Source organism: Dysgonomonas sp. 25, from assembly GCF_010501075.1.
Classification (GTDB): domain Bacteria; phylum Bacteroidota; class Bacteroidia; order Bacteroidales; family Dysgonomonadaceae; genus Dysgonomonas.
This window is the reverse complement of record NZ_QVMN01000001.1, coordinates 173014-230684: the sequence shown is the minus strand read 5'-3', so window position 1 is coordinate 230684 and position 57671 is coordinate 173014. Positions and strand designations below refer to the sequence as shown.

The window sequence follows — 57671 nt, the reverse complement described above, 5'->3', positions numbered from 1 at the left end:
CTCGACCAGCGCAAATACATGAACAAGTTCGATAGCATACAAGCGATGCTGGGTTTGACCGACAAAGAAAAGGCGCAAATACTTTCCATCAACATGGCGAACCATCCGGGACGGAAATACAAAGAAGTATGGATAGGACTGGGTGGCGTACAATCGGCTGTGTATGCCACAGAAGTAAGTTTAGAAGAATATTACGCATTTACAACGGAAGAAACCGAAAAACTCGAACTGTTCAAACTCGCCGAAAGACTGGATGGCGACCTTGAACTGGCTATTAAACAGCTTGCCGAAAGCAAGCGTAATCCTAATTAAAATCAAATCAATATGAAACAAATAAGATTCATCTTCCCGATGCTTCTGTGTGCTGTCCTGCTGGCTTTGTCTTCCTGTAAGGAAACCAACGCCGACCGACTGAAAGCCATGTGTGGACATTGGGAAAGCGTTACGAACCGACCATCGTTCACGGTCTTTGAAAGTGCGGATGGCTATAAAGTAACCATGCAACGAAGAACCCGCAGGGGCGAAACCCGTGCGGAAACCTACCAAATCATAGAAAAAGACGGATACCTGTTTATCGAAACGGGATTTTCGATATTGATAAGCTATGATAGCGAAACCGACAGGATACTGCTATCCTCCGGCGGTGAGTATGTAAGAAGTAAGAAACAATCAAAAAATTAAAGCAATGAAAACAAAAATAATGATGTTAGCTGTGGCACTCTGCCTGTTTGTAGGTAACGCCAGCGCACAATGGGCGGTAATCGACCCGACAAATTTGGCTCAAGGTATTGTCAATACCACCAAAGAAATTGCACAGACTTCAAAGACTGTCAGTAATACACTGGATACTTTCAAGGAAACTAAAAAATTGTACGACCAAGGCAAGCAATATTATGATGCCTTGAAATCGGTAAACAATTTGGTGAAAGATGCCCGGAAAGTACAAAAAACCGTGCTTCTACTCGGTGAGATTACGGATATATATGTTACCAACTTCCAGCTAATGTTATCGGATAAGAACTTCCGACCGGAAGAACTCAATGCCATTGCGTTCGGATATTCCAAACTGTTGGAAGAAAGTTCGGATGTACTTACGGAACTGAAAAATGTAGTGAATATCAACGGGCTGTCCATGACAGATGCCGAACGTATGGAACGGATAGACAAAGCATATAATTCCGTATTAAATTACCGGAACTTGGTTTCTTATTATACCCGTAAGAATATATCCGTGTCTTACCTGCGGGCAAAGAAAATCAGCGATACCGACCGTGTAATGGCTCTGTATGGAACTGCTAACGATAGATACTGGTAATTATGACATTGTTAGCCGTTGATTGGGGAAACCTGCATGAGATTCTGAAAAATCTTTATGTGGATATGATGCCCTTGTGCAGTAACATGACAGGGGTAGCCAAAGGTGTGGCGGGATTGGGTGCATTATTCTATGTGGCTGCAAAGGTATGGCAAGCCCTATCGAGAGCCGAACCGATAGATGTGTACCCGCTTTTGCGACCTTTCGCCATTGGTCTGTGCATTATGTTCTTTCCGACTATCGTTTTGGGAACGATAAACAGTGTACTATCCCCGGTAGTAAAAGGAACGAATCAAATTCTGGAAGGACAAACCTTCGATATGAATAAGTACCGGGAACTGAAAGATAAAAAGGAATATGAAGCTATGCTTCGGAATCCTGAAACCGCTTACCTCGTTTCCGATGAAGAGTTTGACAAGCAACTGGATGAACTGGGCTGGTCGCCTTCGGATTTGATTACAACGATGGGGATGTATATGGAACGGGCTTCTTACAATATAAAGAAAGCAGTCCGGGACTGGTTCAGGGAACTGCTGGAAATACTCTTTCAGGCTGCTGCCCTTGTCATTGACACGATACGGACGTTCTATTTGATTGTATTAGCCATACTTGGCCCGATTGCTTTTGCAATATCGGTCTATGATGGCTTCCAATCAACCTTAACGCAATGGATAACACGCTATGTAAGCGTGTACCTGTGGCTTCCCGTATCAGATTTATTCAGTTCCATCCTTGCCCGGATTCAGGTCTTAATGCTGGAACGTGATTTACAGTTATTGGACGACCCCAGTTTTATACCCGACAGTTCCAATACGGTTTACATCATTTTTATGATTATCGGAATTGTGGGATACTTCACCATCCCAACAGTATCCAACTGGATTATTCAGGCTGGCGGATTGGGTGGTATGAACCGAAATCTTTCTAAAACAGCAAGTGGTGGCGGAAACCTTGCGGGTGCAGCAGCCGGGGCAGTAGGTGGAAACATCGCCGGAAAATTAATTAAAAAATAAACAGTAAAAATATGGAGTTTAAAAGTTTAAAAAATATAGAAACCAGTTTCAAGCAAATACGCCTGTTCGGGATTGTATTTGTATGCCTGTGTGCCGGGATTGTAGGTTATGCCCTTTGGAACTCGTACAGTTTTGCAGAAAAACAGCGTGAAAAGATTTACGTTCTCGATGGGGGGAAATCCCTTATGCTGGCACTTTCGCAGGACTTATCACAGAACCGTCCCGTAGAAGCAAAGGAACACGTTCGGCGTTTCCACGAACTCTTTTTCACCCTTTCACCGGATAAGAACGCCATTGAATCAAACATACAGCGTTCATTGTACCTAACGGATAAAAGTGCTTTCAACTATTATAAGGACTTATCCGAAAAGGGGTATTATAACCGTATCATTTCCGGGAATATCAACCAGTCGGTACAGGTGGACAGTGTAATATGCAACTTCGACCACTATCCCTATCAAGTGGCGACCTATGCCCGGCAAATGATTATCAGGGAAAGTAGTGTTACCGAAAGAAGCCTTATCACCCGATGCCGGTTGCTGAACTCCGTAAGGAGTGATAACAACCCGCATGGCTTTACCATTGAAGCTTTTGAGATTACGGAAAATAAAGATTTACAGGTATTAAAACGGTAAGGCTATGGTAAAGAAATCATTAACAAACCTGCGGGACTGGGTAGATGATAAGCTGCGTTACGCTTGCGGAAGCCTGTCGAAAGATGCCCGGATAATCATTATCATAACCTTTATTCTCGGCGGTAGTATCCTATCTATTTACTGGACGGTTTCTTCCATATATAATATAGGAAAGAAAAGTGCGGAAAAAGAATTTTTGGAGATAAGGCATATTGAACGCTTGGAACTGGAACGGAAAGACAGTATAAACCATTATCAATTACAAAAATATGGAACAGAATCAGAATTTGAATCAGGAAACGAGTAACAACAAAGAAGGGAAAGAGAAAAAGCAACTTTCCCCGCAGGAATTACAGAAACGGAAGAAACTTATCATCTTCCCGTTGATGTTCCTTGCTTTTGCCGGATGTATGTGGCTGATATTTGCCCCGTCCTCAAAAGACGAAGTAAAGCCGGACGAAATCGGCGGTTTTAATGCCGATATACCCTTACCCAAAGAAGACGGGATATATGGCGATAAAAAGACGGCTTACGAACAGGAATCCATGAAGTCGAAACAGGAAGACCGGATGCGTTCTTTGCAGGACTTCGGCTTTACATTGGGTGAAGAAAATAAGGTTACGGATAACTTGAGCCTGACCGCCGACCTGCCGGAAGAACAACCATCAAGTAACAGCCGGAGTTATTACGGCGGTTCTTCCCGCAATGGTTCTTATGTCCAATCTTCGGCTTATGCCTATCAGGATATAAACCGACAGTTGGGAAGTTTTTACGAAACGCCCAAAGAAGACCCGGAAAAAGAAGAACTGGCACGGAAGATTGAAGAACTGGAATCCCGGCTGTATGAACGGGAAAATACCCAAAGTACGGCGGATGAACAACTGGCACTACTTGAAAAATCCTATGAACTGGCAGCCAAATACATGAACGGCGGGCAGGAACAGGCAGTAAAGCAGGTAACGCCAACTGCATCCATACAGGGAAAGGTTCAGGCGTTGCCTGTGCAAGCCGTAACAGAACAAACCGTTTCGGGACTTCAAGTACCTATGAGTGATGCGGAGTTTATTGCAGCATACAGCCAGCCCCGGAATTATGGATTTAATACGGCGGTCGGAACTGGGTCGTTAATGGGAAAGAATACGATTCTTGCCTGTATCCATGAAGACCAGTCGGTGATGGACGGGCAGAATGTCCGCCTTCGCCTGTTAGAGCCGTTACAGGCGGGTCATATCAGGATGCCGAAAAACAGCTTGTTATCAGGAACGGCACGGGTTCAGGGTGAGCGCATGGATATTAATATCTCTTCATTGGAATATGAAGGTAATATCATTCCGGTTGAATTGGTAGTCTATGATTCGGACGGGCAGAAAGGTTTATCCGTTCCGTCCTCGCTGGAAATGCAAGCCCTGAACGAAGGTATGGCAAATATCGGTGCTGGGCTTGGCTCAAGCTTTACCGTCAATCAAAATGCGGGGGCTGCCATCGTTTCGGATTTGACAAGGGGTGTTCTGCAAGGCGGGTCGCAATACCTGTCAAAGAAGTTCAGGACAGTAAAAGTGAACCTGAAAGCCGATTACAAAGTAATGCTATTCACAAAACAGTAATAACAACCACAAAAATTTCTCAATTATTAATCCGCCGGGAAGCGGGCTATCCACCCGCCAATGGCAACTAAAAATCAATTTGTAATGAAAAAGTTATTTATCATGTTCGCACTGGTTATCGGTGCAGTAACGGTCAAAGCGCAAAGCAACGATTTGTTTCAGGGTATTACCCAAAAATTTCCTTACGGGCAGATGGTTACGCCTTACGGTGTTCAGGTAACGTTTGCCAAAACGGTACACATTATTTTCCCTTCCACAGTCAAATACGTGGATTTGGGTTCAACCCATCTTATCGCAGGAAAAGCGGATGGGGCAGAAAATGTTATCCGTGTCAAAGCTTCTACCGAAGGATTTCCGGGAGAAACTAACTTTTCGGTTATCTGTGAGGACGGCAGTTTTTATTCCTTCAACGCCAAATACGCCAATGAACCGGAAATGCTGAACATCGAAATGAAAGATTTCCTTGAGAATGAAAGCATAACCGATTATTCCCATACCCGGATGAACATTTACTTCCGTGAACTGGGGAACGAATCGCCGTTGCTGGTGAAACTGATAATGCAGTCCATCTATAAAAACAATGACCGGGAGATACGCCACTTGGGATGCAAGCGTTTTGGAATACAGTTCTTAATCAAAGGTATTTATGTGCATAATGGGATGTTTTATTTCCATACACAGGCGAAGAACTCTTCCAATGTTCCGTTTGACACGGACTTTATCAAATTTAAGGTTGTTGATAAGAAGGTGGCAAAGCGTACCGCCATTCAGGAATCAGTTTTGTATCCTGTCCGCAGTTTTAACGAAGTGATTACCATAGGCGGGAAGTCCACAGTCCGCACAGTCTATACCTTACCGAAGTTCACGATTCCGGATGATAAAATACTGGTGGTAGAGCTGGTCGAAAAGAACGGTGGCCGTCACCAAAATATCCGTATCGAAAGTTCAGATATTGTGAACGCCAGAGTAATTAACGAACTTAAAATCAAGTAAAATGAAGAAGTTAATCTGTGTTATAGCAGTGTTGTGTTTGTGCCAGACTTTTAACCTGGCACACGCACAACGTTACCTGCCCGGACAAAAGGGAATCCAACTTACGGGCGGAATGGCGGACGGCTTTAAGAAGCCCGGTAAACCGGAATCGGCATATTATTTCGGTGCTGCGCTTGCCACTTATACCAAAAACGGAAACCGTTGGGTGGTCGGTGCGGAATACTTCAATAAGGAGTATGAATATAAGAATGTAACCGTGCCTGTAAGCCAGTTTACGGGCGAAGGCGGGTATTATATCAAAATCCTTTCCGACCGCCGGAAAACGTTCTTCCTGTCCTTCGGGTTGTCGGCTCTTGCCGGATACGAAACAAGTAACTGGGGAGATAAGGAACTATACGATGGCTCTACTCTTACCAATAAGGATGCCTTTATTTATGGCGGGGCTGCTACGCTTGAATTGGAAACTTACCTGACGGACAGGGTGGTTTTCCTTATCAATGCCCGTGAACGTGCGCTGTTCGGCTCTTCCATCGGAAAGTTTCACACACAGTTCGGAATAGGATTCAAGTTTATAATAAATTAATGCGATATGAAAAAGATAATCAGAAACATATTAATGGGGGTGTACTTGCTGGGAGCAATGCTGCTGGTGTTTTCTTGTGATGATAAGCTGGATGTCCAGCAGGTTTACCCGTTCACGGTAACAACGATGCCCGTACAAAAACGGATTAAGATGGGTGAAACGGCAGAAATCCGTTTTCAACTTCAAAGGGAAGGCTATTATGAAGAAACGAAGTATTTCATCAGGTATTTCCAGCCGGATGGTAAAGGTACGCTGCGGATGGCGGACGGAACATTATTTCTTCCGAATGATTTGTACCCGCTTCCGGGCGAAACGTTCCGGCTATACTATACTTCCGCTTCCACCGACCAGCAACAAATTGACGTATACATTGAAGACAGCTTCGGACAGGTGGTACAGCTAACGTTTGCTTTCAATAATGAGAATGAGAAAGAAGAGCAGAAGGAATGAATACAATATATGTATGTATAGCTGTCTATCAGTTCCTATCATGGTGCTGGATATCTATAAGTATTAAGAACGCACCCACAGATATAGAGTTGTGGGGTGAAGAAATAGATTGAATTTAAATATGTTGAAAAAGTCGAGTAAAATAATTACTCGACTTTTTATTATGAGTATTTTTGCAGAAATAAAAATATTTATGAGCCAAATAGTCTTTCAATTCATCGAATTAGTAAAAAGGAGAAGTGAAGAAAATAAGCTTTCTCTAAATAAGCTTTACGAAAATCGTCTATTCGGTAACTGCATATCAATACTAAGACAGGAAGTAGATACATTCATACGGATTATCTACTTAGGTCGTCTTAATTCTGTTCAGGAGAGAGAAAGGCTTATAAGTCTAACTTTTAATGATGAAAAATGGAACACTTTAACTGTAAATAGCAAAATGAAAATAATTACAGATAAAGACATGGTAGATATTGCTTCCGAAGTTAAAGGATATGTTCAATACCTTTATAAATTTGGATGTGGTTTTATTCATTTGTCCAACTTTCATAATTACCAAAACGAGAATCCATTTGGGAAATTAAAATTGAACGAACAAATTGATATTAAGTTTTATCTACATCAATATCATGGTTTCCCGATTGAAAATAATCTAACTATTGAATCAATAGAGAATCTTATACCCAAAATATTCGATAAGATTTCTCAAAATATGCTGTACTATAATGAACAATTATTGAACAACGAAAGTATTGATTTCTAACATAATTTCAGCTTATTTATATGAAAGGATCCACCGGGTTAGCGGTGGATCCTTTCATCAATAAAAATCAAAAGTTTGGAAAGCGGTTTCTTTGCTACTTTCTTTTTCAGAACACTTCACGAAAGAAAGTAGCGGGCGGAGTTTCCGCCCGTTGGTTTATAATTCTTCAAATTTATCTATATCACATTCGATGATTACAACTTCCGACTGACAACTGTATAAATCGTTTTCTTTTGCTGCTATGATGGCTTTTTCTTCCGTAGAAAAAACACCAAAGCAAACACGGCTCGACTTTGTTTTGTGTACGTCCGTTTGAAATAAAATATATGCCTTCATTATTTACTGTTTTTTGTTTAACCATTCATCCCGCCGTTTCCGGCACTCTTCCAACGTTTTGGCTACCGTAGAGAAAAGTTCCCCATCCGTATGGCGGTAATCATATTGGAAATATTCTGTCCCCCTGAACGCTCCTGCAATGAACGTTACATATTTTTCTTGTCCCGGCTCTTGGGTCGTGGACACTCCGTTTTTATTTAGTGATTCCATATATTTACATTAATAAAGTGAGTAATAAGGCGATGAAAACCACAGCTATCAAAAGGCTATACAATACAGATACAAATAACCGTAGGATAAAGCGGATAACGAAAAACGCTATTATCAATACCGCCCATATACCCGCCGAAGTGGACAGAAAATAAATTACTGAAGCCAGTAACCCCACCCGGAACAATAACCTGAATAAACCGCTTGCTTTCATTATAATTTGTTTTGTGGGCGGGTTTCCCCGCCCGGTAAATAATCAGGAAGCCCGAAAAACAAAACTATCTTCAAACCAATAATCACCCATAAATAGGTCGCGGGCAAACTTTTCGTAATCAAAGTATGTTTTTGCGAACTCCGGCAGTTCGTATAACTCTTCTACAATTTCATAGGCATAATCTTCTTCATCGTTATATTTGCCCTGAAAATTGTCCCTGAAAGAAGAAATAAGGTCGTTTGCATCTTCGGTCGATAGGTCGTGAGAACCGTGATTACACCATACTAAAAACGCTTCCTGCTCGTCTTCGCTTAAATCGTCCATCGCATCCCGGATGTCGAAAAAGTTATCAGACAACCAACTTTCACCGATTAAATTTTCCGGTATATTTTCCCAGTCCTGAAACATATATTCCGGGTCTTCTTCGTCTGCGTGTAACTCCTTACAAGCTTCGTAAAACTCGTCTTTGTCCGAAAAGTCGGAAAGGTCAAACCACTTGCCCTCGATTGAGCCATCGTTGTACTTTGCATATGTACCTACATAAATCCTTGCTTCGCTTAAACTTGTTGCTTCCATAACTTCTGATTTTTTAGATATATGCGGATTCTTGAGGTGAGGGAGTTGAGTTTCATAACCTTTTTTTCCTGCTTCTCGTAAATCCGACTTTTTTTATATGCGTCTTTCCGTCGGGTCGGTCGTTTTCGTTTCATATATGCCGGAAAGTGTAGGCTTTAGTCTTTGCAAGTTTTTGTGGAAAAATACTCTCAAGCAAAGCGCAGCAGGAAGATTTTTGCATCAAACCCTTTAGGGCTTGAACTTTCAAAGACGTTAAGAAGCCGTAAATACTTTTGCATATAGAAATGGAAATGATTAACCGCCCCGATGGAATGACTGCCTATGGGAGTGGTTTACATCAGAGAAGTAGGAAAAAAAGCATTAAAAGCATTACTTTTGTATCGTATAATAAAGGTTCTAATTATGTATAAATCAGTATTTCATATTCCAAAAATGGATTGCCCCTGTGAAGAAAGCCTTATTCGCATGAAATTACAGGATAATAAATTTATCAAGCATCTTGATTTTGACCTTGCAAAACGGATATTAGTTGTAACACATAGTGGCGACAGCAGTAATTTTATTACAGAACTTGAATCACTTAATCTTGGTGCAAAGCTTCAAGAAACAGTGGCAACAGATGGTAATGATTCTACCGATAATCCAGCCCGACAGCGAAGGGTTCTATGGATTGTACTCGCAATCAATTTCGCTTTCTTCTTGATTGAAATTACGACAGGGCTTATTTCAGGTTCAATGGGATTAGTAGCAGATAGCCTTGATATGCTGGCAGATGCTCTTGTTTATGGTATGAGCCTTATGGCTGTGGGGGCTGTTATTGCAAAGAAAAAGCGAGTGGCACTTATAAGTGGCTACCTGCAAATTTTACTTGCAGCATTAGGGCTGTCAGAGGTTATAAGGCGTTTCTTAGGATTTGAGGTTATGCCCGAATTTAAGACTATGATTGTCATTAGCTTACTTGCCTTACTTGCTAACTCCATCTGTCTATGGTTGCTCCAACGTACTAAAAGTAAGGATGCACACATTAGAGCAAGCGTAATATTTTCGGCAAACGATGTTATTATAAATATTGGAGTTATTATAGCAGCCTTATTTGTTTGGTGGCTTGAAAGCAATATTCCTGATTTGATAATAGGCATAGTAGTTTTTCTTGTTGTTATTCGTGGTGCAATCCGAATTTTGAAGCTGGCTAAATAAAAAATGGCGGGCTTTGTCGGCTCGCCATCATTAGGTTATCACAAATTGTGATAAGTTATTTTTCTTCATCAGGTATTCTGTATCCTATGGGTTTTCTTGGTTCGGGGTCAGGTTTACTTAATAACTGGGTTAAAGCTTGGTATATTTCACTGAATTGTGCATCTGTACTTTCTTCCAGTTCCTCGATACGTTTAAGAAGTTCATCATATCCGATAACCATTTGTCGCATCAGGACAAATGCCCGCATAATAGATATGTTTACATCTATTGCTGTTTGGCTTCTCAACACCGTAGAAAGCATTGCTACACCCTGTTCCGTGAAAACCATTGGGCTGACAGAACTATGTTTTAGGGTTTCGGGGAACTGGTCACAAATTGTGACCAGTTGGTGAAACTCCTCTTTATCCAGTTCAAACATAAAGTCAGAAGGAAATCGCTGAATATTACGTTTGACAGCCTGTTTGAGAACTTTTGTCTTTACATTATATAACTCTGCTAAATGGAAGTCCAGCATTACCCTGTATCCCCGGACTTCAAAAATTTTGTTTTGAATAACTTGTAATTCCATATCTATTTATACTTTAGTGTTTTACATTGAAAATCGTTACCTAATTCGTTACCCATTGGTTAACTACTGAAAATAGGTAACTATTGAGCCGCTTTTTTATAGATTTTCTCAATACCAGTAAACTGTTCGGAAAGTCCTTTCATATCGCTACTAATCTTGCTATTAGTAATGCGGGCGTAGATTTGGGTCGTTTCAATATTGGTATGCCCCAGCATTTTAGAAACGGTTTCAATGGGAACTCCTTTACCCAGTGTCGTTGTGGTAGCGAAGGTATGGCGGGCAAGATGAAACGTAAGGTTTTTATTGATTCCGGCAAGGTCGGCAATCTCCTTCAAATAGGAATTAAGTTTTTGATTGCTGATTACAGGAAGGATTTTTCCGTTAGGTAACTTATCCTTATACTTATCCAAAATCATTTTGGGGATGTCCAGTAACGGTACATTTACATCTATTCCGGTCTTTACACGCTTAGTCATAATCCAAAGGTTACCGTCAAACGATTTGCGGATATGTTCTTTTCTAAGCCCTGCTACATCTATGTAAGCCAAACCACAAAAACAGGAAAAGAGAAATAAATCCCGAACGTGTTCCAGCCTTTCGGAAACAAGGTTTAGTTCAAGGATTTTCTTTATTTCTTCTTCTGTAAGATAACCTCTATCAACCCTTTGTAGGCGTATTTTATAGTTAGCAAAAGGGTCGCCGACAATTAACCCATTATTACGGGCAATCAAAACAATGCGCTTGAAGAATTGCATAAACTTGGCAGTCGTGTTATGGTTACATCTGCCAACTGTCATAAGATATACTTCAAAGTCATTGATAAACATATTGTTAATAGACTTCAAAGCTATATCAGAAAGGTTGTACTTAGCTTGGATGAAATTCGCAAGATGCTTGCGGGTTACTTCATACTTTTGATAGGTAGATGCAGATTTAGATAGACCTATAAGCTGCTTTACATCATCATTATGCTTCTGAAATAAATTCAGTAACGTTTCGTGGTTCTCCGTATGCCCTAAAAATTCATTCTTGATTTGTTCGGCAGTAACGTAGTTTTCACGCCGTTGCTGTTCATGGTAGATTTGATGTAATGATGCTTTTATATCTTCAAGCAACTTATTAAGCTGTGCGCAAGATTTCCCGGTCGCTTTACCAGCTTTCACACTCCAATTATCGGGATGGATGCTTTGTTTTGTACTAAACTGGCAAATTTTTCCATCAACGGTAATTCTTGCCATAATTGTTACCTCTCCATTACGTTTTTCTGACCCTTTTTTAAGGTAGAAAAGGACTTTGAATGTACTCTTCATAATCTCACTTTTTAATGTTACAAAATTACTTTTAATGTATTAATTGTGAGATATATACAGGCTGTACAAATTTGGACAGCGAGAGGTCATTTTTGGACAAATCGTTACCGTTTTTGTCCGGTATGGAATCGGTAACGATTTAGGCACAGATTTGTGTCTTTTGAGGTCTTTTTGGTGTCTTTTATGCTGGACAAAATACAAACAAAAAAGCCTACAAATCATTGACTTGTAGGCTTTTGTCCAGTTACTGTCCGGCGTGGTCTGCCGGTTTCAGCGGAGAGAGAGGGATTCGAACCCCCGGAAGCTCTCACTTCAACGGTTTTCAAGACCGCCGCAATCGACCACTCTGCCATCTCTCCAGTGTTGTTCGAACACCGTACTTTTCTTCAAAAGCGATGCAAAGATATGTACTTTTTTTTAACTTCAAAATAAAATGATGACTTTTTATGCTGAAAAATATAAATTCTCTCTATATAATATATAAATGTAATATCTCCCCCCCCCTAAAAAACGAACAGCCTACTATATCACATAGTCAGCTGTCCTTTTTTTTCATTTACAAACACACAAAACTATTAAAACTATTATTTATTTTAGAATAAAATAACTATCTCAAAAGATAGGAATAATAGCTTAATAATCGTACATATTGATATGTACAATGCAAAGGTAAGGACTAAACTCATACAAAAAAATATTTATGGAATAAAAATACGCCCTAAAGTTAAAAAATCAAATAAATTTAACATTCTAAGCCGTTATTGATTCTATCTTTAGCTTTGAGTACATATAAAATGCTTCAATACATCTATTCTAATAAGAAGACGGCCTATTCTGTTTGCGCCTTTATATTTTTCGTATATTTGTCCTTACAATATCAATAAAGCCATGGCTAAACTTTATATAATACCTACTCCGATAGGGAATCTGGAAGACATTACATTCAGGGCAATACGCCTGCTGAATGAAGTAGATTTGATTTTGGCGGAAGATACCCGGACAAGCAGCGTGCTGCTGAAGCACTATCAGATCGAGAACCGATTACAATCCTACCATAAGTTTAACGAGCATAAGGTTGTCTCCTATATTATGGACAGGTTGCATGCCGGACAAGACATCGCATTGATTTCCGATGCCGGTACGCCCGGCATCTCCGACCCCGGCTTCCTGATTATTCGAGAATGCGTTCGGGAAGGAATAGAGGTCGAATGCTTACCGGGGGCGACGGCATTTGTGCCGGCGCTGGTTGTATCCGGCATCCCATCCGATCGATTTTGCTTCGAAGGCTTCCTCCCTCAGAAGAAAGGGCGTATGACCCGCCTAAAGGAACTGGCAGAAGAAGATCGTACAATGATCATATACGAATCTCCTTACAGGATAATCAAAACCCTTACCCAATTGGCCGAATATATGGGTGAATCGCGGAAAGCGGTGGTCTGCCGTGAGATATCGAAGAAGTTCGAGGAGATTCAGCGTGGAACGTTAAAAGAACTAATTTCCCATTTTGTCATAAACGAACCAAGAGGTGAGTTTGTTATAGTAGTTACAGGTAAAGACAAAGATTCAACAACAATACAAGAAGAAACAGAAACTAATTAGAACAGATATGAAAAAAGTACTTATCGGATGCATATGTATTGGGCTATTGGCCTCATGTAATGTAAAGAACTCGGAAGAGTATAAACGTTTAGAAGCTGAACGCGATTCCTTGGCTCAAATGAATGCCGAAGGAGCGACCGAACTGAAAGAGATGATGGCAATCATCAGCGATGTAGAAGAAGGATTTGACCAGATCAGGACTGCTGAAAACTACCTTGCTGTACAAAGTAAGGAAAGCGGAAAACTATCGCAGGACAAGCGGGCTGAGATAAATAGCAATATCACTATGATAAACGAAATCCTCAAGAAGAACAAGGAAGATATCGCAAAGCTCAATTCCCAGCTCAAAAACTCGAAAAACAATTCCAGCGGCCTACAGGCTACAATCAAAAGGCTGAATGAACAGCTCGCCGAAAGAGCCTTGGCTATTAACGAATTGCAGGAGGCTTTGCAGAAACGCGACGCCCAGATTCTCCAACTGCAAACAGATGTGCAGGACTTGTCCGACAATGTGCAAATATTGGCAGAGAAGAATGAATTGCAAGCAGATAAAATAAAAGAGCAGGAAGTCGAGCTCAATACAGCTTATTACATGTTCGGAACCAAGAACGAACTGAAAGAGGCTAAGGTGATAACAGGTGGATTCCTGGCTTCTACAAAGGTATTGAATGAAGGTATAGAAAAAGATAAGTTTATCACTATCGACATTCGCAATGTAGAAGAGATACCTGTATATGCCAAAAAGGCAAAGATACTATCGGATCACCCGAAAGGCTCGTATGGAATAGGCACAGATGCAACGGGAAATGCTGTTATTCGTATCTCCGACTATCAACGATTCTGGAGTATTAGCCGTTTCTTGATTGTTCAGGTTGATTAAAAACCGATCCTCAATTTTTATAATATCTAAGGAGTAGCCTTCGGGTTGCTCCTTTTGCTTTTGCCCCTGCGTCCAACCTCTTTCCCTTAAAAAAGTAACAAACCTATACTTATTTCGAGTATTTTTCTCATCATGTTACTTTTCTTTCCCTCTTGTAAACTCATAACTAATAAACCCGTTCACTCAATAATTACTAAACCACGAAGAACACAAAGGTTCTACACTAAGTTCACAAAGAGCAGACACGCTTGTCATGCCGACAATAGGAGGCATCTCTTTCGCGCTTTTGGATAGAGACTTCTCACATCCGTTCGAAGTGACAATAAAAAGTAACACAAGTGTACTTATTTTCGACGTTTTTTATCGAGTTACTTTTTCTTTTTAACCACAGAGTTTTTCACAGAGTAATACAGAGGAAAAAAGTAACATTTCTCTACTCATTTCGAGTATTTTTGACAGGTTACTTTTCTTTTTCGTTTTGTAAACTCATTGCTAATAAACCCGTCTACTTGTTTACTCGTATACCTGTCTACTTATAAATAAATATAGATAAACTTACAAGAAAATTATAATCAAGGATTACTTAAAATATACGCCCGAGCCCTTTCGATGATGGTGTCTTTTCCGTTTTGCTTGTCTGTGTCGTCCATATTGACCGGCACATCCGGGTCTATTCCGAATTCGAGATGTTCCATGTCGAGATTATACATAGGCGAGGCCGAGAAACGAATAGACCATCCATTCGGTATCTCCGACGAGAAAGGCAATCCGCTTCCGCCGCCCGAACGGTCGCCCATCGTGATTACATTGGGAGCATACGAAACCGTATTGATAAAATCGTTCGTTGCGCTGTAACTACGGCGGTTTGTGAGTACCACAACAGGTTTTAGCGTCCACATGATTCTGCCTTTAGGCGCTTCTACCTCGCGTTTATAAGGCTTAGAAAAGCTGTCGTGCCCTTTTCCTGTCTTGTGAGAAATATAGCCTACCTGCGTTTTTCCGTCAAAGAAACGGGCTGCCAGCCGCTCGCTCTGTGTCAGCATGCCACCGCCATTGTTGCGGACATCCACTATCAAGCCATGCGCCCCACGCAGGCGATACAAAATATAATCGAGATTCGTCTCGCTAAAACCGTCAGAGAAGCTTTCGCAATAGATATACCCTACACTATCGGGCAGCATTTTGTATTTCAACCCTCCGGCAATACTATATTCGTCACTTTTACCCAGATACTTCAATTCCAGCAGGTTTTTGTCAAAATTGTATGGATAATCCTCGAACCAAGCCCAATAGCGCGCATTGTCGAACCGGGAAACCAGATTGACGTGTCCATCCTTCAGTTCGGCAAGCATATCGCGCATCAGGTAGAAAAAATCATACTGATTCATATCGTCGGTCACTTGGGCAGCATAACGATCGTGTACTTCGTCCCAATCGACATTTTTATATTCGAAGAAGCAATAACGTTCGTCCAATACTTTCCATAGCATTTCGAAGTTTCCTTTATTCGTATTCGAATAATTGTCTTCGTGAAAGCACGATGTAAACAGACAAATTACGGACAAAAAGGCAAATGGTATATATCGGAATAGTCGTGACATAGTTCAATTTTATTTTTCAATATTCTGTATGACAAAGATAAACTTTTCAGGGCAATAACAATTCCCTGAACTCGCGGAAAGAATACCTGTAATAGTTTAAATCTATTTTTTCGCCCACTCCGGAGAGTTTTCCCGTATGCGAAAACTGCCAGATACGCCAGTTCTTAATATCATCGCCCGGTTCCCTGTGCAAATCACATATCCAGATATAATTATTGGGAAGCACATCTTTTACATACAACTTGTAGCATTCTTTATTGGTATAAATCATCGGCCGCACGCCATAATGTTCGTAGAGAGCCATTTCCAGATGCTTCAACTCATTCTTTACCGAAGCATTGAACGTGCTGTCTTTACTATGCGGATTCGATTTGGAATGCTCTACATCGATGACGGGGATCAAGTCGCCCGACCCGCTTTTGGCATGTTTGATGAAATGCTTTGCCTGTTCCTTACCCGATACGCCAAAGGTATAGAAATGATATGCGCCGATAAGAACACCCGCTTTTTGAGCACCAACATAATTCTCGGCATAATTCCGGTCGGTATGCGTCAACCCTTCGGTTGCTTTGATGTATGCGAAGGTTATATTATTCTTACCTGCAACGACAGACCAATCCAATACAGGCTGATGATGCGAGACATCGATACCCCGCACGACATATTTGTCCGAATCGAATTTGTTCGGTTCGGTTTTCCAGTATTTGAAATAGGCAAAAGTGAGTGCTGCTCCCAGAAAAGCAAGAATCAACAACCCGATAGCCAACCGCTTTATCCGTACACTTTCCTTATCGGTACGTTTCCGGCGGACACGCTTTTTCGGAGATGCTTTCCTGCGTTTCTTAGCCATGCTGTTTAGTCGAATAGAATTGCTTCGGCAAGTGTTTTAGCAGCTTTGTCTTTAGCGGAAAGGATTAGTTCCGATTCGTGTTTTCCCCAGTCTATATTCAATGTCTCGTCATTCCAGAAGATAGAAGCATCATGCTCCGGCGAATACAGATTATCCACTTTATAAGAAAATACAGCTGTATCGCTCAATACGAGGAACCCGTGCGCAAAACCGCGAGGCACAAAAAGCTGTTTTTTATTCTCGTCCGACAATTCCACCGCTACATGCTGCCCGAATGTCGGCGACGATTTGCGGATATCCACCACTACATCGAGCACAGTGCCTTGTAAAGCCCTTACCAGCTTTGCCTGCGAATGTTCGCCTCTCTGGTAATGCAATCCGCGCAATACTCCTTTGGTTGATTTGGATTCGTTATCCTGTAGAAATTCTACTTTTCCGACATGTTGTTCGAAAAGAGCCTTTTTGTACGACTCCATAAAATAGCCTCTGTCGTCAGCAAATACCTTGGGTTCGATAACCCAAACACCTTTTATCTTTTGTTCTGTAAACTTCATTGTTGTTTATTGGTCTAATAGACTGAGTATATATTTTCCGTATGCGGTTTTATCTAATCGTTGTCCTAACTGGCGTAGCTGTTCGTCACCAATCCATTTATTGCGCCATGCAATTTCTTCGATACAGGAAACATAAAAACCTTGTCGGTTCTGAATCGTTTCCACAAAGTTTCCGGCTTCAAGCAAGCTGTCGCAGTTGCCCGTATCGAGCCATGCAAAACCACGCCCGAAGAGTTTTACCTGAAGGCTTCCTTCTTCCAAATAACATTTATTCAGGTCGGTTATTTCATATTCCCCACGAACCGAAGGTTTTAGGGCTTTAGCCTTTTCCACCACCGTTTTGTCATAGAAATACAATCCCGGAACAGCATAATTCGATTTCGGTTTCTCGGGCTTCTCTTCCAATGAGATCACCCTACCCGACTCATCAAATTCCACCACACCATAAGCGCGCGGATCTTTGACGTAATAGCCGAATATACATGCACCGCCTTCAATCGAAGCCGCTTCGCGCAGCATCTTGGAGAATCCTTGCCCGTAAAACATATTGTCTCCCAGAATAAGGCATCCCGGCTCTCCGGCAAGGAAATCGGCACCCAACACGAATGCCTGTGCCAGCCCGTTGGGCGTCTCCTGAATAATATACTCGAATTTCATCCCCAAGCCTTCGCCTGTTCCGAGCAAGTCGCGGAACATAGGTAAATCACGGGGTGTGGAAATGACTAACACTTCGCGTATTCCCGCCAACATCAATGTGGATAAGGGATAATAAATCATTGGTTTGTCGTATACCGGCATAATCTGTTTCGATATAGCCTTCGACAAAGGGTAAAGTCGTGTTGCGCTTCCTCCTGCAAGAATAATTCCTTTCATGGACGATATTTTTATATTATATGGCAAAGATAGTATCTTTTTCGGGAAATGCTATAATGATTAATACACTAACGTCGCCCGTTCGAGTGTAGAAGATTCAAACCTTCCTTCTGTCGCCTTCTTATATTGGGCATAGTGAGCGGAAGCTCCATGATTATCCAAATCCTCCTGCGATGCCCATTCCTCTATCAGCACATACTCGTTTGACTCACCTTCTTTTTCCAGCAGATAATAGGCTATACAGCCTTTTTCTTTGCGGGTTTCGGCAACCATCGTTTTCAGTGCCGACATTAACTCGTCTTTACATTCGGGTTTTATCGTCAGCGACACCACTAAATGGATATGTCCTTGCTCTTTGGAATTGTCGGGCTTATTTGTTGTGCAACTCATCGTAAATAAAGCGATTAATAATACAAACAAAACTTTCTTCATGTGCTGTTATTTTTATAGTTGTTTCTGTAAAGGTAATAAAAAGGCCCATCTTAGCGATGAGCCTTTATCATATTTATAGAATAGGTGTTATACACCCAATTCTTTCATAATCTGTGCAATCTTCTGTTCTGTTCTTTCGTTCAGAGCATTATAATCGGCACGCGAATTCAATTTATCGTGTACCTCGATATAGAACTTGATTTTAGGCTCTGTACCCGACGGACGGATAGATATTTTAGTCTTGTCGGCAGCAAAGTATTGCAATACGTTCGATGTCGTCGGCATCTCTAACGTAAACGTCTCATTCAGATTCAAATCCTGTGCTTTGAGTGTAGAGAAGTCTTTCATCAATATGACCTTCGAACCGGCAATTTCTTTCATCGGGTTATCGCGGAAGTTCTTCATCATTGCTTCTATTTCTTCGGCGCCTTTCATACCTTCGCGCACAACGGAGATACCTTTCTCTTTCGAGAAGCCGTATTCCACATAGATATCCTGCAGCAATTCGTATAATGTTTTACCATTATCCTTCGCCCATGCAGCCATCTCGCCGAACAACATAGCAGCCGAAACAGAATCTTTATCGCGTACAAAATCTTCGGCAAGGAAACCGTAGCTTTCCTCTCCCCCTCCGATGTAGATACGTTTTCCTTCCAATTCGCGCATCACTTTGGCAATCCACTTGAAGCCGGTGTAACACTCGAACATCTCCACGCCATTCTTTTCCGAAATGGTTTGCGTCAACGTACTCGATACAATGGTACGGACGGTATATTCTTTTCCTGTGAGTTGTCCTAACTCTCTTTTTCGGGTAATAATATAATACACCAGCATCAGCATGGTCTGATTACCATTGAGCAGGATAAATTCGCCTTTATCGTTACGGATGCCCGCACCGAAGCGGTCGGCATCGGGGTCGGTCGCAAATACCAATTCGGCATTCGTCTCTATTGCCCGTTGAAGTCCCATTGCCATGGCAGCAGGCTCTTCGGGGTTTGGCGATTTTACCGTAGGGAAGTTACCGTCTACAACGTCCTGCTCCGGCACGTTGATGATATTGTTGAATCCGGCAGCCTTCAATGCCATCGGAACGATTTTCACCCCTGTACCGTGAATTGGCGTGTAAACAATCGGCAAATCGGCATATTTTTTAATGCAATCAGGCGAGAGCAGGATGGTTTTCAACTCCTCAATGAAGGCATTGTCTATCTTCTCTCCTATCACCTCGATAAGCTTCTCATTCTTCGCGAATTTGATTTCATCGACCTTCACGCGGCCAACTTCGGCAATAATGTTCCTGTCGTGCGGAGGAACAACCTGCGCCCCATCGTTGAAGTAAACCTTATAACCGTTATATTTCGGTGGGTTGTGGGATGCTGTAATCATCACCCCGCTCTGGCAACCCAATTTGCGGATAGCATAGGAGATTTCGGGTGTAGGCCTCAAATCTTCAAAGACATAAGCCTTGATACCGTTAGCCGAGAAAATTCCAGCAACCGTGTCGGCAAAAAACTTGCTATTGTGGCGGCAGTCGTAGCCAATAACCACTTTTATCTGGTCAAGTCCGGCAAATTCTTTCAACAGATAGTTAGCCAATCCTTGTGTTGCAGCACCTACAGTATATATATTCACGCGGTTACAACCGGCTCCCATCACTCCGCGAAGCCCACCCGTACCGAATTCGAGCTCTTTGTAGAAAGCATCGATAAGCGGGTTTTTATCAGGATTATCCAGCAGCGCCTGTACTTCTTTCCGTGTTTCGGCATCATATTTATCCGAAAGCCATGTCTTTGCTTTTGCTATAACCTGTTCCAGTAATTCGTTATTTTCCATTTCTCAGCAGTTATTATTTTTTAGATATTTATTTCTATAGTTTTATATCAAATTGTGATTCTCTCTTTTGGGGGAGAGGCAAATATAATGAAAGCCGGGCACAATCAAGCTTGCTTGTAATTGCCGGGGTGCATCTTATAGTCTGCAAATATAATAAAAACTTCATCGAGTCTTGTATAAAATCCGGGGCTCTTTGGGCATTAAATCGGCCAAAAAACATTACATATTGGTCAAATATTGTATTTGGTCGAGTAAATACGCGAATATTAGTTTATCTTGACCTAAAACTACTAAAATTTCTTTATCCGCCTCAAATAATTCGACAAAAGAATCATAATTTTCTGACATCTGCGCCGAACGTTTATAATACTCTATCGCTTTCGACAGGTTTCCCTGGCATAATTCTACATGCCCTGCATTGAGAAAATCATGCACAGTCGGGTTCTTTCCTGAAATCTGCGCATAGTATTTCTGCGCCAGTTCGAACTTTCCGGACAAGAATGCCGTCCATGCAATCGGACGCAAGGCTTTAGGGCTTTCTTTCGATTCCGAAAATTCTACTTTAAAATAGCTGTTCAGCGCTTTCTCGTAATCCTTCAGTTCCAGATAACAATGACCGATAGCCATTTCCAGGCTCATATTCTCCGGCGTGATAGCCAATGCCTTCAGATAATATTCTATGGCGCGGGTATATTCTTTCTTCGAACGGTAGATGTGCGCTATACGGCGGAGTATCCACGAATTGGACGGCGTAATCAAATCGGCCTGCAAATAAGCTTCCAGCGCCCCGTCGAGGTCGTCGAGCATCTGCTTGCAATAACCTATCTTTTGCCATACATCGCCGTTGTCTTCGCCTCGTTTTATCAGGATTTCGAATATATCGAGTGCTTCTTTGAAATTGTCCTTATCGAAGCAGTAAAGCGCTATCTGCCTGATGCTTTCGGCATCGGAAATAAGCGGAGCAATCGTTTTTTTATCATAGAAGTTCAGACGTAACTTAAATATATCGAAGAAATTGCCCCTGTACGGATTCAGCTTGAAGAAGCGATATAAATCCTGAATATACTGGTTCGAAACGGTTTCTTCCGTCGCTTTTTTGTTCATTTCCAAGGCTTCGCGTTGCATCTGCTTCATTTCTTCCGATTCGGCGCCCATCCGGTGCAACATGATTTCGCGCTGTGCCTGAGGAATTTGCAACAGGCTCAGGCAAAACGAATACTTATCCGAATTGCACATATGATTTGAATCGATAATAGCAGCCTTCAACAATAAGGAACTATCTCCTGTATTGAATATGTCGGATATTTCGGAATAAGATGTATCAAAAGGCATAAACCAATTGCCCATCTCCGAAAAGAAAGGAAAATTCTTCAGACTCGAGAAGGTGGAATGAAAGACATCCGCCCCCTCCATTTGCAGGTTCGAATATTCCTGCAATTTATCGGCCAAGCCCGATTCTTCGAGTTCCTTTTTCCATTCGGGATTTTTGCCCGAAAAATCCGAGTCGCTCAATAGTTCTTCCATATTGAGTTTACGCCCTGCCAAATTGTTGAAACGCATCATTTCAGGCAGTATTTCTTCGGTAATCTTCTTACTTATACGTTCCGTCTCGCGCGAACGTATCAATTGGATGATAACCGTTCGGACTGACTTTCGGAAATCGGGGTTTTCGCTCAATGTATCCAGCTGATTTTGCAGTTCGGGATAATATTGCCAGCGCACATCATACATTTGCATAATGATAATCAATGCTACTGTAGCGCGCGCGCGAACCTGCATTTCTTCCTCTGCTGCCGCATACATCAACAATTGGATTTTGCGAAAATCGAACCGATGCAGTAAATTGAGTGTGATTGCCGATACTAACAGGCATTTCTCGCGCGTATGGATGTCTATACTTTCCAAGAAAGCTTTGTAGCTTGCTAAATCTTCTTCTTTTGCGCGAGGTGAAACGAATATCGCATTGAACATCTCCGAACCGATACGTTCGCGGCGGATAGCGGTATCTTTTGCCTTCCGTTTCTTTTCCTCCTCGTTTTCTATCAGCTCCAACAATGACAAATTAGCAGTTATGTCTTTCAACTGTGCACGGCAATCATTGACGGATAGAGGTGCATTGACCTCATTTATCCGCAACCTTTCGAAGAAAATATTGGAGGATTCTATCTTCAGCAATTCGTCGGTAATATCGTCTGTCAATTCGTATAACGAGCGTAGTAAATTGTTATAAACCTTTTCGCGTTCAGCATCTTCCGTCTTTTCGAAGAAATAGTGAAGCATGAATTTATAATTGGTTTCGAGTTCGCTCAACGTCTCCAGAACCCGCCAATCCTGACTGTTGGCCGCCACCGTATTCAACGATTTGAATGCGTTGCGCAACTGCCTTTTTGACAGGTATTGCAATATATCTTTCTTTTTGCTTATAATGTCTTTTATATTCATTCGTTTTATTTAGCTATGTGTGTTATTTATTCAGAACAAGCGTCGAAGGGATATCTTTCAGCCATTTGGTATTTGTATCGTCCAGCCGCTTCCAGCTATCGAGGCTTATCATCATCAAATCCTGCTTTTTCAGGATAGAACCGTCGATAGGTATATGCTTGTTCCACAATTGGAACAGATAAGGATTTACAGCCTTTATAGCCCTGATGGACTGGATGAATTGGATAGAATTATCCGACAGCCCTATAGCGTCCCACAAAGTAATACGCACATAGGAGTTTTCGGCTAAACGTTCCATAAATTCACCCATAAAGATATCTTCTTCGTCGAGTATCGGCACAAATATGTTGCGGATACCTACCATACCCTTATCAATAAATATGCCAATCGGAATATGCGTCTTGGTGATGATGGTACGCGTAGCCATATCGATAGGTGCGCCTACTGCGTGCCGCCATCGCTTATATCCTTTCAGCCGCTTCAATACGAAACGGGGAATACGGATAATACGATTGGTATGATGCAATGCCCGGCTGAAAAGGTTAGACCCGAATAACGAACCGCGTGCAGCAACCAACAGGAGGTTATATTCGCCTTTGTTCGCTATTTTTGCCACACTCGAAGGGATATCGTTCACCACCTCGAAGGACGGCACAATATTCTGGTTCAGTATAGAAGCTTCGTCCAGTACCGGTTTGAATATACTTTCTTCCTCTTCGTCCATTCCATATTGATACAAAGCATGCCCCTCTGTCAGGTGAATCATTGTCAGCTCCGACTGCGACTGTCGCTTACGGATAAAACTATTGGCAAGGAAAAGGAGTTTTCGTCCCATTTCGGTATTGTCGAACGATACCACGATGCGATATTTCTTCTCTTTGGCTGTTTTCTGCGATTTCTTTTTGCTGTATATCTTTTCTATCAAGTCGAGCAGCGGCGAGGTGAGGAAGGTTGTTGCCAATGCCACTACCACCATCATGGCAAACACTTCGGGCGTAAGGAAGCCCAAATCGAAGCCGATAGTCAGCACGACCAACTGCATCAATCCGCGTGTATTCATCAGCGAACCGATAATCAGGCTGTCTTTCCAGCTCTTCCCCAGAAAACGGGCAGCCAATGCACTACTGAAAAGCTTACCCACAATCGCCAGTAAAACAATCGCTCCGCAGATTGCCCATAGACGCGGCTCATTCAGCAATCCTATCTGCGTGCGCAAGCCGGTATATACAAAGAACAAAGGGAGAAGCAATACAAGTGTTACATCTTCTATTTTTTCGGTTATCAGGTTGCGGAAGTTAACGCTCGACGGCATAATAACACCCGCTATAAACGCCCCGAACAGCGCATGGATGCCAATTACTTCGGTAGCATAAGAGGAGAAAAACAATACCACGAAAAAGAGAGCGATAACGGCTTTGCTCAATATCCTTTTCGACGATTGTTGGCTCGCAACCCGCTTGAGAAAAGGACGTACGACCTTAAACATGAAAAGAATATAAACCACCGACAACAATATGACATACAGAGCACTAAGAAACGAACCCGCTTTGCTGATAGCAATAACCACTGCCAGCAGACACCAGGCGGTAATATCATCGATAGCTGCGGTAGTTATGATGGTCGAACCCAGAGGTGTCTTATTTATCCCCCGCTCGTGGATTATACGCGCCATTACAGGGAATGCGGCGATACTCAACGCAATACCCATAAACAGGGCAAAAGGCAGGAAGGGTGTATTCTCATACGTAAAACCGTCATACAGCAAGTAAGCTAAAAGCACCCCGAACGTAAACGTAACGGCAATACTGCTATGGCTGATGATGATGGCATCGTTTGCCTTGCTTTTGATGGTACGTATATCCAATTCGAGCCCCACGATAAACATGAACAGGATAAGGCCTATCTGGCTCAGAAAATTAATATTCCCCAACGAAGAGGCAGGGAAAACATAATCATATATTTCGGGGAAGTAATGACCTAACAAAGAAGGGCCTAACAACACTCCGGCCAGAATCTCCCCGACGACTGTAGGCTGTCCTATTTTCTGGCAAATCCAACCGAAAAGCCTGACAGCAATAAGAATGACAATAATTTGCAGGAGGAGGATGGAAACAGGATCAAATAGGTTGTCGAGCATATTGGAAATAAAGCTTACCCACGAAGATTGCCCGTCTACCCCTAACGAATCCACCTGTACAGGCTCGAGGTTGATTTGTCCGAAGCGCACCAGCAGATAAATCAGGATAAAAGACACCCCTACTAAAACAGAGTAGAAAATCAGATTTTTATGCTTTCTCATATACTCGTGTATTTTACCCGAAAACTATTTGAACAGCTACTTTTCCAATACAAATATACGACTTTCTAAAATATAGAGGTATTATAAAACAAACATCTCTATCGGGATTTTTCAGTTAAAACAAAAATAAAAGAATTAAGAGATAATTATCTCTGTTTATCAAACATTTACTATCTTTGAATTATAAGAAACAAACACACTAAGGGTATATAGCTATATCATGCACAAAAGTAAATTTTTGAAAATAATCCTAATTACCGCTATTGCCATTTGTGCAGTATGCCTGTTTGCAAAGTCTTTTTTGGCGATTCATACTTATCCGGAATATAAAGGGGATGGGGTAACTCTCTTGTTTAAACTCAATCCACTCGGAGAAAATTTTGTTCAAGAAGACAGCTATACTGATGATATGAAAAGCCCTCTACGAATCTGTAAAGACGAAATGATGTTTATAGGACAGGATACTATAGAACATATTTTCAAAATCTCATTACCTATCTACCTTTTCACCTTACTATTATTGGTTTCCATATTCTTGAAAATAAAAAATCCGGCATGGAAAAAGCGGTGATTGATTATCCCGATTATATTGTACTCCCTCGTCCGATAACAGCATCTTCCCAATGTGCAAATAAAAGCCCCTGAGAAAAATCTCAAGAGCCTTCATCATCATACACATACTAACTATTTCTTCAAAAATTCATCTATATGTTTAGCCGTCTCACGCCCCGAGGCTATACACCTCACAACCAAGGACTGACCGCTGACACAGTCGCCCGCAGCAAAAACCTTGCTGACATTTGTCCGGCGTTTGTCGTCGGTCTGCACATTATGACGGATGTCGTCGACTTTCAAGCCCATCTCGGCTAATAAACCATCCTGCGTCGGATGTAGGAAACCTAAGGCAAGAAAAACTAAATCGACTTTGAATATTTCTGGTTTCCCAACCTCTTTCAGTGTCATTTTACCCGAATCATCCTTTACCCATTCGATTTCAACCAGTTCGACGCCCGTCAATATCCCATTTTCGCCGATAAAGCGTTTGGTATTTACCGACCAACGGCGTCCGCAACCTTCGAGGTGCGAAGAAGATGTTTTCAACACCACAGGAAAAGGCACAGGCCAAGGATTCTCTATATCTTCCAGTTTAGGCGGCTTCGGCATAATCTCTATTTGCAGAATATTGGCAGCCCCCTGACGGTTGGCCGTTCCGATACAGTCCGAACCCGTATCGCCACCACCGATAACCAGTACATTTTTTCCTTTGGCATCTATTAATTCTTTTGCCGGAACTGTCTCTTTCGCTACTAACTTATTTTGCATCGAAAGGTATTCCATGGCAAAATAGACGCCTTTCAGGTCACGTCCTTCGACAGGCAAATCGCGCGGAATCTGCGAACCGATAGCCACGCAAACGGCATCGTATTGTTGAAGCAGGTCTTTACCTTTAATGTCTTTACCCACTTCTACACTGGTAACAAATTTCACTCCTTCGGCTTCCATCAGTTTCACGCGGCGCTCTACGACGCTCTTATTCAGTTTGAAATCGGGGATACCATAGCGAAGCAGCCCGCCGATACTGTTACTCTTTTCATAGACGGTAACTTCATGCCCTTTTCGGTTCAATTGGTTGGCTACGGCTAATCCCGAAGGCCCAGAACCGATAACGGCAACTGTTTTCCCCGTCCTTACTTCGGGTATTTGCGGAACGATATAGCCTAATTCATAAGCCTGCTCCAAGGTAGCAGCCTCATTCTCCCTGATTGTAACAGGAGAGCGGTGCAACGAAAGCACACACGAGCGTTCGCAAGGTGCAGGACAGACACGTCCCGTAAATTCCGGAAAATCATTTGTTTGCTGCAACACTTCGGCAGCTAAACGCCAATCACCTTTGTAGATATATTCCTGCCATTCGGGCATCTTATTCCCCAACGGACAAGCCCAATGACAAAACGGCACGCCGCAATCCATACAGCGCGAAGCCTGTTCGCGACGGTCGTCCGTATTCAGCGTTTGTTCTACTTCGCCAAAGTCGGCCACTCTATCTTGTACCGGACGATAGCCGGCTTCTTTTCTCTTTACGGTTAAAAATGCTTTTGGGTTACCCATAATGTCAATATGAAAATTCGGATATTAGCAAATTAGCAAATACAGTACATTTTCTAATTTACGAATCTGCTAATTGTCAAATTAGTAATCAAATTCTACTTCTGCTATTTTTTTATCGATAGCATCCAGCTTCTCTTGCTGCAATACTTTCTTATACTCAATCGGTGTGACTTTGATGAACTTGTCGACTTCCACATCCCAATTGTCCAGAATACGCTTAGCCAACGGACTATTCGTCTGGTTATAGTGGTTAGTAATCAGGCCTTTCAATTCGCGGTTGTCGTACATATCCTCTATGAGTGTCAGTTCGACCATCTGCATATTGCAGAAATAATCGAAATCCCCATCCGGATTATACACATAAGCTACACCGCCACTCATCCCCGCAGCAAAGTTCCGTCCTGTTGTTCCTAACACAACTGTCCGTCCTCCTGTCATATATTCGCAGCAATGGTCGCCTGCGCCTTCCACCACGGCAATAGCACCACTATTACGCACACAGAAACGCTCTCCTACCCGCCCGTTGATATATACTTCTCCTCCTGTAGCGCCATATAGCAAGGTATTTCCTGCAATAATATTCGCTTCCGGCTTGAAGTTGGATATAATAGGCGGAACGATAATTATCTTACCTCCCGACAAGCCTTTTCCTACATAGTCATTAGCATCCCCTTCGAGACGGAAAGTCACCCCATGCGCCAGAAATCCGCCAAAGCTCTGCCCTGCCGAACCTTGGAATGTACATTGTATCGTATCGGTCGGTAACCCTTTTTCTCCGTATAGTTTGGCTATCTCGCCCGAAAGCATCGCACCCACGGTACGGTCCGTGTTTTTTATGAGGCGTGTCAACTCCACCGGCATAGCCTTTTCTATTGCCATCTTAGAGGTTTTGATTAACTCTTTATCCAAGATACCATCCAATTTGTGCTCTTGGTCTTTTACATGATGAATAGCATTTTCTTTAGCTTCTTTCGGGAAGTAAATCAAACGGGATAGATCCATCTTCTTCAACTTCTCATTGGCATCGCTCTTCATATATTTCAGCATATCGGCACGTCCAACGATGTCGTCCAACGACTTAACACCTAAAGCTGCCAGATATTCCCGAACTTCTTCTGCTAAGAAATGGAAATAGTTGACCAGATACTCACTGCGCCCGATAAACTTCTTCCGCAATTCTTCATTTTGCGTGGCAACTCCTACGGGACAGGTATTCAGATGGCATTTACGCATCATAATACAGCCCAATACAATCAGCGCACTCGTCGCAAAACCGTATTCTTCTGCACCAAGCATAGCGGCTACAATAATATCGTGTCCTGTTTTCAGCTGTCCGTCCGTTTGAAGGTAAACTTGTCCGCGAAGGTTATTCAGGACAAGGGTTTGTTGCACTTCCGCCAAACCGATTTCCAACGGAAGACCTGCATGCTTGATTGAGCTTGCCGGACTTGCACCCGTACCTCCTTCGCAACCACTGATGATAATACGGTCGGCTTTCGCTTTGGCCACTCCCGCCGCAACAGTCCCTACCCCGCTTTCGGAAACAAGTTTCACGCTTATTTCGGCAGCAGGATTTACGTTTTTAAGGTCGAATATCAACTGTGCCAAATCTTCGATAGAATAAATATCGTGATGTGGCGGCGGCGAAATCAACGAGATACCCGGTATGGAATGACGCGTTTGTGCGATAATCTTATCCACTTTGAAGCCCGGAAGCTGTCCGCCTTCGCCCGGTTTAGCCCCTTGCGCTATTTTTATTTGTATCTCATCTGCATTGACGAGATATTCAGTCGTTACCCCGAAACGCCCCGAAGCCACCTGTTTGATTTTGGAACGGGCATCCGTAGAGAATCGTTCTGCCAATTCGCCACCCTCACCGGTATTGCTTTTACCACCAATGGCATTCATGGCAATAGCCATTGCTTCGTGTGCTTCGCGACTAATCGAACCGAACGACATAGCCCCTGTCACAAAGCGTTTGGTAATGCTTTCGACAGATTCTACTTCGGATATATCAATCGGATTTTTCGACAAATCGAAATCCAGAAAATCGCGTAGGAATATCTTTTCCGGCTTTTTGTCTATGCTTTCGGTATATTCTTTAAACTTCTTGTAGCTTCCTAAACGGGTAGCCATCTGCAATTTGGTAATCGTATCAGGATTCCATGCATGCTTTTCGCCATTGCGGCGCCAGGCATATACCCCCTGACTAACCAGCCGGGGATCGTCGAAATCTTCTTCAAAGGCGTCATAATATGCCTCGATAGTATCGCTGGCAATATCGCCCAAGTCAATACCTTCGATTTTAGAAGTAGTACCCTTGAAATATTTATCTATCACGTTGGTGCTGATTCCGATAGCCTCGAATTGTTGCGCGCCTATATAGCTTTTCAGTGTTGAGATACCCATCTTCGAGAAGGTCTTCAACAAACCTTTATTGATAGACTTTACATAATTCTTCATCGCTGTATGGAAGTCGAGCTGAATATATCCTTCTTTCACCAAATCTTCGATTACAGCCAGTGCCAGATATGGATTGACAGCATTCGCACCATAACCGAACAACAATGCAAAATGCATCACTTCGCGTGGTTCGGCAGATTCTACAATGATGTCGATTTGCATACGTTTGCGGCGGTCGACCAGATAGTGATGTACAGCCGAAACAGCCAATAAAGAAGGGATAGCAACATGCTCTTTATCCACTCCCCTGTCTGATATGACGATGTAGTTACTGCCGTTGTCGACGGCTTCTTCTGCTTTTTTGCATAGTTCGTCAATTGCTTGCTCCAAGCCTTCGGCTCCTTTCTTCGGGTCGAAAAGCATGGATATTACTTCGGCCTTAAATCCTTTATAACCCAAATGTACCAATAAATCCAGCTCCCTGTTGGACAGGAAAGGATTGGATAAACCGACCATCTTACAATGTTCGGGCATCGGTTCGAGGATATTTTTGTGCAACGAACCGATATATCCCGCCAAAGACATCACCAACTCCTCGCGAATCGGGTCTATAGGCGGATTGGTCACCTGCGCAAACAACTGACGGAAATAGTTGAATAAGCGTTGTGGTTTTTCCGACAAGATGGCCACAGGCGTATCGTTCCCCATCGAAGCTGTCGGTTCTTTACCTTCGGCAGCCATCGGCAGGATAATACGTTCTATATCTTCTTTGTAGTAGCCGAATGTTTTCAGCAACTTGGTATAATTCCCTACATTGTATTTGGTTGTACGACCCGAAGAAACATCATCTAACGAAATACGGTTTTTAGCCAGCCATTCGCGGTATGGAAACGCTTTTGCCAGATTCTCTTTCAATTCGGCATCGTATTGTATTGTCCCCTCCTCGGTATCCACCATCAGCATCTTGCCCGGTCTCAAACGACCTTTCTCTTTGATTTCGGACGGTTCGAAAGGCAATACACCGATTTCGGAAGCAACTACCATAACGTCGTTATTTGTCATCAGATAACGTGCCGGACGCAAACCATTCCTATCCAGCAAACCGCCTGCATAACGTCCGTCGGTAAAGAGAATAGTTGCAGGGCCATCCCAAGGCTCCATCAATATGCTATGGTATTCGTAAAATGCCTTCAAATCGGTCGATATCGGGTTTTTATCGTTCCACGATTCCGGCACCATCATAGCTAAAGCATGCGGCAGTGATTTGCCTGACATCACCAGAAATTCCAATACATTATCGAACGAAGCACTGTCGCTCATCGATGGCTGGATTATCGGCCATATATTGTCAATTTTACCCAATTGGTCAGACTTCAAAACACTTTCGCGGGCTTCCATCCAGAGGCGGTTTCCCTTGATGGTATTGATTTCACCATTATGAGCCACCATGCGGAACGGATGCGCCAAATCCCATGTGGGGAATGTATTGGTACTGAAACGTGAGTGAACCAATGCAATGGCACTCGTCAGATTGGGATGCAGTAAATCGGGAAAGTAGTGGCGAAGCTGTTCGGACGACAACATTCCTTTGTACACAATGCGTTTGGTGGACAAGCTGACAATATAGAATGCTTTCTTTGTGTCCGAAGAGAAAACTTTGGATTGCACGATTTCGCGTTCTATCTTCTTGCGGAGAATGTATAATCTATGCTCCAGTTCGTCCTGAGACATCCCTTCTTCACCTACCACGAATAGTTGCTTGATATCCGGCTCTTTCGCCAACGCCATTTCGCCCAAGATATCACTATTGACAGGCACATCGCGGACTGCCAGCAATTTCAGGCTCTCCTTATCGATATATTCTGAAAGCACTTTCATGCACGACTCCGCTTCTTTTTCCCCTTTCGGAAGAAAGACAAGCCCTGTTCCATAATAACCTTTTTCGGGTACGGCAATCCCTTGCAACAATATGAATTCATGCGGAATCTGAATCATGATTCCTGCACCGTCTCCGGTTTTGTTATCGGCATTTTCCGCCCCGCGATGCATCATATTTTCCAGTACGCGAAGCCCGTTTTCGACAATTGCATGCGATTTGGCTCCTTTCATGTGCAAGACCATACCCACCCCACAAGCATCGTGCTCGTAAGCGGGGTCGTATAATCCATATTGTGCTGCTGATTTTAAATCTTGCATATTCTTCAGTTGATAAGTTGTATGATATCTTTATTTACTACCTTTAGCTTTTATAGATTACAAAGATAAAGTTTTTTGTTTTAAAAAATTTCTTTTTGTCATAAAAATCAACTAATATTTGATTAAAAAATATTTTATAAATGAAAAATAATCAAAAAGTCAGTTTTGATTCATTCTATATAATTATACAAAAAGCTTCAAAATCAAACAAAAAGACGTATTTTTACGTTTCATTACTAATAAGACCAATATATAACCATTAAAAAAAGATATCAGAAAATGCAAAGTATCAACGCGCTGAATAAGAATCTACGGTTAGGCGCCGATCCCGACAACTTCGATTTTTAACGAATAGCCTACCAAATAAAGAACCCTGCCTGATCACTGGAATCAAGGCAGGGTTTACTTTTATATCAACGGATTTTACTTTTTCTTCTTCTGGTTTTTCATTTGCTGTTGCTGCATGCGCTGTGCTTCTTCCAAGCGAGCCATAAAACCTGATTTCTTTTTAGGTTTAGCTTTGTTCGCCTCCAATTTGGCTAATAGCTTCTTCTCGTCTACAAAGTAGCGGAAACTGATAGTCAGCAAGATGGTGATAAGCAACGACAAGAAATAATAGTATGTCAATCCTGATGGATAATCATTCAGCACAAAGAGGAAGATAACCGGCATCAGATACATCATCCATTTCATACCCGGCATTTGCGAACCGGTATCGGTCATCTGCATATTAAATTTCGTGTAAATAACATTCGTCACGGTCATCAGTATACAGAACAAACTAATGTGTGTGCCTATCAGCGGAATACTTGTCCCCCACTCTATGATAGCATCATAGGTAGACAAATCTGTCGCCCACAGGAAGCTTTGCTGACGTAGTTCTATCGCCGACGGGAAAAACTGGAACAAGGCAATAAGCAACGGCATCTGTGCCAGCATCGGAATACATCCGCTCATCGGATTAACTCCCGCCTTTCGATACAGTGCCATAGTAGCCTGTTGTTTCTCCATCGCCTGCTCCTGCTTAGGATATTTAGCAGCCAATTCTTCTACCTGCGGTCGAAGGACACGCATTTTGGCAGACGACATAAAAGATTTATAAGTCAATGGCGAAACCAGCAGTTTAACTATAATCGTCAACAAGAGAATTACAAGCCCCATAGACAAGCCCGTAGAGCCTAATAAGTTGAAGATAGGAATTACAAAGTATTTGTTTACAATACGGAATAGCGACCAACCCAAATACACCAGTTTGTCCAAATCTAATTGCTGGCTGGCATCTTTTATGCCATCGTCATAGCTTTGAAGATTCGAGAACTGCAATGGTCCTAAATAATAACGGAATCCGGCTTTCAATGTATTGCTGTTAGCATTATAAACCACAGGAGCATACATTTTGGCGGCATATGTTTTCAGATATTTATCGCTATTAAGCAATATTTTAGATTCTACATCTATTTCTTTGAATTGGTTGTCGGCAATCAACACCGTTGCGAAAAACTGGTCTTTGAAAGCAACCCATTTCGTTGGTGCTTCTGTAACTGTTTTTCGTTCATTTTTATCTGCTTCCAGTTCGGCAACATCGTCCCCTTGGAATTTATATATCAACTTAGAATGACGCTGTTCGTTCTCGCGGCTCTTTTCCTGACGGCGTTGGTCTTGTGCCCAATACATTTCGAGGTAATCTACCGTTTCGCGGTAAAGCATTTCTTCCATGCCGACTAAGGCTACATCGAATTTCATCATATAATCGTCAGCAGACAAAGTATATACGAAATCGACATATTGATCGGCAGAGTGAGCATAGCGCATGGTAATGGATTGCTTGTCACCATCTTGCAGATAGATAGGTGTAAACAACAAGGCATCAGTCGTTATGGCTCTGCCACTACGATTGCGGAGTAGCAAAGCAAACTTCGCATCCTTCTCGAACAAGGTAAGCGGAAGTGAATCGTTATCGAAACGGTGATAATCTTTCAGCTTCGCCGATAGCATCTGACCTCCCAAAGTGGTGAAGTCTATCTTTATTTTCTCGTTTTCGAGGGTTATTATTTGAGGAGCAGCCTCTTCGTGGAGTGATTCTCCGGCATTCACGGCTGTCCTTGGAGTTCCGAAAAATTGCTCGGCAAGAGTCAATTGTTTAGGTTCGGTAGTGGGGGCATCAGCATCGGCTGTAGTAGGAGCCGGAGTATTAGCCTTTTCGGGTTCTGTTGGTGCCGGTTGCTCTGTTGTATTATCCTGAATCCTTACATCTTCGATAGTCGACGATATAGGCGGCTGTTGTTCTTTATCTTCCTTTTTACTACTGAAATAGGTGAATCCGATAACCACAGCTGCTATCAAGACAAACATTAAAATGTTATTCTTATTCATTCTTTACGTATTGAATTATCTGTTGTTCTTTATTCTGGTTGTTTATTATCTACTACAGCTTTTACAAAACTCAGGAATAAAGGGTTCGGCGAAACGACCGTACTGTTATACTCAGGATGGAACTGCACTCCCAGATACCATTTCTTGTCCGGAACTTCAACCACTTCAACCAATCCTGTATCGGGATTGATTCCGGTCGATTTCATGCCATGCTTTTCGAAATCCTGCTTATAATCGTTATTGAATTCGAAACGATGACGGTGGCGTTCTTCTATCTGGTCTTGCTTGTATGCTTTATATACCAGCGAATCTTTTGCCAGATCGCACTTATATGCACCCAAACGCATTGTTCCGCCCATATTGGTAATATTTTTCTGCTCTTCCATCAAATCTATTACCTTGAATGGTGTATGCGGATTCATTTCGGTAGAATTGGCATCTTCCAATCCCAATACGTTACGGGCATATTCAATGACCATGCATTGCATTCCAAGACAAATACCGAGTGTAGGTATATCCTTTTCGCGGGCGAATTTCAACGCTTTGAACTTCCCTTCGATTCCTCGTTGTCCAAATCCCGGAGCAATAACTATGCCATCCATCGAAGAAAGGAAAGATTCGACATTCTCATCTGTCAATTTTTCCGATTGGATAAATTGCAAATCGAGTTTACGGTTGTTATAAGTAGCTGCCTGAAGCAGTGATTCGTTAATTGATTTATAGGCATCCGGCAACTCTACATACTTGCCAACCAAGCCGATACGCACTGTTCCGGTCGCATTCTTCTTCATATCCAAGAAATCGCGCCAGTTTTGCATGACAGGCTTATCTTCGATTGGCATATTCAGTTTGCGCAATACGATTTCGTCCATATTTTGCGCTTGCATCATCAACGGCACCTCGTATATGGTAGAAACATCGACAGACTGAACAACGGCATCCGGCTCGACATTACAGAACAAGGCCACCTTGCGGAGTATATCCTTATTCAACGGATGTTCAGTGCGGAGTACCAATATATCTGGTTGAATACCTTCGGATTGCAATTCTTTCACCGAGTGCTGTGTCGGTTTGGTTTTCACCTCTTGAGCTGCTGCAATATACGGCACATAAGTCAAATGCACACAGAGACAGTTCTTTCCGAGCTCCCAGCGCAATTGGCGTACACTCTCGATATAAGGCAGCGATTCGATGTCGCCGACTGTCCCGCCGATTTCGGTAATCACAAAGTCGTAATCGTATTTGGTGCCGAGTTGCTTGATATTGCATTTTATTTCGTCCGTAATATGTGGCACAATTTGTACGGTCTTGCCCAGATAATCGCCGCGACGCTCTTTGTTTATCACATTCTGATAGATACGCCCGGTCGTTATATTATTATCTTTATGGGTAGGTGCATTCAGAAAACGCTCGTAGTGCCCCAAATCGAGGTCAGCCTCGTGCCCGTCGACCGTCACATAGCATTCGCCATGTTCGTAGGGGTTGAGTGTTCCCGGATCGACATTGATATACGGGTCGAGCTTCTGAATGGTAACTTTATATCCGCGGGCTTGTAGTAATTTACCCAGCGATGCAGCGATGATTCCCTTTCCTAATGAAGAAATCACACCACCTGTAACAAAAATGTACTTTGTATTAGCCACTTTATTCCGATTTATAATAGTCATAAATATTGAAAGCACAAAAGTATAAAAAAATATCCATACTTTGGGCAGCCAAAAGAGGTATATCACTTCTAAATTAGAATTTATTACCAATCACCCTTTAGCTACAAAAAAGAGATGGACAAAAAGCCCATCTCTATATTATAAAACATATAAAATCCAATTTGTTATTTCGCTTTAAAGAGCCATCTTGTTCCCACAAGCAGCATATGCATATCTTTGTTATGCAAATCGTTGAACTCCCCTTGATAGTTCATATTTTGATAAGCATAAGCCGCATGGAAACGTAAGTCTTTCACATACTTATTGGTGAAAGGATAGTATTCTACCACCGCCTGAACGCCTAATGATTCGTAGGCATTGCTGCCGAAATCCTTGTCGTGGCGTTGATTCCATGTCCCTTTGATAAATGGCCGCCACTTGCCGAAATTGTATTTAAAATTCAATGCCAGCGATTGGTCGCGCACATATCTCGCTCCCAGATTTTCGTCATCTACGTCAGCCCCATAATCCATATCCCTGTTGCCGAGATAGTAGTCTAACTCTGTCGTAAACTTACTGATATTAAGCTGCGTACCAAGTGTAAACCAGTGATAGAATTTCCCTTTGTTATGCTGGAACGCTCCATATCCCCAACGGGTTTTAAGCACATTGTTAAACAAAGCGCCTTCCCACAAAGCATTAATGGCCAAAGCTTTATTCTTATATTTTTCGCTTGCAAATTGTGGAGCATCCGAATTAACCACCTGCAGGTTCATTGTCTGCCCTTTGAAACGGTATGCCACATTGACACCCGTTTTATAGGCATCCAAATCGTTGAAAGCCATCGTCGGCAAATAAATATCGGCGGGATTATAATCATACTCGAATGTACCGAATTGCACCGATTGTTTACCGGCGGTGATTGTCCAGTCCTTACCCAAGTCAAATGCCAGCCATGCCTGGTCGGTTGCACCCGAATAACCTTCGCGCAGAGGCGTTTGAGGTTTATTCAGCCGATGCCTCACCCGATAGCGAATGCCCGGAATAATCTCCCCTACCAACCATATCTTGAAGGTTTGCCCTTCGAAACTAAGTTCGTCCAGATCGCTGTTATTCATCGTTCCCTGCATATCGACACGGGTGTCGATCATAATATTCAGCATTTCATCATCCCATATCAGTTTTTCCAAGATATTCTCGGAATCCTTATGTTGTGCAAAAGCGCCCAAAGAGAGGAATGATAAAGCCCCTATAATTAAAAATAACTTTTTCATAACTCATGTTTTTTTAGATGAAAAGGCGAACAATTAATATTCCGAGAACATACGTTGTATTTCCTTGTAATCGGTTGTCTTTGTCAAAGCAAGCATCAACAAGACGCGCGATCTGTACGGATTATTGAACCACGATGCCGAGAAGTTCAGCTTGTCGTCGTCTACTTCATCCCATTGAGCCGTAGGGCCTGTCATGATGCGTGACGAACGCACAACAGCTATTTTGTGATGCTTCACAGCCTTTTCCAATGCATTCTGCATGTCGGTTGTGATATTACCATTCCCTACACCGGCCGTAACAATGCCCTTCACATGCGCTTTGACGGCAGCATCGACAAATAGGGATGTAGCATTGGAATAGCTAAGGATAATTTCTACCCTTGGCAATTTATCTAATTTTGTAACATCAAACTCCGAATTAACCGTATGCCGTTTCATCGGTTGGCGCGAATAGATAGGTTTACCATTATAAACGATACCCAGTTCGCCATAATTAGGATTCTGGAATGTCCCTACACTCAACGTATTTGTTTTTGCCAAATCGTCAGCTCCGAGGATTTTGTCATCCATCACTACCATAACGCCTTTTCCTACCGATTCGGGAGCTACTGCCGTAGCCACTGCATTATAAATATTACGAGGCCCGTCGGCACTGATAGCCGTAGATGGACGCATGGAACCTACCAAAATAACAGGCTTGTTATATTTCACTGTCAGGTTCAGAAAATAGGCTGTTTCTTCCTGTGTATCTGTCCCGTGTGTGATAACGATAGCATCGGCATTGTTGGCTGCAAACAATTCGTTGATACGTTTTGCCAGTTTCAGCCATACTTCATCATTCATATCCTGGCTACCGATATTGGCAACCTGTTCGGCCTGTATATTAGCTATATCCTTGATTTCGGGCACTGCACTCAATAATTGGTCGACAGTGATAGAACCGGCTTTGTAACCTGCTGCCACCTCTGTAGCTCCCTGTCCGGCAATGGTACCACCCGTTGCCAACACATACACAGTCGGCTTACGTTGTCCGCTTTGTGCGTTTACGGTAATGCTCATAGCGAGAGCCATTACGAATAAGCCGAATACTTTGAATAATCTCTTTGTTTCCATAATTCATGTATAATTATATTGTTTTTATTTCTTTTTTGTACTCTCCCATGCTTCCAGATATTCATTCATGGTTTCGTGCAGGGTTTTACCTATAGTCATATAATCTTCGTCTTCCAGATTGGCGAGCGAAACACGAACAGACCATTCCGGCGCTGCAAATCCGCTACCGTTCAACAACACAATCGAAGACTTTTCGGCCAGACGGAATACCATATCTACCGGTTCGAAGTTCTTCTTCAGGAAATCCATAAACTCCTCACCGTAGTTCTTGAGCGCCCATTCCTGTATATCGATAACACAATAATAGGCCGCGCGGTCTATGTCAGGGTATATAGGGAAATCCATTCCTTCCATCAATAGCTCGTATCGCTTCCTTATGAGGCGCATACAATCCTGTTTATACTTATTCTCTTTATCGAGGAGCGCAAATGAAGCAAACAGAAGCATTTGTATCTGTTGCGGAGTAGACAATCCCGCTGTATGGTTCAGAGCCACCTGACGGCTATCGGCTACCAGACGGTCGATAAATTTGAGCTTCTCGGGGTGAAGCGTCAGGCTTTCATACAACCTTGCAAGGCGTTCTTTCTCTTTCTCGGGGATAGCAGAAAGCATATCGTCGTAGATGTTATCTTCGTACAGCGCAATAACGCCCAAGCGCCAGCCTGTAGCACCGAAATATTTGGAGAATGAATACACACACAAGGTATTGCGCGGCAATTCGTTCATCAATGAATTGAAACCGTCGACGAAAGTGCCATACACATCGTCTGTCAGAATCATCAAGTTCGGATTCAGATTCTTCACCACCTTAATCAGGTATTTGCGGCTATGGTCGGACATTTCGACCGACGTAGGATTGCTCGGGTTGGTGATAAAGAATGCTTTGATAGACTTGTCGCCTAATTTATCCAATTCTTCATCGGGATACTGAAAGGTAGGATTACCTGCCGCATCCCTTTCGGAACCATGCACATATACTACTTTGAAATTGTATCGCTCCAAATGAGGAATCTCGAGATAAGGAGTAAATGCCGGAACTCCCAAAGCGATTTTATCTCCTTTCTTCAAGAGGCAGTTCTCCATCAGCGAGTCGAACATATAACACATCGCAGCAGTTCCTCCTTCAACAGCAAACAAATCGTATCTGCCGCTGCGTTGCGGCTTGTTTTGGCACATTTCCTGTATAAGATAGTCGTGTACAACCTTTTCAGTCTGCTTCAACATCCGGTCAGGGCTTGGATATTGGTCTCCGGCAATACCTTCGGCCAATTCGAATACCCAGCCATCCGGGTCGAAGCCATGTTTTTTAACACCATATTCGAAGACACCTTTCAGCAGATCTATTCCGCCAAGGTGTGTATTCTTCTTCAAGAACTCCTCGAAACGCTTGGCTATACCTGCTTTTTGCGGTATGCCACCGATACCCGTAGGCTTATCCATCGGGCGTTTACATTCGGCCACAGCAAATTGCCCTAACGTGAAAAAGGCTTCGCGGGGAACGGTTGCCGTCCAGTTGGGATTACCACGCCCGGCATTCAACATGGCACGTGTAGATCTTGTCTTCTGGTCAGAAGCCAATGCTATAAGATTATCTTTCAGTTCGAAAGGACTTAATTGCTCTAATTCTTGTTCGCGTTTGCGCGACGTTTTCAATTTATCAATATCCATGATTTCCTGTATTTATTATAATATTCTAATTAACTCATAAGTAACACAATCACTACCCCCCAGATAATAAGGAGTGTATTGCCTACCGCGTATGTTGTTGTATAGGAGAGAGCCGGAACTTTGCTCTGCAATGAATCTTCCAGTGCGCCCAAAGCAGCTGTTGTAGTACGTGATCCGGCACATGCCCCGAGTGTAATGGCGGGATGGAATTTAAAGACAAAGCGTCCGAGCAGGATACCTATCAGCATAGGTACTAAGCTGACGAAGATACCGGCAATAAAGAGGCTGACTCCTGCCGCTTTCAGTCCCGCAATAAAATCTGGCCCTGCGGAAATACCGACCACTGCAATAAAAACATTCAATCCCAGATTGTTCATCAGCCAGATAGCCGGTTCGGGAATAGCTCCGAAAGTCGGGCGACGCGAGCGGAACCATCCGAAGATGATACCCATAATCAGTACACCGCCACTGGCACTCAGGCTGAGCGGCACATTGCCTGTATGGAGAGTCAGAGAACCCAATATTCCTCCTAAGAAGATACCCGCACCTACATAAAGTAAATCTGTTATATTCGTAGGACGCTCGGCATAACCTAAGTAGACAGCAAAGCGGTCGACGTCTGTTTTGCGGCCTTCTACTTCAACAATATCACCCCGTTGAAGTGTAACTTCCTTTAACAATGGTAAAGTTGCTTTTCCCCGGTGTACTTTTCTGATAATTACGCCGTGACGTTCCTTTTTCAGCTTCAATTCACCCAAAGACATACCATCTACGGCTTTGTTGGCTACGATAACCCTCAAAGCTTCCGAACTGAAATCGAGCAGTTCCACGTCGGCAACTTCTTCTCCGATAAAATTTTCGTCTGCTATCAGCGTATCAATCGGGCCGTTGAGAACAATATTATCCCCTTTGTTGATTTTGGTATCCAACTGCGGATCGGAGACTATTTCGCCTGTGCTTTTGCATCTGATACGCTCCACATATACCGGCCAGCCTTTCACGACAAGCATCTCTTCCACTTCCTGAACGGTGCGTTCCTGATTGAAGAAGTCGCTGGTCGCTTTTATTACCCTGAAGGTAGTGCCGTCGTAGGCAGCTTCTTCGCTGGCATCGGCCTCATGTATAGAGCCTCCTAATGTGGCTTCATATTCTTTCGTTTGTTTTACGACATCTTTCCCCAATAGTTTAGGGCCGACCGAAGCCAAGAACCAGGCCGTTCCGGCAGTACCGAAAATATAGGTAACAGCATAAGCCACAGGAATCTGGTTGATCATCTGCGTCTTCGTTGCGGCATCCATATCCAGCTGATTGATGGTATCGGTAGCAACACCGATCACAGCCGAAATAGTGTTTCCTCCGGCTAATAAACCTGCTGCGTTACCTATATCGAATCCTGCTATCAGAGCAGCTACCCAAGCTACGAGCAGACAGGCAATACACACCAATGCGGCAAAAGCTATTTGCGGAAGGCCGTCTTTTTTCAATCCACGAACGAATTGAGGACCAACGCTATAGCCTACGGCAAACAGGAAGATGAGAAAAAATGTTGATTTTACTGTGGGTGAGATGACAATGTCTAATTGTCCGACAAGTACTCCTACGAGCAATACGCCTGTCACAGGCCCTAATCCAAAACCTTTGATTTTGATCTGGCCTATGGCAAATCCGACAGCTAACGTCAGAAATATAGCCAATTCGGGAGAAGCCTGTAACGTTTTTAATATCCAATCCATAAACTTGTTGTATTATTGTTATACACTTTGGTTACTTAATACAACAAGTCGAAATGTATTTTGTTTTTAAAAGGAATGGATATTATTCATCAGGAGAATCTATTACGTTATTCTCTAAAAACCAAATAAACGGAAATAATTAACAGGACAAAGGCTAAAAAATGATTCCATTTAAGTGCCTCGTTCTTAAAAAGTAGCGTACTAAACAAGACGAACACCACTAATGTGATAACTTCCTGAATCACTTTTAGTTGAATAAGCGAGAATGGGCCGCTGTTTCCTTGAAAGCCTATCCTATTCGCAGGGACTTGGAAGCAATATTCGAAAAAAGCAATCCCCCAGCTGATTGCAATGATACCAATCAGGGGCAAAGCGGAAAACCACGAGTATTCTTTGAATTTGAGATGCCCATACCAGGCAAATGTCATAAAGATGTTGGATGCTACTAACAGTAGAATCGTATATAAGCCCTTCATACCGATGATGCAATATTAACTTTCTAATATTTCCAACTGCGTCAGAATATCTTCGCGGGTGACAGGATAAGGCTTGTCATGTACAATGGAATCATACACGGCATCGAAAAGCGGCAGATAACTACCTCTTATCGAAGGCACAAGCGAATCCATACGCTTATCATCCTTATCCATTAAGGTCAAAACGCCCTCCTCCCCTGCCGGCTCGATCCCGAAAGCAGGATCGCCCAGTTTCATTCCGCTTTGGAGTTGTGCTTCCTGCGAATCTACCCTATCCTTTATGTAGCTTCCTTGCCTTGCGTGCAACACAAACGCTTTCTGCGGATTGGCAACAAGCAGACTGGAACAAACCGTAACATTCAGATCATCGGGATAGGATAATTGAATAAAGAAATAGTCGTCGACTTGGGTATTTTCGCGATTCTTCCCTAACACTTTGCGATAGGATAACGGCTTACCGAAAAGACTGATCACCTGATCGAGCATATGCGGAGCCAAATCATATATCAGCCCACTGGCAGGCATTGCCGTCTCTTTAAAGTCTTTGGCACCTATGGCACTGCGGTATCTGTCGTAGCGGATATGCAGTTCGTTCAGTTTGCCGAGTTGCCCGCTTTCGATTACTTTTTTGATGGAAAGGAAATCGCTGTCCCAACGGCGATTCTGATAAAAGAATATCTTTTTGCCTACCTTATCGGCTAAATCGAACAATTCCTGCGCCTGCTTTACGGTAGGCGTGAAAGGCTTTTCGACCAGAACATGCTTGCCCTTTTTCAAAGCCGCTTCTACATGCTCGTAATGAAGATAATTAGGCGTATTGACAACAACCAAGCCGATGGATTCGTCATTGAGCAGTTCGTCTATCGAATCGTAACTTATCAAAGAAGGATAGTCTTTTTGCGCCTTCTTGGTGGTACGTTCCGTTATGGCATATAGGTTGAAGCCTGCATGTTTATCAAAAAACGGCGCATGGAATATCTTTCCCGACATGCCGTATGCTAAAAGTCCTACATTAATTTTCATAGCTGTTATTTTTCTGTTACCGGGTATAATCCGTATTTATAGAACCGATATGCTTCGTCTATGATTTCCGGTGTATCGGCATCGAGCAAAAGAAGCACCTCTTTCATAAACTCGAGATAACCTGTTCCGTTTGCCGTAACGATATTCTTATCGGCAACAGCCTGCCGTTCGATATAACCGGCTTCGTTCGTATAATTATCTCCTGCGTATTGTTTCAGATATTCGACGGTATTGCTCGTATGCTTCACATTATTCAGGAAGCCATGACAACCCAGGAATACCGAAGCATTGCAGATGCCTCCGACTATTTTGCCTTCCCTTATCGCTTTTTCTACGATAGGCACAAGTTGCTTCGCTTCTTCTGTAAACCAGGACATTCCACCGATTAATATTAATGCTGTGTAGTCTTGAGGGAACGAGTTTATATCATAATCCGCCATTACCCTGAATCCGGTGATAGACATTAGCGGTTCTTTTGTTACAGACATCGTTTTCACGGCATATTTAATAGGATTTCCGGGTTTTACACCTGCACGTAACGAGGTGCCAAGAAATGAACCTTCCCACTCGGCAAATTCGTTGAGTATGACAAATATGACTTCTTTCTTCATTGATATTATTATTTTAGTTCTATGGTTCTGATTGTATTCCAGTCTATGCTTTCGATGGCTTGTGACAAGTCCATCCAGTTGAAATCGCGCAACATCTTTTCGAATTTCGGATAAGCTCCTTTTATTCCGTAATAGGATTTGAATTTGCGCATGGCCGACAGGTGATTAAAACGAGGCTGCTCGTAATCGAAGTCGCGCATGTGCAGATAAGTCATGTTATAATCGAGCTTCTTCATTTCCTTTTTTATATACCAATACGGAAACAAACGGAAATACCCTCCCCCACCGAAAACCAATTGTTTGCCCAATAGCTTTCCTGTGCTGATAGGAAATTCGCGAAGCTGATGCCCTTTATAGTTTAGTATTGCCGGAGTAGCCTCGCCAAAAGATGGGAAGCCACCGAAGCTACGGGTGGTAGGAAATATGGAACAATCGTTCTCAATACCATTTTTAGCCAATACTTCGAATGCCCAAAGGGAATCTTCGGAAATACTGAATGCGGGAGCACGGAACGAGGTTATCTTTTCGCCTGTCACTTGCTCTATGCTGTCTTTGGATACCCTTAAATCCTCGTCGAACGATTCGGGCGTCATCTCACGCACAAAGAAATGCTTATCGCTGTGGCATGCCAGTTCGTGTCCGCGTTGCTGTATCCGTTTCAACACATCGGGATAAGTACGGGCAATCCATCCCAAGCAGAAAAAGGTTGCTTTGGTCTGGTGTTTGTCTAATATATCCAGTATGCGGGGCAAATATTCGTCGATACGCGGCGGATAATCGAGCCACGTCTCCTCCGAAGAGAAAATATCGAAATGATACCACTCTTCGATGTCAAACGAAAGGATATTGAGTTGTTTTGTTTTCATATAGTGTCCAAATCAATTAGTTGGAGGAAAATATCTTCTTTTTTAATCGCAGGTATTTCACCTGTCAAATCCCTGAATACCAAGTTAAACGGAGGGCGTTTGACAAAAGACGGTATATTTATGTACCATCCTTTCTTTGTTTCAGCACCCAAACCGATATACAGGTTATAAGGGCGGAAGCCGATACCGGACGAAGCAATATGCGCGACAGCATCAGGTAAAGGATTCTTCGACAGGGTTTTGAAGAAATAGGATATAGGTGTCGAGATGAATTTTCTGGTAAAGTGATATTTATTATCAGGATTCTGCAATCGCCAGTGCATTTGGTTTTCGTCCCACGTTTTGTAGCAATTAAAAGCTTTGTCGGAATAAATATTCTTTCCGACGCCCAATTTGACCGTCAGTGGAGAAATGAGATAAAAGCCGAAGTATTTGAGGAAAGCATGCGAGCTGTTGGCGTTAGGGACGGCAATCATAAAGTCGTAGCCGTTTGCTTGGGCATATTCAATCGTCTTTTCGCCCAGAAGGGTAAACAGCTTCTTGCCCCGATAATTCTCGTTGGTAGAGACATTGATACACAACAAACCTTTGCGCTCCTTCCCGAAAAGATTCATATCGATGGGCAATCCTGCGAAATGAGATATTATTTTCCCGTTATCGTAGGCATTATACCCACGCATTTGCCCCAACGGATTCTGTGTATATTGCCACCGCACAAAATCGAGGGTAAATTTCTTGTTCTTAGGAAAAGATTCTTGCAGAAATGCGGTAATTTCTTTCAACGATTCTTCATCTACAGTTATTTCTTTCAGCGCATAATCCATAAATCTTCTGTCAGCGATTAATTGTTTGTCAAAAGTAAGCATTTTTCAGTTTATTTATTGATATTTGCATATATGAGTTTAAAAACAATATACACAATTATTCTATTCTTGTCCATTACTACTTTTGCTTATGGGCAAACCAATAAGGATATATCCCTGAATGGTATATGGATTCCTGAAAATATCGAATGGGAGCGAATCCCATGTGATGATGGAGAGAATTTCACCTTTGGTTGTTTCGAAACATTTTATATAACCGACAGCGCTTTTATGGCTATCAGTACATCCAACACATTGCTTCCAAAATGTGACTCTATCTTATTCTACACAGAACACGGCTTCTATAAAATGAGAGGAAATATAGCAAACATAAAAAACGATTCGTTATTTCTTGAATATAAAGTCTATGACGAAAGGATTGTCAAAATGCCCGGGACAGATACTATAATCCCCAATAAGATTTACAAGGATTTCATTATTTACTCACCTCCGTCTTCATTTCTATATAAAGGCGAAAAATATATCCGCACGAATAAATTTGTACCCAAAAGTCAACTAAAAATAAAAAGTTTTTTCAAAGAGAGCCTAAAACCGTGACATAGGGTTGTCACTGTGCCATCCTATTTTTGTTCCCGATAATCATTTATTAATAATCTAAATCGAACAAAACGATGAAATTGAAAGTACATTTAGTATTCCCGGGAACATGTGAAGAAGCATCTAATTTTTATTGCCAGACATTGAAGGGTGAAGTAGGATTCCTATTCCGAAAAGAAGAAGAAAAAATAGCGGGGCTGGCCGAAGAAGACAAAGGTAAAATCGGCTACATAGAGATAAAAACGCCTCACTTCGTGATAGCCGGAGAGGATGCCAATCATAACGAGAAAGTAACAGCAGGGAATAACAATAAGTTAGTCTTATCATTCGATGATTTACAGGAATGTAAGCGGGTATTCGATGCTTTTGCCGAAAACGGAACAATCACAATGCCTTTTGTAAAAACATTTTTCACCGAGGGTATAGGTGAAGTGACCGACAAGTATGGCATTCCGTGGATTATCATGATGTCGGACGATGATTATGAAGGATAATTTATAGTAAAAAGGTTAGCAGGATAAAAGCTGCTAACCTTATCTTTGTCGTATCAATCTCTAAAACAATGAACAGGATAGACCGTCTTTCCGCCATACTGACCATGCTGCAATCGTATACGATGGTGAAGCCCAAACAAATTACGGAGCGCTTCGGCATCGGCATCCGCACCGTTTACCGGGATATTCGAGCACTGGAAGAAGCAGGAATCCCTATATCGGGCGATTCTAAGGCAGGCTATTCTTTGGTCGAAGGCTACAAATTACCTCCGCTTATGTTCACACAGGAAGAAGCATTTGCCTTTCTGGCAGCCGAAAAGTTGGTAGACAACTTTACCGACTCTGGCATACGGGCAAGCTACAAATCGGGCGTGGATAAGATAAGAGCTGTGATGAACGTATCCGAAAAGGATATCATTATTGATATGAATAAGAATATCGGAATATTCGATTCTCATCCTCCTACTACTGCCGACGCATACAATTATCTGCATATCCTGATGAACAGTATAGCCGCCTGCAATAAGGTGGAACTGACCTATCATGCCTATAGCAGTAACGAAACGACTATAAGGATGGTAGAACCTGTCGGCATTTTTTTCTCTATGTCCAATTGGTATTTAGTCGCCTTCTGTAACTATCGGGAAGAATACAGGACTTTCAGAATATCGCGCATAAAAGATATTAAGCAGACAGACCTCCCTATCGATAAAAAGCATCCTCCGCTCGATTCTTTTTTAAAGAGCTTGGAAGAAGAAACCGAACTGATGGAAGTCATCGTGGAAGTGAACAAAGCCGATCTACCTATAATAGACGATAGCAAATACTATCAGGGATTAGTCTTGGAAAAGGCACATAAAGACGGAGATGTTGTCGAGCTGCATTTTATGGTATTCTCGCCCGAACGTTTTGCCCGATGGTATCTGTCGTATATGGATATTGCTAAAATAAAGTCGCCGGAGCAATTATCGCAGATTGTAAATGAAATACTGAATAAAAAGAAGGTATAGCCCTACTCTATCAATCCTTCGGGCAGGCTTACGCGTAGGATTTTCTTAGCTGAATCCATTTGTGTAATAAATTCTTCAACTGCCGGAATCAGGTATTCTTCGTCTCCGCCCTCTACAACAAACAGCGTATTGATAGTCGCCGTATCGACGGAAGTGATTGTACCTAATTGCCCTTTTGTCTTATCCACCACCGTGAATCCGATAAAATAATTCCACGAATCCTCGGGATGTATATCTTCTTCGGCAACATACGAACGGGGAAAATAAACGTCCAACCCCGAAAAACGCTGGGCTTTCTCTTCCGAATCGACGTCTTCGAATGTGATTAAGGCTGTCTCTTTTCCTTTGAAGCGGTATTCCTCTATAAAGAATGGGACGAAGATGCCATCTATCTGGCAGACCAAATAAGGACAATCGACGCGGTCGAAAACGTCGTTCTCAAAAGAAAAAGCAATCTCTCCTTTCACCCCGTGAGGCTTAGTGAATTTACCTATTTTGAAAACTTCGCTTTCCCGAATCATCGTTATTTTTTCTTTTTCTTCTGATTATTGTTATTGCTGCGCTGGATAAGCATATCTTTCATATCCGGCAGCTTGATATCCGTACCGCGCAAATCGACTTTGTGGTTAGACAATTCGTACAAATCATATACGATTTTTTCGTCGTCCACCTCTTTGTTCCATTGCATATACGATTTTTTCATGTGGGTAAGCACCAACCAAAGGAACTGTTCGCGCTCCTCCGGCGTTTGAATCTCTCCGTCAGAAAGTATCTGAATCATCCTTTCGAGGTTTTTACCATAGTGGCGATAATGCATCGTCGGATGGCTGTAATCCAACTTTCCGGGTTTAGAATAGAGTTCCTCCTTCTTGATTATTTCGTACGGATAGTCTATATCCAACTGGAAATCGGACATAATAGCCAGATGATCCCATAAGATATGCTTGAAATCGTTCACATCGCGCAGATGCGGAAAAAGATTTCCCATAATATTGATAATAGCATGCGCGCAATGCGTACGCTCCTCACGGTCTTTTAGTGTCAGGCAATAATCGACCATATTTTGTATATTCCTGCCGTACTCGGGCAATGCAAGTTTTTTTAACTGCGTATTATATTCCATTGTTTTTTTGAGCCTGTTTTGTTATTCTTAATTATTTTCCTTATTCTCCGGTGCTGAAAGTATTTTCCTGTATTCGTCGGGATTAGCCAATACTTCGAGTGCCTTCTTCACCGCGCTATCCCTGCGCAAAGATACAATATATTGTCCTTTCTGGTAATAGTAGCGCTTAGCGATTTCTTCATTTATCTGTGCTACAATATCTTCCTTGAAGATTTCGAGATCGCGTTCCAAATCAGGTTTCAGCATAGCTTCCAATGCTTTGAATTCAGCCTCGGCCGTTTTCATATAACCTTCGAATTCCATTACTTCTTTCAACGATTGCATGCTCTTTTCGCTCATACGGTCATATTCGAAGTCTTTGGATTTCACAAAAGCTTTGAAATCTTCGTAATCGGCATCCGTAATCGTAAATTCTTTTGCCGGAGCGATAGTTTTATGCTTTAGCATCCAGTTGCTTACCCAATCGAAGACAATAAACTGATTTTCGAGGTAATAGCAGATCGTCACTACTTTTTCTTCACCCAACGTGATATCCGGCGTTACGCCTCCCCCATCGCGCACAGGACGTCCTATCTCCGTATGGAAAACGGTAGTCAGGCTGTCGGGCGTACGGGCAACGCTGCCATCGGCATTACGGTGCGAATAGTCGATCGCCTGCACACATCGTCCGCTCGGGATGTAATATTTCGATGTTGTCAGTTTAAAGCTGCTGTTATAGGGTAATTCGCGCGGTGATTGTACCAATCCTTTTCCGAATGTGCGTTCGCCGATAAGCACCGCCCTGTCCATATCCTGCAACGATCCGGCCAGAATCTCGGAAGCCGAAGCCGAGTTTTTATCCACTAATACGACAAGCGGGATATCCATATCGATTGGTTCCAAGGTTGTACGATAGGTACGATCCCATTGTTTCAGCTTTCCTTTGGTCGAAAGTACGACTTTTCCTTTTGGCACGAACATATTCACAATCTGTACCGCATCTTCAAGCACCCCACCGCCATTGGAACGGACATCGAATACCAAAGAGGTAATACCCTCTTTTTTCATGCTCATAAAAGCTTCTTTTACTTCGGCAGCACTTTTATTCGTGAAAGTCGTCAGGTTGATATATCCTACCCCATCGGCAACAATGCCATAATATGGAATAATATCCATCGATATTTTTTCGCGGGTAACTTTGAATGTCAGCGGTTTCTTTTCTCCAAGACGTTCAACTTTTATGGTAATAGTTGTACCCGGCTGTCCTTTCAGGTGCGAACTTACATAATTACTCAATGAGCGGCCATACGTTTCGCCTTCTACCTTCTCGGTTTTTGTCATATCTACGCCATCAATGGCAAGGATAATATCACCAGCCTTTATCCCGGCTTTTGCAGCAGGCTTACCTTCAAATGGCTCGCTGAATATGATTCTATCATCCTTATACAAAATACCCGCCCCTACGCCGGCATATTCGCCCGTAGTCATTGTGGTAAACTGTTTGGTGGCCTCTTCGTCGTAATATTCGGTATATGGATCGAGCGTATACAGCATATTATCGATACCCGCTTTCACCGTCTTTTGCAAATCGATGGAATCCACATAAAACATATCCAACTCGCGAAGCAATGTATTGAATATGTCAATGTTTTTATTGATTTCGAAATAGCGTTCCTGCTCTTTATTCTTTTCTTCCTGCGCATTCAGCGTCGTTATACCGGCAAAGAGTAAAACAAAAACGGCAGAAAAAACCAGTTTTATTTTCATGTAAAATGATATATTTTGTTGTTTGTTCAATATTCCAAGTTGCAAAGGAAACATTTTTTATTGTTATATCCTGCCTAAAAGTGCGAAAAAACGTAAAAACCACCGAACAATGACGATGAATCACAAATTATTTTATCTATATTTTTATAGTTACGAGTTACTTCGTGCTTCGCACAGTTACAAGTAAACAAGTTGACAAGAAATAAGTATACTTGTGTTACTTTTTATTATCATCCCGAACGGAAGTGAGGGATTTCTTTCCATCCACAAGGCGAGATGCCTCCTATCGTCGGCATGACAAGCGTGTCTGCTCTTAGCGAGCTTGGTGTAGAATCTTTGTGTTCTTCGTGGTTAGGTAATAAAAAGTAATTCTATAAAAACAGCAAAAACGAGTAGAGGTTTGTTACTTTTTTGCTCAATTAATATTGATAAACAAAGATTTAATAGTTACACCGTTGGCAGGCTCATGCCTGTAATTTTGCGGTAGAGGTCGAGCGCATAAACATCCGTCATACCCGACACAAAATCGAGTACCGCCAAAATACGGGTGTATAGGGAAGGGGAATCTACTTCGAATTGCTCAGGGATACGGCTCAACAGCAATTTGGAGTAATTGGCTTCGGGCTGCTCAATAGCCGAAACAAAAGTATCGAGCAGGAAACCGATAATCCGATGACCGGCCAACTCAATGTCGACCACGTCTTTGGATTTATAGATACGCCGGAAGCTGATATCGGCACATTCGCCGTAAGCCTTTCGGGGCAAATCGCTTATATACTTGATAAGCGAACCGTCGAACTCTCCGGCAAGAATAAGCTCCTCATTTGCCAGAAAAGCCCGTGCACATTCTTCTATCAGCAAGCCGATAACCGACGAACGCAGGTAAGCTATCTGCTCGTTGACATCGGTCACGCGCTGCATTGTCTTGTGCATCTTCTGCTGGCGATCCGCTTCGAAAAAGTTGAGAAACATCTCTTTCGTTTCGTCCGTTGTCAGCAGTCCCAATTTATGAGCATCTTCGATGTCCATTATCTCATAACAGATATCGTCGGCAGCCTCCACCAGATAAACAAGCGGATGACGGGCATACGACAACGGCTGTTCGTGCAGACGTATCAGCCCCAATCGGTCGGCTATTTTCCTGAAGCTCGCTTCTTCGGCCTGAAAGAAACCGAATTTACCTTTCTTTCCTCCTCCTGTCGAAGCATAAGGATATTTGGCGATAGATGCCAACATGGAATATGTCATCGCAAAACCACCTTCGCGCCGTCCCTTGAATTGGTGGATAAGCAAGCGGATAGAATTGGCATTCCCTTCGAAACGCGTAAAGTCTTCCCAGCGTCCACCCTCGTCTCTCACGGCCTTTTCGAGATGTTGTCCCCTACCCTCCGTAAAGTAGCTTGTGATAGCTTTTTCGCCCGAATGACCGAAAGGTGGGTTACCTAAATCGTGTGCCAGACAGGCTGCGGCAACAATCGAACTGATTTCCTCAAAAGCGGCTTCCGAATTGGGCTCTTTCGCTCGAAGTTCTTTACCGACAATCACGCCGAGCGACCGCCCTACGCTCGATACCTCGATGCTATGCGTCAGGCGGTTGTGGACGAATATACTTCCCGGAAGGGGGAATACCTGCGTCTTATTCTGTAAGCGACGAAAGGGTGACGAAAATATCAGGCGGTCATAATCGCGCTGAAAGTCTGTCCGGTCGTGCTTCTTCTCGTCGTGGTATTCTTCCATACCGAAGCGTATTGTAGAAAGTAATTGCGTCCAATTCATAAGTCGATATATTTCATGAAACGTCAAAAGTACAAAGAATCAGGTATATTTGAAAATATTGCCATCTGATTGTCTTTTCAGAAGAAGTATTGTGTTAAATTTAAATACCGGATAAGGCAAGAATTATCTACGCACTGAAGACCTACCCGCTCTTTCCCTTATTTCGTAAATTCGTATACAAAACTATTCTGTGCTTTTTTGTATAATTTTTTGAAATTTCAGCTTATTAATTTTTTTTATTCAAAAATATGTTATATTTGTACAAATAATTTTGTTTTGCGCCGAATTGTGTGCGCACACAGAGCCTAATTTACCAGACATGACACCTAAAACAAATGTACGGATTATCGATATCGCCCGGATGGCAGAAGTGTCAGTCGGAACGGTCGATCGCGTCTTGCATAACAGGGGGCATGTGTCCGAAAATAAGCGCATACGGGTAGAGAAAGTATTGAAAGAGATTGGATATAAGCCCAATATGGTTGCCCGTGTCCTCGCCTCGAAGAAGAAATATACCTTTGCCGCTATTATACCGACCTTCACCCCGGGCAGTTACTGGGAGTTAGTCCGCGAAGGCATCAACAGGGGGCTGGACGAGCTTAGCAAGTTCAATATCAATATCAGGTACTTCTACTTCGACCAGCACGACAAACAATCCTTTATAGACACTTCCAAAGAGCTACTAAAGAAGGACTTCGACGGCATCATCATCGCCACCCTGATGGGAGAACACGTTATCGAGTTGTCCCAGACTTTGGATGCAGGCGAAATACCTTATATATACATCGACTCCAATATATCGGGGCAGAACAACTATGCCTACTTCGGGGGAGACTCGTCTGCCAGCGGACAGGTTGCCGCCAAGTTGCTCTTGAACGAGATTGGGCACGATGCCTCCATCTTCTTTGCTCACATAAAACTGACATACAGCGAAATATCGGTACAGATGAAAGCCCGTGAGACGGGATTCATGCAGTACATGCAGGAGAACGGGTATAAGAACAAGGTTTACCACTTAGAGTTAGATCCCGACAATGCAGAAGAAAGTGTTACCCGCCTCGAAGCGTTTCTACGCGAGCAAAACGAGATGCTTCAAATCGGAGGAATTGTTCTCAACTCGCGGACGTACGAGCTTGTCAAGCTATTAGAAATGGTAGATCCGGCACTGTGCAAGAAAGTGAAGCTGATTGGCCATGATGCGATAGACAGTAATACCGAACCTTTGAAGGAAGGGAAAATCACCTATCTCCTATCCCAGCGCCCCGGCGAGCAAGGTTATAACGCCCTTATGGCGCTCGGCAATTACAGGCTGTTCAACGAGACTATATCCAAGGACAACTATATGCCTATAGATATACTGATAAAAGAGAATGTAGATTACTATAACAACCATAAATCATAACCGATGAAGAATGAGCTATTTAGAATAGAGGGAAAGGTTGTCGTCATCACAGGAGGATATGGTATATTAGGCTCCAACATAGCCAAGTATCTGGCTTCCGAAGGGGCTTACATAGCTATATTGGGACGGTCGAGGGAAAAAGGCGACTTACTGGCCAATACCATCAAATCCACAGGCGGAGAGGCTTCGTTCTTCTCGTGCAATGTGATGAGCAAAGAAGACTTAGAACGTTGCAATACCGCTATATTAGAGCTATATGGAAAGATAGACATCCTTATCAATGCTGCCGGAGGAAATATGCCGGGAGCAACCATTCCGGCTGATAAAACGATATTCGATGTCAATGTCGAGGATTTGAGGAAGGTCATAGACCTTAACCTTTTCGGTACGATATTGCCATCCCTGACCTTTGCCAAAAGCATGGTCGATAACGGAAAAGGAAATATAATCAATATAGCATCCATGTCATCGTTCCGCCCACTTACCCGTGTGATGGGATATGGTATAGCCAAAGCGGCTGTTGCCAATTTCACCCAATACATGGCTGGTGAATTATCGGGCAAGTTCGGTGACCAGTTCAGGGTGAACGCTATCGCTCCAGGCTTCTTTATCACTACCCAGAATCACGATCTGATGCTGAACAGCGACGGTTCGTATAGCGAACGCGCCCAATCGATATTGGCTCATACGCCTTTCCATCGTTTTGGCGAGGCGGATGAACTATTGGGAATAATCCATTACTTAGCAAGTGATGCATCCTCTTTTGTAAATGGCTCTATCATTGAAGTAGATGGAGGTTTCAATGCATTCTCAATTTGAATAACAGGTAATATTATTTAAAATTGTGTGCGCGCACATATTAATAAAAAGATAATTCGGTTTATCATATATTAATTTTTTTGAGGTCTTAAAAATAATTGGGATAATATTTTTGCACATCATTTGTGTGCGCACACATAATATAAAATATAAGATGATACTAAGTGAACAAACATGGCGATGGTATGGGCCGAATGACCCGGTTTCCCTTTCTGATATCAGGCAGGCAGGCGCGACAGGTATAGTCACAGCGCTGCACCAGATAAAGAATGGGGACGTATGGACTATAGAGGAGATACAACAACGCAAAAGCATCATAGAAGCAGCCGGACTGAAATGGTCGGTTGTGGAAAGCGTGCCTGTACACGAGTATATCAAGACACGCGAAGGCAATTATGCGGAATATATCGAAAATTACAAAGAGAGTATCCGAAACCTGTCGCAGTGCGGTATAAAGATTATTACCTACAACTTTATGCCTGTGCTCGACTGGACGCGTACAGACCTTGCCTATACAATGCCCGATGGCTCCAAAGCTCTGCGTTTCGAGCGGGCTGCATTCGTAGCTTTCGACCTATTTATACTGAAACGTCCGGGTGTAGAAAAGGAATATACAGCTGCTGAAATAGCAAAGGCTAAAAGCCGCTATGAAGCTATGACTGCCGAAGATATAGAAACCCTCACACGCAATATGATAGCCGGTTTACCGGGCGCAGAGGAGAGCTTTACACTCGAAGAGTTTCAGGCACAATTAGACCGCTACAAAGATATAGACGAAGAACAATTACGTCGGAATTTAATCCTCTTCCTGAAAGAGATTGCGCCTGTTGCCGACGAAGCGGGAGTAAAACTGGTTATCCATGCCGATGATCCACCCTACCCTATATTGGGATTGCCTCGCATATTAAGCACCGAGCGGGATTTCGTCAGATTGGTAGAAGCCGTACCGAACGAATCCAACGGACTTTGTTTTTGTACAGGCTCATTCGGCGTAAGAGCCGACAACGACCTCGCCGGAATGGTTACCCGGCTGGGCGACAGGATAAACTTCGTACACCTGCGCTCGACAAAGCGCGACGAGGAAGGAAACTTCTACGAAGCCAACCATTTAGAGGGTGATGTGGATATGTACAACGTTATGAAAAACCTGCTCGAATTGCAGCAGCGACGCGGAATAACCATCCCCTTCCGCCCCGACCACGGACATCAGATGATTGACGATTTGCACAAAAAAACAAATCCGGGATATTCGTGTATCGGACGCTTGCGCGGACTGGCCGAACTGCGGGGATTGGAACTTGGAATAGCAAAAACACTATACAAAAAATAGCATACTATGAAACAGTTTATGGATGACAATTTTGTTTTACAAACTCCGACTGCCGTGGAGTTGTATCACAAGTACGCAAAAGAGTTGCCTATAATAGACTATCATTGCCACTTAGACCCGAAGATGATTGCCGAAGATTACCGCTTCGATAATCTGGGCGAATTGTGGCTTGCAGGCGACCACTACAAATGGCGGGCAATGCGGGCAAATGGTATAGATGAAAAGTATATAACGGGACAAGAAACGAGCGACTGGGAGAAGTTCGAAAAGTGGGCTGAAACAGTTCCCTATACGATGCGTAATCCGCTTTACCACTGGACACATCTCGAATTGAAAACGGCATTCGGTATCGACAAGCTGCTGAAACCCGAAACGGCACGCGAGATATATGAAGAATGTACGACAAAATTGCGTACACCCGAATTTTCGGCACGCGGTTTTATGAAGCGCTACAAAGTAGAAGTGGTATGCACGACAGACGACCCTACGGATACGCTGGAATATCATACAGCCTTGCTAAAAGAAGGCTTCGCCATAAAAGTATTGCCTACATGGCGCCCCGATAAGGCTATGGCAGTGGAATCGGCAGCAAAATTCCGTCAATATGTCGAAAAATTATCGCACGTATCAGGCATCGCTATCTCCACCTTCAACGATTACATAACTGCTCTACGCGCCCGTCACGATTTCTTCGCACAGATGGGTTGCCGGCTTTCCGACCACGGATTCGAATGCTTCTATGCAGACGATTATACACAAAACGAGATAGATAACATATTCAACAAGGTTTACGGAGGAAAAGAACTGGACGAAAATGAAATATCCAAATTCAAATCCGCCATGCTTTACGAAGGCGCTCTTATGGATTGGGAAAAGGGATGGACACAACAATTTCATTACGGTGTCATCCGCAACAATAATTCGCGCATACTGAAGCGCGTAGGTGTAGATGCCGGTTGCGATTCCATCAGCGACCCATGCACAGCCAAATCGATGGCCAAATTCCTCGACAGGTTGGATGCAGACAATAAGCTGGCCAAAACAATCATCTACAACCTCAATCCGCGCGACAACGATTTAGTTGCTACCATGATAGGAAACTATCAGGATGGGACGGTCGCCGGAAAAATCCAGTTCGGTTCAGGATGGTGGTTCTTAGACCAGAAACAAGGAATGGAAGCCCAGATGAATTCGTTATCGAATCAAGGGCTATTGAGCCGTTTCGTCGGCATGCTGACCGATTCGCGCAGCTTTCTTTCCTACCCTCGCCACGACTATTTCCGCCGAATCCTGTGCAACTTGATAGGCGACGATGTAGAACAAGGATTATTACCGGCCTCGGAGATGGATTTCATCGGCAAGATGGTCGAAAATATATCGTATTACAATGCTAAGAACTTTTTCAAATTCTAATCATCCATGAAAAAAATAGTAACCTTCGGCGAAATCATGCTACGGCTGGCAACACCGGGCTATCAGCGTTTCGTCCAATCCAATACACTGAATGCAACCTTTGGCGGCGGCGAGGCGAATGTGGCCGTATCGCTTGCCAATTACGGTATGCCGACCGAATTTGTCACCCGGCTGCCTCAGAACGATATTGCCGATTGGTGTATCGCCGAACTGAGAAAATATAACGTAAGCACAAGCCGCATCATCAGGGGTGGCGAGCGCGTAGGCATTTACTTCCTCGAAACAGGAGCTGTCGCCCGTGCCTCGAAAGTGGTTTACGACCGTGCCAATTCTGCCATAGCCGAGATTAAACCGGGTATGATAGACTGGAAAGAAATCTTCCGCGATGCCGGATGGTTCCATTGGACAGGCATCACCCCTGCCCTATCGCAAGGCGCTGCCGATGCCTGCCTCGAAGCTATTAAGGTAGCCAACGAAATGGGTGTAACCGTCTCCACAGACCTGAATTATCGCAAA

The 57671-nt window shown here is 42.9% G+C and carries 53 protein-coding genes and 1 tRNA gene (2 of these 54 only partly in view); 23 read left to right on the top strand and 31 right to left on the bottom strand.

The genetic code is table 11. The annotated features are described in order from the left end of the window. The 11 genes from D0T66_RS00975 to D0T66_RS00925 all read left to right on the top strand — a co-directional run. Positions 1-312, top strand: the end of a protein-coding gene (locus D0T66_RS00975) for a TraG family conjugative transposon ATPase (protein ID WP_163355160.1). The gene continues 2190 nt to the left of window position 1, outside the view; the window shows 312 of its 2502 coding nt (coding positions 2191-2502); its start codon lies off the left edge, out of view; it ends in the stop codon at positions 310-312. A gap of 12 nt (positions 313-324) precedes the next feature. Further along, positions 325-681 (top strand): DUF3876 domain-containing protein, encoded by a 357-nt coding sequence (locus D0T66_RS00970; protein ID WP_163355159.1) that lies wholly within the window; start codon positions 325-327, stop codon positions 679-681. 4 nt (positions 682-685) lie between these two features. Further along, positions 686-1315 (top strand): DUF4141 domain-containing protein, encoded by a 630-nt coding sequence (locus tag D0T66_RS00965; RefSeq protein ID WP_163355158.1) that lies wholly within the window; start codon positions 686-688, stop codon positions 1313-1315. Between the two features lie 2 nt (positions 1316-1317). Further along, complete coding sequence (gene traJ / locus D0T66_RS00960) at positions 1318-2328, top strand: conjugative transposon protein TraJ (RefSeq protein WP_036844670.1); 1011 nt, start codon at positions 1318-1320, stop codon at positions 2326-2328. 11 nt (positions 2329-2339) lie between these two features. Then, on the top strand, positions 2340-2963 hold the full coding sequence (gene traK / locus D0T66_RS00955; RefSeq protein ID WP_163355157.1) for a conjugative transposon protein TraK: 624 nt from the start codon (positions 2340-2342) through the stop codon (positions 2961-2963). Positions 2964-2967: 4 nt separating this feature from the next. Then, a complete protein-coding gene (locus D0T66_RS00950; RefSeq protein WP_163355156.1) occupies positions 2968-3270 on the top strand; it encodes a TraL conjugative transposon family protein in 303 nt (100 codons plus the stop codon). Beyond that, positions 3233-4567, top strand: a complete 1335-nt coding sequence (traM, locus tag D0T66_RS00945; protein ID WP_163355155.1) for a conjugative transposon protein TraM — start codon at positions 3233-3235, stop codon at positions 4565-4567. The genes D0T66_RS00950 and traM overlap by 38 nt, the downstream gene beginning before the upstream one ends. An 84-nt stretch (positions 4568-4651) precedes the next feature. Then, entirely contained in the window at positions 4652-5560 is a 909-nt protein-coding gene (traN, locus tag D0T66_RS00940; protein ID WP_163355154.1) for a conjugative transposon protein TraN, read from the top strand. Between the two features lies 1 nt (position 5561). Next, complete coding sequence (locus D0T66_RS00935) at positions 5562-6143, top strand: conjugal transfer protein TraO (RefSeq protein WP_163355153.1); 582 nt, start codon at positions 5562-5564, stop codon at positions 6141-6143. Between the two features lie 6 nt (positions 6144-6149). Then, on the top strand, positions 6150-6593 hold the full coding sequence (locus tag D0T66_RS00930; protein WP_163355152.1) for a DUF3872 domain-containing protein: 444 nt from the start codon (positions 6150-6152) through the stop codon (positions 6591-6593). Between the two features lie 193 nt (positions 6594-6786). Next, the gene (locus D0T66_RS00925; protein ID WP_163355151.1) at positions 6787-7356 is read left to right on the top strand and encodes a hypothetical protein; all 570 of its coding nucleotides are present in this window, start codon (positions 6787-6789) and stop codon (positions 7354-7356) included. 156 nt (positions 7357-7512) lie between these two features. Here the strand turns inward: D0T66_RS00925 and D0T66_RS00920 are convergent, their stop codons facing one another. The 3 genes from D0T66_RS00920 to D0T66_RS00910 form a co-directional block, all read right to left on the bottom strand. Next, a complete protein-coding gene (locus D0T66_RS00920) occupies positions 7513-7692 on the bottom strand; it encodes a hypothetical protein (protein ID WP_163355150.1) in 180 nt (59 codons plus the stop codon). Positions 7693-7695: 3 nt separating this feature from the next. Further along, the gene (locus tag D0T66_RS00915) at positions 7696-7902 is read right to left on the bottom strand and encodes a DUF3873 domain-containing protein (RefSeq protein ID WP_025003717.1); all 207 of its coding nucleotides are present in this window, start codon (positions 7900-7902) and stop codon (positions 7696-7698) included. 256 nt (positions 7903-8158) lie between these two features. Next, complete coding sequence (locus D0T66_RS00910) at positions 8159-8692, bottom strand: antirestriction protein ArdA (protein WP_163355149.1); 534 nt, start codon at positions 8690-8692, stop codon at positions 8159-8161. A 402-nt stretch (positions 8693-9094) separates the two neighbouring features. Here D0T66_RS00910 and D0T66_RS00900 point away from each other — a divergent pair, with 402 nt between their 5' ends. Next, positions 9095-9889, top strand: a complete 795-nt coding sequence (locus D0T66_RS00900) for a cation transporter (protein ID WP_163355148.1) — start codon at positions 9095-9097, stop codon at positions 9887-9889. 55 nt (positions 9890-9944) lie between these two features. Here D0T66_RS00900 and D0T66_RS00895 read toward each other — a convergent pair whose 3' ends face one another. From D0T66_RS00895 to D0T66_RS00885, 3 genes are all read right to left on the bottom strand, one after another. Further along, positions 9945-10457 (bottom strand): ORF6N domain-containing protein, encoded by a 513-nt coding sequence (locus D0T66_RS00895; protein WP_163355147.1) that lies wholly within the window; start codon positions 10455-10457, stop codon positions 9945-9947. Between the two features lie 80 nt (positions 10458-10537). Then, complete coding sequence (locus D0T66_RS00890) at positions 10538-11767, bottom strand: site-specific integrase (RefSeq protein ID WP_163355146.1); 1230 nt, start codon at positions 11765-11767, stop codon at positions 10538-10540. A gap of 274 nt (positions 11768-12041) precedes the next feature. After that, positions 12042-12126 (bottom strand) — tRNA-Ser (locus D0T66_RS00885). A 529-nt stretch (positions 12127-12655) separates the two neighbouring features. On the opposite strand from D0T66_RS00885, the gene rsmI reads away from it, so the two are divergent. Both rsmI and D0T66_RS00875 read left to right on the top strand, forming a co-directional pair. Next, on the top strand, positions 12656-13366 hold the full coding sequence (rsmI, locus tag D0T66_RS00880; RefSeq protein WP_163355145.1) for a 16S rRNA (cytidine(1402)-2'-O)-methyltransferase: 711 nt from the start codon (positions 12656-12658) through the stop codon (positions 13364-13366). Between the two features lie 7 nt (positions 13367-13373). Then, on the top strand, positions 13374-14246 hold the full coding sequence (locus D0T66_RS00875) for a hypothetical protein (protein ID WP_163355144.1): 873 nt from the start codon (positions 13374-13376) through the stop codon (positions 14244-14246). 572 nt (positions 14247-14818) lie between these two features. Here the strand turns inward: D0T66_RS00875 and D0T66_RS00870 are convergent. The 8 genes from D0T66_RS00870 to D0T66_RS00835 form a co-directional block, all read right to left on the bottom strand. Then, positions 14819-15847: a S41 family peptidase gene (locus tag D0T66_RS00870; protein ID WP_163355143.1), complete on the bottom strand. Its 1029-nt coding sequence runs from the start codon at positions 15845-15847 to the stop codon at positions 14819-14821. Between the two features lie 46 nt (positions 15848-15893). After that, entirely contained in the window at positions 15894-16697 is an 804-nt protein-coding gene (locus D0T66_RS00865) for a glycoside hydrolase family 25 protein (RefSeq protein WP_163355142.1), read from the bottom strand. Between the two features lie 5 nt (positions 16698-16702). Further along, entirely contained in the window at positions 16703-17251 is a 549-nt protein-coding gene (gene rfbC, locus D0T66_RS00860) for a dTDP-4-dehydrorhamnose 3,5-epimerase (RefSeq protein WP_163355141.1), read from the bottom strand. Positions 17252-17257: 6 nt separating this feature from the next. Next, positions 17258-18124, bottom strand: coding sequence for a glucose-1-phosphate thymidylyltransferase RfbA (rfbA, locus tag D0T66_RS00855; RefSeq protein WP_163355140.1), 867 nt, complete (start codon positions 18122-18124; stop codon positions 17258-17260). 60 nt (positions 18125-18184) lie between these two features. Continuing rightward, on the bottom strand, positions 18185-18556 hold the full coding sequence (locus tag D0T66_RS00850; protein ID WP_163355139.1) for a putative quinol monooxygenase: 372 nt from the start codon (positions 18554-18556) through the stop codon (positions 18185-18187). An 87-nt stretch (positions 18557-18643) separates the two neighbouring features. Then, positions 18644-20389: a phospho-sugar mutase gene (locus tag D0T66_RS00845; RefSeq protein ID WP_163355138.1), complete on the bottom strand. Its 1746-nt coding sequence runs from the start codon at positions 20387-20389 to the stop codon at positions 18644-18646. A 219-nt stretch (positions 20390-20608) separates the two neighbouring features. Then, the gene (locus tag D0T66_RS00840) at positions 20609-22831 is read right to left on the bottom strand and encodes a lipopolysaccharide assembly protein LapB (protein WP_163355137.1); all 2223 of its coding nucleotides are present in this window, start codon (positions 22829-22831) and stop codon (positions 20609-20611) included. Positions 22832-22853: 22 nt separating this feature from the next. Beyond that, positions 22854-25130, bottom strand: a complete 2277-nt coding sequence (locus D0T66_RS00835) for a cation:proton antiporter (protein ID WP_163355136.1) — start codon at positions 25128-25130, stop codon at positions 22854-22856. Between the two features lie 238 nt (positions 25131-25368). On the opposite strand from D0T66_RS00835, the gene D0T66_RS00830 reads away from it, so the two are divergent. Beyond that, entirely contained in the window at positions 25369-25701 is a 333-nt protein-coding gene (locus D0T66_RS00830) for a hypothetical protein (protein WP_163355135.1), read from the top strand. A gap of 113 nt (positions 25702-25814) precedes the next feature. Here D0T66_RS00830 and D0T66_RS00825 read toward each other — a convergent pair whose 3' ends face one another. The 13 genes from D0T66_RS00825 to D0T66_RS00765 all read right to left on the bottom strand — a co-directional run bounded on the left by D0T66_RS00825 (position 25815) and on the right by D0T66_RS00765 (position 45487). Further along, positions 25815-27239 (bottom strand): glutamate synthase subunit beta, encoded by a 1425-nt coding sequence (locus D0T66_RS00825; RefSeq protein WP_163355134.1) that lies wholly within the window; start codon positions 27237-27239, stop codon positions 25815-25817. A gap of 81 nt (positions 27240-27320) precedes the next feature. Then, entirely contained in the window at positions 27321-31838 is a 4518-nt protein-coding gene (gene gltB / locus D0T66_RS00820) for a glutamate synthase large subunit (protein WP_163355133.1), read from the bottom strand. A gap of 423 nt (positions 31839-32261) precedes the next feature. Next, on the bottom strand, positions 32262-34211 hold the full coding sequence (gene yidC / locus D0T66_RS00815; RefSeq protein WP_163355132.1) for a membrane protein insertase YidC: 1950 nt from the start codon (positions 34209-34211) through the stop codon (positions 32262-32264). 29 nt (positions 34212-34240) lie between these two features. Further along, positions 34241-35854 carry a CTP synthase gene (locus D0T66_RS00810; RefSeq protein WP_163355131.1) on the bottom strand — a complete coding sequence of 538 codons (1614 nt, stop codon included), beginning with the start codon at positions 35852-35854 and terminating at the stop codon, positions 34241-34243. A gap of 188 nt (positions 35855-36042) precedes the next feature. Beyond that, positions 36043-37131, bottom strand: a complete 1089-nt coding sequence (locus tag D0T66_RS00805) for a porin (protein WP_163355130.1) — start codon at positions 37129-37131, stop codon at positions 36043-36045. Between the two features lie 33 nt (positions 37132-37164). Then, on the bottom strand, positions 37165-38244 hold the full coding sequence (locus D0T66_RS00800; RefSeq protein WP_163355129.1) for a type II asparaginase: 1080 nt from the start codon (positions 38242-38244) through the stop codon (positions 37165-37167). Between the two features lie 24 nt (positions 38245-38268). After that, positions 38269-39912 (bottom strand): aspartate 4-decarboxylase, encoded by a 1644-nt coding sequence (aspD, locus tag D0T66_RS00795; RefSeq protein WP_163355128.1) that lies wholly within the window; start codon positions 39910-39912, stop codon positions 38269-38271. Between the two features lie 29 nt (positions 39913-39941). Beyond that, on the bottom strand, positions 39942-41645 hold the full coding sequence (aspT, locus tag D0T66_RS00790) for an aspartate-alanine antiporter (protein WP_163355127.1): 1704 nt from the start codon (positions 41643-41645) through the stop codon (positions 39942-39944). Between the two features lie 107 nt (positions 41646-41752). Further along, complete coding sequence (locus D0T66_RS00785) at positions 41753-42121, bottom strand: DMT family protein (protein WP_163355126.1); 369 nt, start codon at positions 42119-42121, stop codon at positions 41753-41755. 15 nt (positions 42122-42136) lie between these two features. Then, positions 42137-43144 (bottom strand): Gfo/Idh/MocA family oxidoreductase, encoded by a 1008-nt coding sequence (locus D0T66_RS00780; protein WP_185154799.1) that lies wholly within the window; start codon positions 43142-43144, stop codon positions 42137-42139. A 5-nt stretch (positions 43145-43149) separates the two neighbouring features. Then, a complete protein-coding gene (locus D0T66_RS00775; RefSeq protein WP_163355125.1) occupies positions 43150-43755 on the bottom strand; it encodes a type 1 glutamine amidotransferase family protein in 606 nt (201 codons plus the stop codon). 8 nt (positions 43756-43763) lie between these two features. Continuing rightward, positions 43764-44621 carry a polysaccharide deacetylase family protein gene (locus D0T66_RS00770; protein WP_163355124.1) on the bottom strand — a complete coding sequence of 286 codons (858 nt, stop codon included), beginning with the start codon at positions 44619-44621 and terminating at the stop codon, positions 43764-43766. Next, positions 44618-45487 carry a GNAT family N-acetyltransferase gene (locus D0T66_RS00765; RefSeq protein WP_163355123.1) on the bottom strand — a complete coding sequence of 290 codons (870 nt, stop codon included), beginning with the start codon at positions 45485-45487 and terminating at the stop codon, positions 44618-44620. The genes D0T66_RS00770 and D0T66_RS00765 overlap by 4 nt, the downstream gene beginning before the upstream one ends. A gap of 30 nt (positions 45488-45517) precedes the next feature. On the opposite strand from D0T66_RS00765, the gene D0T66_RS00760 reads away from it, so the two are divergent. The 3 genes from D0T66_RS00760 (at position 45518) to D0T66_RS00750 (ending at position 47546) form a co-directional block, all read left to right on the top strand. Next, complete coding sequence (locus D0T66_RS00760; RefSeq protein ID WP_163355122.1) at positions 45518-46042, top strand: hypothetical protein; 525 nt, start codon at positions 45518-45520, stop codon at positions 46040-46042. A gap of 74 nt (positions 46043-46116) precedes the next feature. Beyond that, complete coding sequence (locus D0T66_RS00755) at positions 46117-46536, top strand: VOC family protein (protein ID WP_163355121.1); 420 nt, start codon at positions 46117-46119, stop codon at positions 46534-46536. A 68-nt stretch (positions 46537-46604) separates the two neighbouring features. Next, a complete protein-coding gene (locus D0T66_RS00750) occupies positions 46605-47546 on the top strand; it encodes a YafY family protein (protein ID WP_163355120.1) in 942 nt (313 codons plus the stop codon). Between the two features lie 2 nt (positions 47547-47548). On the opposite strand, the gene rimM is transcribed toward D0T66_RS00750, so the two are convergent. From rimM to D0T66_RS00730, 4 genes are all read right to left on the bottom strand, one after another. Further along, a complete protein-coding gene (gene rimM / locus D0T66_RS00745) occupies positions 47549-48067 on the bottom strand; it encodes a ribosome maturation factor RimM (protein WP_163355119.1) in 519 nt (172 codons plus the stop codon). A gap of 2 nt (positions 48068-48069) precedes the next feature. Then, the gene (locus D0T66_RS00740; RefSeq protein ID WP_163355118.1) at positions 48070-48669 is read right to left on the bottom strand and encodes a DUF4290 domain-containing protein; all 600 of its coding nucleotides are present in this window, start codon (positions 48667-48669) and stop codon (positions 48070-48072) included. A 27-nt stretch (positions 48670-48696) separates the two neighbouring features. Next, positions 48697-50415, bottom strand: a complete 1719-nt coding sequence (locus D0T66_RS00735; RefSeq protein ID WP_163355117.1) for a S41 family peptidase — start codon at positions 50413-50415, stop codon at positions 48697-48699. Between the two features lie 447 nt (positions 50416-50862). Next, positions 50863-52191: a deoxyguanosinetriphosphate triphosphohydrolase gene (locus D0T66_RS00730; RefSeq protein WP_163355116.1), complete on the bottom strand. Its 1329-nt coding sequence runs from the start codon at positions 52189-52191 to the stop codon at positions 50863-50865. A gap of 319 nt (positions 52192-52510) precedes the next feature. Here D0T66_RS00730 and D0T66_RS00725 point away from each other — a divergent pair, with 319 nt between their 5' ends. From D0T66_RS00725 to D0T66_RS00705, 5 genes are all read left to right on the top strand, one after another. Further along, positions 52511-53593: a substrate-binding domain-containing protein gene (locus D0T66_RS00725; protein ID WP_163355115.1), complete on the top strand. Its 1083-nt coding sequence runs from the start codon at positions 52511-52513 to the stop codon at positions 53591-53593. A 3-nt stretch (positions 53594-53596) separates the two neighbouring features. Further along, entirely contained in the window at positions 53597-54412 is an 816-nt protein-coding gene (locus D0T66_RS00720) for an SDR family oxidoreductase (RefSeq protein WP_163355114.1), read from the top strand. A 154-nt stretch (positions 54413-54566) separates the two neighbouring features. Further along, the gene (uxuA, locus tag D0T66_RS00715) at positions 54567-55742 is read left to right on the top strand and encodes a mannonate dehydratase (protein WP_163355113.1); all 1176 of its coding nucleotides are present in this window, start codon (positions 54567-54569) and stop codon (positions 55740-55742) included. A 6-nt stretch (positions 55743-55748) separates the two neighbouring features. Beyond that, positions 55749-57155 (top strand): glucuronate isomerase, encoded by a 1407-nt coding sequence (gene uxaC, locus D0T66_RS00710; RefSeq protein ID WP_163355112.1) that lies wholly within the window; start codon positions 55749-55751, stop codon positions 57153-57155. 6 nt (positions 57156-57161) lie between these two features. After that, positions 57162-57671, top strand: the start of a protein-coding gene (locus D0T66_RS00705) for a sugar kinase (protein WP_163355111.1). The gene runs 528 nt beyond the window's last position; 510 of the gene's 1038 nt are visible here — the first part of the coding sequence; it begins with the start codon at positions 57162-57164; the stop codon falls past the right edge of the window.

Bases quoted from the DNA above. Each gene is read 5' to 3' on its own strand.
- D0T66_RS00870 (WP_163355143.1), bottom strand. From the start codon at position 15,847: ATGTCACGACTATTCCGATATATACCATTTGCCTTTTTGTCCGTAATT.
- yidC (WP_163355132.1), bottom strand. From the start codon at position 34,211: ATGAATAAGAATAACATTTTAATGTTTGTCTTGATAGCAGCTGTGGTT.
- D0T66_RS00755 (WP_163355121.1), top strand. From the start codon at position 46,117: ATGAAATTGAAAGTACATTTAGTATTCCCGGGAACATGTGAAGAAGCA.
- traJ (WP_036844670.1), top strand. From the start codon at position 1,318: ATGACATTGTTAGCCGTTGATTGGGGAAACCTGCATGAGATTCTGAAA.
- rsmI (WP_163355145.1), top strand. From the start codon at position 12,656: ATGGCTAAACTTTATATAATACCTACTCCGATAGGGAATCTGGAAGAC.
- D0T66_RS00765 (WP_163355123.1), bottom strand. From the start codon at position 45,487: ATGCTTACTTTTGACAAACAATTAATCGCTGACAGAAGATTTATGGAT.
- D0T66_RS00865 (WP_163355142.1), bottom strand. From the start codon at position 16,697: ATGGCTAAGAAACGCAGGAAAGCATCTCCGAAAAAGCGTGTCCGCCGG.
- D0T66_RS00730 (WP_163355116.1), bottom strand. From the start codon at position 52,191: ATGAATTGGACGCAATTACTTTCTACAATACGCTTCGGTATGGAAGAA.
- D0T66_RS00775 (WP_163355125.1), bottom strand. From the start codon at position 43,755: ATGAAGAAAGAAGTCATATTTGTCATACTCAACGAATTTGCCGAGTGG.
- D0T66_RS00910 (WP_163355149.1), bottom strand. From the start codon at position 8,692: ATGGAAGCAACAAGTTTAAGCGAAGCAAGGATTTATGTAGGTACATAT.
- D0T66_RS00850 (WP_163355139.1), bottom strand. From the start codon at position 18,556: ATGAAGAAAGTTTTGTTTGTATTATTAATCGCTTTATTTACGATGAGT.
- D0T66_RS00740 (WP_163355118.1), bottom strand. From the start codon at position 48,669: ATGGAATATAATACGCAGTTAAAAAAACTTGCATTGCCCGAGTACGGC.
- rfbA (WP_163355140.1), bottom strand. From the start codon at position 18,124: ATGAAAGGAATTATTCTTGCAGGAGGAAGCGCAACACGACTTTACCCT.
- D0T66_RS00875 (WP_163355144.1), top strand. From the start codon at position 13,374: ATGAAAAAAGTACTTATCGGATGCATATGTATTGGGCTATTGGCCTCA.
- D0T66_RS00970 (WP_163355159.1), top strand. From the start codon at position 325: ATGAAACAAATAAGATTCATCTTCCCGATGCTTCTGTGTGCTGTCCTG.
- aspT (WP_163355127.1), bottom strand. From the start codon at position 41,645: ATGGATTGGATATTAAAAACGTTACAGGCTTCTCCCGAATTGGCTATA.
- D0T66_RS00935 (WP_163355153.1), top strand. From the start codon at position 5,562: ATGAAGAAGTTAATCTGTGTTATAGCAGTGTTGTGTTTGTGCCAGACT.
- D0T66_RS00915 (WP_025003717.1), bottom strand. From the start codon at position 7,902: ATGGAATCACTAAATAAAAACGGAGTGTCCACGACCCAAGAGCCGGGA.
- traK (WP_163355157.1), top strand. From the start codon at position 2,340: ATGGAGTTTAAAAGTTTAAAAAATATAGAAACCAGTTTCAAGCAAATA.
- gltB (WP_163355133.1), bottom strand. From the start codon at position 31,838: ATGCAAGATTTAAAATCAGCAGCACAATATGGATTATACGACCCCGCT.
- D0T66_RS00930 (WP_163355152.1), top strand. From the start codon at position 6,150: ATGAAAAAGATAATCAGAAACATATTAATGGGGGTGTACTTGCTGGGA.
- traM (WP_163355155.1), top strand. From the start codon at position 3,233: ATGGAACAGAATCAGAATTTGAATCAGGAAACGAGTAACAACAAAGAA.
- D0T66_RS00965 (WP_163355158.1), top strand. From the start codon at position 686: ATGAAAACAAAAATAATGATGTTAGCTGTGGCACTCTGCCTGTTTGTA.
- D0T66_RS00735 (WP_163355117.1), bottom strand. From the start codon at position 50,415: ATGAAAATAAAACTGGTTTTTTCTGCCGTTTTTGTTTTACTCTTTGCC.
- D0T66_RS00770 (WP_163355124.1), bottom strand. From the start codon at position 44,621: ATGAAAACAAAACAACTCAATATCCTTTCGTTTGACATCGAAGAGTGG.
- rimM (WP_163355119.1), bottom strand. From the start codon at position 48,067: ATGATTCGGGAAAGCGAAGTTTTCAAAATAGGTAAATTCACTAAGCCT.
- D0T66_RS00750 (WP_163355120.1), top strand. From the start codon at position 46,605: ATGAACAGGATAGACCGTCTTTCCGCCATACTGACCATGCTGCAATCG.
- D0T66_RS00725 (WP_163355115.1), top strand. From the start codon at position 52,511: ATGACACCTAAAACAAATGTACGGATTATCGATATCGCCCGGATGGCA.
- D0T66_RS00835 (WP_163355136.1), bottom strand. From the start codon at position 25,130: ATGAGAAAGCATAAAAATCTGATTTTCTACTCTGTTTTAGTAGGGGTG.
- uxaC (WP_163355112.1), top strand. From the start codon at position 55,749: ATGAAACAGTTTATGGATGACAATTTTGTTTTACAAACTCCGACTGCC.
- D0T66_RS00950 (WP_163355156.1), top strand. From the start codon at position 2,968: ATGGTAAAGAAATCATTAACAAACCTGCGGGACTGGGTAGATGATAAG.
- traN (WP_163355154.1), top strand. From the start codon at position 4,652: ATGAAAAAGTTATTTATCATGTTCGCACTGGTTATCGGTGCAGTAACG.
- uxuA (WP_163355113.1), top strand. From the start codon at position 54,567: ATGATACTAAGTGAACAAACATGGCGATGGTATGGGCCGAATGACCCG.
- D0T66_RS00840 (WP_163355137.1), bottom strand. From the start codon at position 22,831: ATGAATATAAAAGACATTATAAGCAAAAAGAAAGATATATTGCAATAC.
- D0T66_RS00895 (WP_163355147.1), bottom strand. From the start codon at position 10,457: ATGGAATTACAAGTTATTCAAAACAAAATTTTTGAAGTCCGGGGATAC.
- D0T66_RS00800 (WP_163355129.1), bottom strand. From the start codon at position 38,244: ATGGAAACAAAGAGATTATTCAAAGTATTCGGCTTATTCGTAATGGCT.
- D0T66_RS00760 (WP_163355122.1), top strand. From the start codon at position 45,518: ATGAGTTTAAAAACAATATACACAATTATTCTATTCTTGTCCATTACT.
- D0T66_RS00785 (WP_163355126.1), bottom strand. From the start codon at position 42,121: ATGAAGGGCTTATATACGATTCTACTGTTAGTAGCATCCAACATCTTT.
- D0T66_RS00805 (WP_163355130.1), bottom strand. From the start codon at position 37,131: ATGAAAAAGTTATTTTTAATTATAGGGGCTTTATCATTCCTCTCTTTG.
- rfbC (WP_163355141.1), bottom strand. From the start codon at position 17,251: ATGAAGTTTACAGAACAAAAGATAAAAGGTGTTTGGGTTATCGAACCC.
- D0T66_RS00890 (WP_163355146.1), bottom strand. From the start codon at position 11,767: ATGAAGAGTACATTCAAAGTCCTTTTCTACCTTAAAAAAGGGTCAGAA.
- D0T66_RS00780 (WP_185154799.1), bottom strand. From the start codon at position 43,144: ATGAAAATTAATGTAGGACTTTTAGCATACGGCATGTCGGGAAAGATA.
- D0T66_RS00925 (WP_163355151.1), top strand. From the start codon at position 6,787: ATGAGCCAAATAGTCTTTCAATTCATCGAATTAGTAAAAAGGAGAAGT.
- D0T66_RS00845 (WP_163355138.1), bottom strand. From the start codon at position 20,389: ATGGAAAATAACGAATTACTGGAACAGGTTATAGCAAAAGCAAAGACA.
- aspD (WP_163355128.1), bottom strand. From the start codon at position 39,912: ATGGATATTGATAAATTGAAAACGTCGCGCAAACGCGAACAAGAATTA.
- D0T66_RS00900 (WP_163355148.1), top strand. From the start codon at position 9,095: ATGTATAAATCAGTATTTCATATTCCAAAAATGGATTGCCCCTGTGAA.
- D0T66_RS00720 (WP_163355114.1), top strand. From the start codon at position 53,597: ATGAAGAATGAGCTATTTAGAATAGAGGGAAAGGTTGTCGTCATCACA.
- D0T66_RS00825 (WP_163355134.1), bottom strand. From the start codon at position 27,239: ATGGGTAACCCAAAAGCATTTTTAACCGTAAAGAGAAAAGAAGCCGGC.
- D0T66_RS00920 (WP_163355150.1), bottom strand. From the start codon at position 7,692: ATGAAGGCATATATTTTATTTCAAACGGACGTACACAAAACAAAGTCG.